The organism is Vibrio sp. 1078-1, assembly GCF_033340475.1.
The window spans coordinates 1-57,671 of record NZ_JAWOWM010000010.1 but is presented as its reverse complement, the minus strand read 5'-3'; the positions used below and the strand labels follow the sequence as shown (position 1 = coordinate 57,671).

At 44.9% G+C, this 57,671-nt stretch carries 51 protein-coding genes and 1 pseudogene (1 of these 52 running past the window's edge); 30 read left to right on the top strand and 22 right to left on the bottom strand.

The window, feature by feature from the left end; genetic code table 11:
- The 12 genes in view from R7190_RS17535 to R7190_RS17480 are tightly spaced (at most 15 nt apart) and all read right to left on the bottom strand, a layout consistent with a single transcriptional unit that may run on beyond the window.
- Positions 1–1,776: the 5' portion of an MMPL family transporter gene (locus tag R7190_RS17535; protein WP_064376296.1), read on the bottom strand. It extends 567 nt beyond the left edge of the window; the window shows 1,776 of its 2,343 coding nt (coding positions 1–1,776); it begins with the start codon at positions 1,774–1,776; its stop codon lies beyond the left edge, outside the window.
- Entirely contained in the window at positions 1,748–2,368 is a 621-nt protein-coding gene (locus R7190_RS17530; RefSeq protein WP_064376295.1) for a LolA family protein, read from the bottom strand. The genes R7190_RS17535 and R7190_RS17530 overlap by 29 nt, the downstream gene beginning before the upstream one ends.
- Positions 2,368–2,814, bottom strand: a complete 447-nt coding sequence (locus R7190_RS17525; RefSeq protein WP_064376294.1) for an acyl-CoA thioesterase — start codon at positions 2,812–2,814, stop codon at positions 2,368–2,370. Before R7190_RS17525 ends, R7190_RS17530 begins: the two co-directional genes overlap by 1 nt.
- Positions 2,814–4,367, bottom strand: a complete 1,554-nt coding sequence (hutH, locus tag R7190_RS17520; protein WP_064376293.1) for an HAL/PAL/TAL family ammonia-lyase — start codon at positions 4,365–4,367, stop codon at positions 2,814–2,816. The genes R7190_RS17525 and hutH overlap by 1 nt, the downstream gene beginning before the upstream one ends.
- The gene (locus R7190_RS17515; protein WP_165935336.1) at positions 4,351–6,057 is read right to left on the bottom strand and encodes a glycosyltransferase family 2 protein; all 1,707 of its coding nucleotides are present in this window, start codon (positions 6,055–6,057) and stop codon (positions 4,351–4,353) included. Before R7190_RS17515 ends, hutH begins: the two co-directional genes overlap by 17 nt.
- Positions 6,050–6,418, bottom strand: a complete 369-nt coding sequence (locus R7190_RS17510; RefSeq protein ID WP_132936503.1) for a 3-hydroxyacyl-ACP dehydratase — start codon at positions 6,416–6,418, stop codon at positions 6,050–6,052. Before R7190_RS17510 ends, R7190_RS17515 begins: the two co-directional genes overlap by 8 nt.
- Positions 6,419–6,428: 10 nt before the next feature.
- Positions 6,429–7,829, bottom strand: coding sequence for an AMP-binding protein (locus R7190_RS17505; protein ID WP_186584415.1), 1,401 nt, complete (start codon positions 7,827–7,829; stop codon positions 6,429–6,431).
- 4 nt (positions 7,830–7,833) lie between these two features.
- Positions 7,834–8,394: a hypothetical protein gene (locus tag R7190_RS17500; RefSeq protein WP_132936505.1), complete on the bottom strand. Its 561-nt coding sequence runs from the start codon at positions 8,392–8,394 to the stop codon at positions 7,834–7,836.
- Positions 8,394–8,651 (bottom strand): acyl carrier protein, encoded by a 258-nt coding sequence (locus tag R7190_RS17495; protein ID WP_025766966.1) that lies wholly within the window; start codon positions 8,649–8,651, stop codon positions 8,394–8,396. The genes R7190_RS17500 and R7190_RS17495 overlap by 1 nt, the downstream gene beginning before the upstream one ends.
- 15 nt (positions 8,652–8,666) lie before the next feature.
- Positions 8,667–8,927, bottom strand: a complete 261-nt coding sequence (locus tag R7190_RS17490; RefSeq protein ID WP_005382278.1) for a phosphopantetheine-binding protein — start codon at positions 8,925–8,927, stop codon at positions 8,667–8,669.
- Between the two features lie 13 nt (positions 8,928–8,940).
- Positions 8,941–9,708 carry a lysophospholipid acyltransferase family protein gene (locus R7190_RS17485; RefSeq protein WP_005388305.1) on the bottom strand — a complete coding sequence of 256 codons (768 nt, stop codon included), beginning with the start codon at positions 9,706–9,708 and terminating at the stop codon, positions 8,941–8,943.
- Positions 9,705–10,433, bottom strand: a complete 729-nt coding sequence (locus R7190_RS17480) for a beta-ketoacyl synthase chain length factor (protein WP_054865733.1) — start codon at positions 10,431–10,433, stop codon at positions 9,705–9,707. Before R7190_RS17480 ends, R7190_RS17485 begins: the two co-directional genes overlap by 4 nt.
- A gap of 76 nt (positions 10,434–10,509) precedes the next feature.
- On the opposite strand from R7190_RS17480, the gene R7190_RS17475 reads away from it, so the two are divergent.
- The 13 genes from R7190_RS17475 (at position 10,510) to R7190_RS17415 (ending at position 27,089) form a co-directional block, all read left to right on the top strand.
- Positions 10,510–10,908, top strand: a complete 399-nt coding sequence (locus R7190_RS17475; RefSeq protein WP_005382272.1) for a hypothetical protein — start codon at positions 10,510–10,512, stop codon at positions 10,906–10,908.
- Between the two features lie 27 nt (positions 10,909–10,935).
- Complete coding sequence (locus tag R7190_RS17470; protein WP_053307501.1) at positions 10,936–12,003, top strand: class I SAM-dependent methyltransferase; 1,068 nt, start codon at positions 10,936–10,938, stop codon at positions 12,001–12,003.
- A 7-nt stretch (positions 12,004–12,010) separates the two neighbouring features.
- Positions 12,011–13,255 (top strand): NAD(P)/FAD-dependent oxidoreductase, encoded by a 1,245-nt coding sequence (locus R7190_RS17465; RefSeq protein ID WP_025766964.1) that lies wholly within the window; start codon positions 12,011–12,013, stop codon positions 13,253–13,255.
- Between the two features lie 211 nt (positions 13,256–13,466).
- On the top strand, positions 13,467–14,207 hold the full coding sequence (locus R7190_RS17460) for a transglycosylase SLT domain-containing protein (protein WP_132936508.1): 741 nt from the start codon (positions 13,467–13,469) through the stop codon (positions 14,205–14,207).
- 99 nt (positions 14,208–14,306) lie between these two features.
- Positions 14,307–15,515 (top strand): DEAD/DEAH box helicase, encoded by a 1,209-nt coding sequence (locus R7190_RS17455; protein WP_005382264.1) that lies wholly within the window; start codon positions 14,307–14,309, stop codon positions 15,513–15,515.
- Positions 15,516–15,765: 250 nt separating this feature from the next.
- Entirely contained in the window at positions 15,766–16,428 is a 663-nt protein-coding gene (locus R7190_RS17450; RefSeq protein ID WP_005388291.1) for a potassium channel family protein, read from the top strand.
- Positions 16,425–17,792: a TrkH family potassium uptake protein gene (locus tag R7190_RS17445; RefSeq protein ID WP_064353721.1), complete on the top strand. Its 1,368-nt coding sequence runs from the start codon at positions 16,425–16,427 to the stop codon at positions 17,790–17,792. Before R7190_RS17450 ends, R7190_RS17445 begins: the two co-directional genes overlap by 4 nt.
- A gap of 360 nt (positions 17,793–18,152) precedes the next feature.
- Positions 18,153–21,137, top strand: coding sequence for a M6 family metalloprotease domain-containing protein (locus R7190_RS17440; RefSeq protein ID WP_186584413.1), 2,985 nt, complete (start codon positions 18,153–18,155; stop codon positions 21,135–21,137).
- A 172-nt stretch (positions 21,138–21,309) separates the two neighbouring features.
- The gene (locus R7190_RS17435) at positions 21,310–22,122 is read left to right on the top strand and encodes a sugar transporter (protein WP_186584412.1); all 813 of its coding nucleotides are present in this window, start codon (positions 21,310–21,312) and stop codon (positions 22,120–22,122) included.
- 176 nt (positions 22,123–22,298) lie between these two features.
- Positions 22,299–23,768, top strand: coding sequence for a protein adenylyltransferase SelO (locus R7190_RS17430; protein WP_053303268.1), 1,470 nt, complete (start codon positions 22,299–22,301; stop codon positions 23,766–23,768).
- Between the two features lie 212 nt (positions 23,769–23,980).
- On the top strand, positions 23,981–24,979 hold the full coding sequence (locus R7190_RS17425; RefSeq protein WP_130546585.1) for a TRAP transporter substrate-binding protein: 999 nt from the start codon (positions 23,981–23,983) through the stop codon (positions 24,977–24,979).
- Positions 24,980–25,049: 70 nt separating this feature from the next.
- The gene (locus tag R7190_RS17420) at positions 25,050–25,724 is read left to right on the top strand and encodes a TRAP transporter small permease (protein ID WP_005384308.1); all 675 of its coding nucleotides are present in this window, start codon (positions 25,050–25,052) and stop codon (positions 25,722–25,724) included.
- Positions 25,725–25,727: 3 nt separating this feature from the next.
- Positions 25,728–27,089: a TRAP transporter large permease gene (locus tag R7190_RS17415; RefSeq protein ID WP_171346064.1), complete on the top strand. Its 1,362-nt coding sequence runs from the start codon at positions 25,728–25,730 to the stop codon at positions 27,087–27,089.
- Positions 27,090–27,122: 33 nt separating this feature from the next.
- Here the strand turns inward: R7190_RS17415 and R7190_RS17410 are convergent, their stop codons facing one another.
- The 3 genes from R7190_RS17410 to R7190_RS17400 form a co-directional block, all read right to left on the bottom strand.
- Positions 27,123–27,305, bottom strand: a complete 183-nt coding sequence (locus tag R7190_RS17410) for a hypothetical protein (protein ID WP_021034161.1) — start codon at positions 27,303–27,305, stop codon at positions 27,123–27,125.
- A gap of 78 nt (positions 27,306–27,383) precedes the next feature.
- On the bottom strand, positions 27,384–28,721 hold the full coding sequence (locus R7190_RS17405) for a sigma-54-dependent transcriptional regulator (RefSeq protein ID WP_005382254.1): 1,338 nt from the start codon (positions 28,719–28,721) through the stop codon (positions 27,384–27,386).
- Between the two features lie 4 nt (positions 28,722–28,725).
- A complete protein-coding gene (locus tag R7190_RS17400; RefSeq protein WP_171346065.1) occupies positions 28,726–30,531 on the bottom strand; it encodes a sensor histidine kinase in 1,806 nt (601 codons plus the stop codon).
- Between the two features lie 39 nt (positions 30,532–30,570).
- On the opposite strand from R7190_RS17400, the pseudogene R7190_RS17395 reads away from it, so the two are divergent.
- The 8 genes and pseudogenes from R7190_RS17395 (at position 30,571) to R7190_RS17360 (ending at position 39,995) form a co-directional block, all read left to right on the top strand.
- Positions 30,571–30,783, top strand: a pseudogene (locus R7190_RS17395) (hypothetical protein).
- Between the two features lie 274 nt (positions 30,784–31,057).
- Positions 31,058–32,365 carry a trigger factor gene (gene tig, locus R7190_RS17390; protein ID WP_005382251.1) on the top strand — a complete coding sequence of 436 codons (1,308 nt, stop codon included), beginning with the start codon at positions 31,058–31,060 and terminating at the stop codon, positions 32,363–32,365.
- Between the two features lie 105 nt (positions 32,366–32,470).
- Positions 32,471–33,097 carry an ATP-dependent Clp endopeptidase proteolytic subunit ClpP gene (clpP, locus tag R7190_RS17385; protein ID WP_005382347.1) on the top strand — a complete coding sequence of 209 codons (627 nt, stop codon included), beginning with the start codon at positions 32,471–32,473 and terminating at the stop codon, positions 33,095–33,097.
- Positions 33,098–33,167: 70 nt separating this feature from the next.
- Positions 33,168–34,448, top strand: a complete 1,281-nt coding sequence (clpX, locus tag R7190_RS17380) for an ATP-dependent protease ATP-binding subunit ClpX (protein ID WP_005382345.1) — start codon at positions 33,168–33,170, stop codon at positions 34,446–34,448.
- A 130-nt stretch (positions 34,449–34,578) separates the two neighbouring features.
- Complete coding sequence (gene lon, locus R7190_RS17375; protein ID WP_005382343.1) at positions 34,579–36,930, top strand: endopeptidase La; 2,352 nt, start codon at positions 34,579–34,581, stop codon at positions 36,928–36,930.
- 191 nt (positions 36,931–37,121) lie between these two features.
- Positions 37,122–37,394 carry an HU family DNA-binding protein gene (locus tag R7190_RS17370; protein ID WP_005382341.1) on the top strand — a complete coding sequence of 91 codons (273 nt, stop codon included), beginning with the start codon at positions 37,122–37,124 and terminating at the stop codon, positions 37,392–37,394.
- A 201-nt stretch (positions 37,395–37,595) separates the two neighbouring features.
- A complete protein-coding gene (gene ppiD / locus R7190_RS17365; RefSeq protein WP_005382334.1) occupies positions 37,596–39,455 on the top strand; it encodes a peptidylprolyl isomerase in 1,860 nt (619 codons plus the stop codon).
- A gap of 255 nt (positions 39,456–39,710) precedes the next feature.
- The gene (locus R7190_RS17360; RefSeq protein ID WP_031777211.1) at positions 39,711–39,995 is read left to right on the top strand and encodes a ComEA family DNA-binding protein; all 285 of its coding nucleotides are present in this window, start codon (positions 39,711–39,713) and stop codon (positions 39,993–39,995) included.
- A 98-nt stretch (positions 39,996–40,093) separates the two neighbouring features.
- Here R7190_RS17360 and rrtA read toward each other — a convergent pair whose 3' ends face one another.
- Entirely contained in the window at positions 40,094–40,645 is a 552-nt protein-coding gene (gene rrtA / locus R7190_RS17355; RefSeq protein WP_005382331.1) for a rhombosortase, read from the bottom strand.
- A 3-nt stretch (positions 40,646–40,648) separates the two neighbouring features.
- On the opposite strand from rrtA, the gene R7190_RS17350 reads away from it, so the two are divergent.
- Positions 40,649–41,263 (top strand): tRNA-uridine aminocarboxypropyltransferase, encoded by a 615-nt coding sequence (locus R7190_RS17350; RefSeq protein WP_171344886.1) that lies wholly within the window; start codon positions 40,649–40,651, stop codon positions 41,261–41,263.
- A 6-nt stretch (positions 41,264–41,269) separates the two neighbouring features.
- Here the strand turns inward: R7190_RS17350 and R7190_RS17345 are convergent, their stop codons facing one another.
- From R7190_RS17345 to R7190_RS17335, 3 genes are all read right to left on the bottom strand, one after another.
- The gene (locus R7190_RS17345) at positions 41,270–42,592 is read right to left on the bottom strand and encodes an anti-phage deoxyguanosine triphosphatase (protein ID WP_115385831.1); all 1,323 of its coding nucleotides are present in this window, start codon (positions 42,590–42,592) and stop codon (positions 41,270–41,272) included.
- A 15-nt stretch (positions 42,593–42,607) separates the two neighbouring features.
- Complete coding sequence (gene yfbR, locus R7190_RS17340; protein WP_186584410.1) at positions 42,608–43,192, bottom strand: 5'-deoxynucleotidase; 585 nt, start codon at positions 43,190–43,192, stop codon at positions 42,608–42,610.
- A 90-nt stretch (positions 43,193–43,282) separates the two neighbouring features.
- A complete protein-coding gene (locus tag R7190_RS17335; protein WP_053303263.1) occupies positions 43,283–44,497 on the bottom strand; it encodes a pyridoxal phosphate-dependent aminotransferase in 1,215 nt (404 codons plus the stop codon).
- Between the two features lie 217 nt (positions 44,498–44,714).
- On the opposite strand from R7190_RS17335, the gene R7190_RS17330 reads away from it, so the two are divergent.
- From R7190_RS17330 to R7190_RS17300, 7 genes are all read left to right on the top strand, one after another.
- A complete protein-coding gene (locus R7190_RS17330) occupies positions 44,715–46,022 on the top strand; it encodes an isochorismate synthase MenF (protein WP_053303262.1) in 1,308 nt (435 codons plus the stop codon).
- The gene (gene menD, locus R7190_RS17325) at positions 46,019–47,737 is read left to right on the top strand and encodes a 2-succinyl-5-enolpyruvyl-6-hydroxy-3-cyclohexene-1-carboxylic-acid synthase (RefSeq protein WP_186584409.1); all 1,719 of its coding nucleotides are present in this window, start codon (positions 46,019–46,021) and stop codon (positions 47,735–47,737) included. The genes R7190_RS17330 and menD overlap by 4 nt, the downstream gene beginning before the upstream one ends.
- Positions 47,724–48,551 carry a 2-succinyl-6-hydroxy-2,4-cyclohexadiene-1-carboxylate synthase gene (menH, locus tag R7190_RS17320; protein WP_149191943.1) on the top strand — a complete coding sequence of 276 codons (828 nt, stop codon included), beginning with the start codon at positions 47,724–47,726 and terminating at the stop codon, positions 48,549–48,551. The genes menD and menH overlap by 14 nt, the downstream gene beginning before the upstream one ends.
- Positions 48,544–49,410 carry a 1,4-dihydroxy-2-naphthoyl-CoA synthase gene (gene menB / locus R7190_RS17315; protein WP_005382318.1) on the top strand — a complete coding sequence of 289 codons (867 nt, stop codon included), beginning with the start codon at positions 48,544–48,546 and terminating at the stop codon, positions 49,408–49,410. The genes menH and menB overlap by 8 nt, the downstream gene beginning before the upstream one ends.
- Before the next feature lie 125 nt (positions 49,411–49,535).
- A complete protein-coding gene (gene menC, locus R7190_RS17310; protein ID WP_186584408.1) occupies positions 49,536–50,525 on the top strand; it encodes an o-succinylbenzoate synthase in 990 nt (329 codons plus the stop codon).
- Positions 50,510–51,937 carry an o-succinylbenzoate--CoA ligase gene (menE, locus tag R7190_RS17305; protein WP_065274282.1) on the top strand — a complete coding sequence of 476 codons (1,428 nt, stop codon included), beginning with the start codon at positions 50,510–50,512 and terminating at the stop codon, positions 51,935–51,937. Before menC ends, menE begins: the two co-directional genes overlap by 16 nt.
- A 100-nt stretch (positions 51,938–52,037) precedes the next feature.
- Entirely contained in the window at positions 52,038–52,226 is a 189-nt protein-coding gene (locus R7190_RS17300) for a hypothetical protein (RefSeq protein WP_005382314.1), read from the top strand.
- Here R7190_RS17300 and R7190_RS17295 read toward each other — a convergent pair.
- The 3 genes from R7190_RS17295 to R7190_RS17285 form a co-directional block, all read right to left on the bottom strand.
- Complete coding sequence (locus tag R7190_RS17295; protein ID WP_114139466.1) at positions 52,223–53,152, bottom strand: YeiH family protein; 930 nt, start codon at positions 53,150–53,152, stop codon at positions 52,223–52,225. The genes R7190_RS17300 and R7190_RS17295 overlap by 4 nt on opposite strands.
- 114 nt (positions 53,153–53,266) lie before the next feature.
- Positions 53,267–55,141, bottom strand: a complete 1,875-nt coding sequence (locus R7190_RS17290; protein WP_186584406.1) for an MFS transporter — start codon at positions 55,139–55,141, stop codon at positions 53,267–53,269.
- A gap of 13 nt (positions 55,142–55,154) precedes the next feature.
- A complete protein-coding gene (locus R7190_RS17285) occupies positions 55,155–55,745 on the bottom strand; it encodes a TetR/AcrR family transcriptional regulator (protein ID WP_005382308.1) in 591 nt (196 codons plus the stop codon).
- A gap of 391 nt (positions 55,746–56,136) precedes the next feature.
- Between R7190_RS17285 and R7190_RS17280 the strand changes: the two genes are divergently transcribed.
- Positions 56,137–57,009 carry a Tim44 domain-containing protein gene (locus R7190_RS17280; RefSeq protein WP_005384268.1) on the top strand — a complete coding sequence of 291 codons (873 nt, stop codon included), beginning with the start codon at positions 56,137–56,139 and terminating at the stop codon, positions 57,007–57,009.
- Positions 57,010–57,671 lie beyond the last annotated feature (662 nt).

The window sequence follows — 57,671 nt, the reverse complement described above, 5'->3', positions numbered from 1 at the left end:
ATGGAGAAAACGCACAGGCGCTGATACTGGGTTTTGCAAGTACTGATCAACCGTGACAGGGATAAAGTCGGCGTCCATTTTAGGCTTTTTACTTAAGCTCAGTCCGGAAGCTAGTGGGCTGGATTGTGTCGCGTAAAGATCGCGAATCAATTGATAGTCTTGTTGCTGACGCTCCACCGAGCTCAAGTAGCGGCTCAGACTTTGGTAGCTTTCGATGGTGCTGTCCGCTTTCCACGCTTCTAATGTTGGCGTCAAAGACTCCAGCTTTTTCATTAGGTTTTCGTCATCGTCGGCGGTAACGACCAACATTTGCTGCGAAGATTGCATGCCACTAAGCGTCGTAATCAAGGTTTCTTGCTGCTTGAGATCGTTCGGCATCGTTTGCAGTAGACGAATGTCGTCATCGTAGTTCAATTGCAGCAAGAAAAAGCCACTCGCAACCACACATAACATCGGCAATCCGACTTTAATTCGAGGTTGATTCCAAAGCGTTAACCATTTCGCCAACAGTGATTGTCCCGGTAATGTCGAAATGGATCGCGATGGGTTACGAGCCAGTATCGGATACCAAGCCACCACGGTGACGTAGGCGGCAATCAGACCAATGGATGAAAACAGAGCAAGCTGCTGCAAACCAGGAAACGGTGCCACTAACATGCCCAAATAGCCGATCAAGCTGGTGATTAAGCCAAGTGTGATAGCTATGAAAATATGCTTTAATCCTTGCTCGCTATCCCATTCATTTCCCGCCGCAAGACGTTCGGTTAGGTAGTGGAATGCGTAGTCGATAGACACGCCGATTAAACTTGCGCCAAACACTAAACTGAACAGATGGACTTTTCCAAAAATCCACGTTGTCACTGACAACGCAACGAGCAAACCAATGGTGATGGAAAGCAGTGCCAGAGACAGCGGCATCACACTCCGAAAGACCAGCAAGAACAATGCAATGATACCGAGTAGAGAGAATACACCGATGGTGCTGATCTCCGATTTTGCACTTTGCGTACCAAAGTCGGCGTAAAATAGAACGCCAGTATGTGCGACTTCAGCGCCATATTTCTGCGCGACGCTTTGTTCTAGCGCTTGAATATCAGGGACTGCAAGCTGCCCAGTTAGGCTATAAGGCGAGTCTTTTAGTTCGGCAGTAATAAGCAAGTATTGAGCATCGCCTTTTTCGACGGACAGATAGCCGTTATCCAATCGGAAAGAGGACGATTGCTGGGTAACTTGGCTTAAATAATCACGAAATAGCAAGAAAGGGTCATTTTGTAACTCTTGCCCAGTCACCCCAGAAAACGGGTTGTACAGCGACTGAATCACATGCTGCACTTGCTGTTCTGGATTTTGGCTTAAACGCTCTCGTTGTTCAGGCGTCAGCAATTGGAAGCGGTGCTTAAAGTAGTAACTCGCCCAAGCTTGCTGTTCTTGAGGTGAGATTTTTCCTACCACATCGCGAAAATGATTACTTTGGCGTAACCCCTTATCAAATTCAGCGGCCGCTGCAAAAAGGGCATTTTTGTCCGGCGCTGTGATCACGAAAATGACTTTGTCGCTCATACTTGCCGAGACCGACTCAAAGGCTTGCTCAGCCACCGGGTTTTGTTGGTTCTTCGGCAGCAGTTTTAAAATGTTGGTCTCAATCGGAGATTCTGCACTCCAAACCCATTGTTTGAGTAGCAACGCGCCCGCTAAAACAACGAGATTGAGCCAAACCAGAGCAAAGGTGTGAGTGCCAAGACTGAGTTTAGAAACGGAATTGAGCGTCTTCGGCATCCGTGAGTTCCTGAGGTAGAGAGGTCTGGTTCGTAAACGTGATTTCGGTTTTATCGCCGCGCAGCTCTTGTAGGGTTAGGCGATCAATGTGCGTTTTACCGGAAAGAGTGATGGATTGAAACACCGCATTTAATGGCGACTGTTTGGGCACTAAAACGAGCTGCCAATGATTGTTCTCAACTGAAAAATCGAGTGTGAATTGTTCTTGCAGTGCAGAAGTATCCCCGTGGAACACGGATAAAAACACATGGCTAAAGTAGAACGCCATTGGGTTTTCTTCTGCAGAGATCGTTTTCGGAGCTTGGTCGGCAAAAGTCTGACGAAGTTTGTTTTCCGTCAATACCAAATTGACTGCGAAAGGTTCTGTTTGTTGCCACAACAAGCCATGTGTTTTGCTCAGTGTGAACTGACCTTTAGAGGTTAAAGGTTGACTAAACATTTCCAGATGACGCTGCTGCGTAAAATCTCCGCGTACGATTTCATGCTGAGACAACTGCTGTTGAAGCGACGCCAAATCCGTTACGTTTGCTGTCGGTGTGGCCAGTGCTGGAACAGAAAATATCAACAAAAAAGAGAGTAACCACTTTTGCATTAGTTCCGGCTCCCATGGTTGTGCCATTGCTCTACTTTATCTAAAAAGACTGCTGGAGACACAAAGCACATCTCTTGCTTTTCAATGGATACGGCGACTTGCGTTGTATGCGCTTTGCACATACGTTGATTCGTTTCGGCGTCGTAAATCACGTAATCCACACGTAAGCGGTTTTCCCACTCCGTGAGTTGCGCGGTAATACGAATGGTGTGATTAAACGGAATCGCCTTCACGTATTTAACGCGCGTATCGATGATCGGCCACATGTACCCAGAGTCTTGCATATCGCGATAGCTGTATTGGAGCTTCTCCATCAGCACACGACGCGCTTCTTCAAAATATCGAAAGAAGTTGCCGTGATAAATCACGCCCATCGGGTCAGCATCTTGGAATGAGGTGACCATAGTCACCTCCGCTTCTAATGGGTAGAGAACCTGCTCTTGCATTATACCTCCACGTAGAGTGGCCAATGACGTTGCTGAATGCGTTCAATGAAATGACGCAAATCTTGTTCTAACGGGCGATCTTCAATCACAAACTCAAACTCGCTCAGTACGGCGTCACGAATTACTCGCAAACTCTGACTCATGTGGTGTTCGTCCAATTCGTTATGACGGCGACGAATCTCAACCGCTTGAACGCTTGCTAGGAGTGAAGCCGCAGCAACTTGCTCTGTTAACTCAAGTACGCGTAAGCAATCACGAGCCGCGATGGTGCCCATGCTCACTTTGTCTTGGTTGTGACATTCGGTTGAGCGAGAAAAAACGCTTGCTGGCATGGTGTTTTTCAACGCTTCTGCCGTCCAAGCTGAGATACCAATCTGAACCGCTTTAAAGCCGTGGTTGATCGGTTTACGCTCGCCTTCTGCACCGGTTAAGTTAAACGGCAGGCCGTTATTGAACTTGTAATCCATCAATTGCGCCATCTGACGATCCAGCAAATCAGCTAAGTTGGCAATGTTCACTTTCAACGTATCCATCGCCATTGCGATATGACCACCGTAGAAGTGACCGCCGTGCAGAACGCGCTCATTGTCGCCATCGATGATTGGATTGTCGTTGGCACTATTTAGTTCATTCTCAATCAATTGACGTAGCCAAGGCAGTGAGTCTTGCACCATGCCAATGACGTGTGGCGCACAACGTAGCGAGTAACGATCTTGCAGTCGGTCGCTATTGCGTGGCGGACGCTCAGCATTGAGATCATCACGCAGCCAAGCCGCAACTTGCTGTTGACCAGGATGAGGTTTTACCGCAAACAACGCTTCATCAAAGTGGAAGTCATTACCTTGCATACCCACAGAGACCATCGCGGTAATCTTGGTGCACAGCTGCGTTAGGTATTCTGCGCGTTTGTAGGCAAGACAGGCGAGGGCAGTCATCACGGATGTACCGTTCATTAACGCCAAACCTTCTTTTGGTTTTAGGCGAATTGGCTCAATGCCCAGCTCTGCAAACACTTCTTGTGTTGGTCGCACATCGCCTTTGTAAAGCACTTCACGCTCGCCAATTAAGGTCGCTGCTAGGTAAGACAGAGGCGTTAAATCGCCACTTGCGCCCACAGAGCCTTCTTGTGGAATACGCGGCGCAATATCGTGATTGATAAGCGTAACGATTTGGTTCAACAGACCGTGAGACACGCCAGATACGCCTTGCGACAATGAACATAAACGTGTCGCCAACACCGCACGAGCTTGCTCATGAGAAAGGATTTGACCTAAGCCACAGCCATGGAAGCGCGTAAGGTGCAACGGAAGTTCATCCACAAGAGCAGGTGGAATCGCCACAGTGCATGAATCGCCGTAACCCGTGGTCACGCCGTAAATAACGCCTTCTTCCTTCAGTAATCGTTCCAGAAACGCCACGCCACGATCAATTTTCGCGGTAAATTCTGGCGAGGTGTTCATGTGTGCCTTTGCACCTTGAGCAATGGCAACGACATCTTCGATGGTTAAAGATTGGGCACCAAAAGTGATGTTGTGATTATTGTTGTTTGTCATGTGGCTGATTACTTAAAGTCCAGAAGTTAAAAAAGTTGTACCACTGTAACGGCGCTTGCAGTGTGTGGTGTTCTAATCTTTGTGCGTACTGTTGAACAACGTGTTCTAGTGCCTGCTGACGTTCCTTGCGCGGTAGCGTGATTTGGTCACTAAAGTGTTCAAAGTACACATTAAAATGCGGAGTGTTTGCTTCATCGTCGCGTAGGCCGAAGAGTAGATAAACCGGCGCTTTTAATACCGAGGCCAGCATGAATGGGCCTTGCGGAAATGGCGCTGGTTTACCAAGAAAATCTGCCCAAACGACACGATTTTCTTTGCTGGTAGAAGTGCGATCGCCAACGATCACCACCCATTCGCCTTGCTCGATTTTTTGTTGAAGCAGAATCGCGGTGTCTGGTCCCATTGAGCTGACTTGAATCAAATTCAGTTCCGAGTTTGGGTTTACCGCCTTCATTACCGCATTAAATTGTTCAGCGTGTTGGGTAAATACCAAGGCGTTGATTTTGACATGAGAGTGTCGACGACCAAGCGCGCGGCAGAGTTCGATATTGCCAAGGTGCGAGCCTAAAATGAGCACGCCTTGTTTTTTCTGCGCCATCTCTTCGAAATGATGCTGGCCGTGAATGGTTAGGTTATCGACGTTAAAGTCACCTTGCCAGGCAGCCAGTTTGTCGAGCATGGTTCGCCCAAAGGAAAGCAGATGATGATAGCTGTCCAACTGCTTTGGCAGTGCGATGTTCTGCTGCGCTGCGTAGTGCTGTAAGTTGTTCAGGTAAACCTCAGACGCTTCACGGGCAGATTTACCCGTGAAGTGGTAGTAGCGCATGACTAGCTTTAAAATCAGGTCGAACGCTTTTCTACCGAACAAGCGGTAAACCGCGAGCAAGGTTTTGATGCCTAAAATCGTGCCTTGTTCTTTTCGTTTCGACCAGTGGGCATTGCTGTCGTCTGTGTGACGGCGCTTTCTGGCGAGTAGCGAGGGTATACGCGGCAACATGCCAAAAAATAGGCGAGTGTGCATCCAGCTTATCTTGACGTTATCCCACAATGCGTCGAAGTGGGAAATGCCACCTTCAGGGTAGATCACGCGCGTTGGAACAAAATCAATATCGACGCCTTCCCAGTACATTCGCACCAGAATCTCGATATCAAAATCCATGCGTTTGCCGATGTTGTACTTGTTCAACACGGCGACCGTTTTCGCCACTGGGTAGGCGCGAAAACCGCACATGCTGTCTTTGATAGACAGTGACAAGGTTTCTATCCACACCCAAATGTGCGTAGCGTAGCGACCATACAGACGGGCTTTAGGTACGCTCGCGTCGTATATCGGTTGGCCAGAAATCAGGTTATCTGGTTTTGTTTCGCTGGCGCTGAGCAATTTTGGTAGTGCTTCTAGGTCGTGTTGACCATCTGCGTCGATTTGAATGGCGTGCGTAAAACCAAGTTGGTGAGCTTGATGTAGGCCAGCCATCACCGCGCCACCTTTACCTTGGTTTTCGCTCAAACTAATCAGTTTTATCAGCCCTTGCTCACTCAACGCTGAAAGCGCTTGTTTGGTGTCTTCATTGCTGCCGTCGTCCACGACAAGCACTGGCAAATCGAAAGAGGATAACGACGCAACCACGTCTGCAATTGTGCTGCCGTGGTTGTAGCAAGGAATTAAAAAGCAGGGACGGTAATCACTCACGTGACTCACCCAGTTTCATTTTGCCTGAAGAGTGAGTCACCAAGGTTTCACCGTTTTTCGATGTGTACTTAAAGGTCAATTTCTCGCGCTCATTGTCCCAAGAGAGTGAGAGACAAACGTCGGCGTTTGGCAGAATCGGCTCTTGAAATTTGATGACTTCCATTCCTTTAAATACCTTGGGAGTGTTCAAATATTGAACGGCGCAGAACAACGCCCAGTCAATTTGAGTGACGCCGGGTAAAAGAGGAAAGTGACTGAAATGACCTTGGAAATCTAAGATGTCAGCATCCACACGCAGCGAAAGCTCCGCGGTGTGGTCACTCACTTCAATATTCTGAATGGTTGGTTTTCTTTTATCCATGTTACTAGCTTTATTGGAATAGTTTTTCAATTTCAGCAACTTGGCGTTTGCCTTGGCTGTTCAATGGAATTTCGTCGACCACTCGGAATTTTCTCGGGATAGCGATCGGTTCTAGCCAATTGCGCAGTGCCTTGCGAAGCTCAAGCCAAAATTTGCCTTTACCAAGTTCATTAAGCACATCGCTGCCTTTATCGTTAAGTACGATGATCGAGACTAACGTGAGGCGACCAGATTCTTCCATTGGGATCACCACGCTTTCTTGAACCCACGGCAATTGCTCTAAACGTTTTTCCACTTCGACAAGGGAAATACGCTTTTCTTCGACTTTGACGATTCGGTCAGTGCGTCCACGCAATTCAAAAGAAATACTATCATGGAAATAGCATTCATCCGCAGTTTGGTACCAAGTGTTTTCATCAATGTGTGGCGAGCGGAGCTTTAAACAATTCTCATGGTTAAGCTCGGCTTCAACACCAGGGAATAACGTCCAAGGAGTGCTGGCTACGTGCTGCTGACGGTAAGCGATGCCGCCGGTTTCTGTGCTGCCAAAAACTTCAATAGGAAGTGACCCAAACAACTGCTGGCTGTGCTGCGCCGCTTGGTTTGGCAAGGGGCCACCAGAAGAAAATACACACCGAATCGCAACCGGATTGTGCTCTTCACTGAGTCGTTTTAGTAACGCAGGGCTGCTTACTAGCGTGGTGTCAGCATCAGCGTGATGGACAATTTGCTCTGGGAACTCAAGGTTGTGTGCTGAAAATGGACGTGCAGAGCACAAAGGCCACAATACGCGGAACAGCAAGCCGTAAATGTGTTGATGAGAAACGGTGCTTTCAACGCGTGTGCTGGCAACCGTGTCGCCCCATAGGTTATCTAGAATAGAAACTTCGATGTCGAGCTGTTTCAGCGTTTTTGCAATGGCTTTTGGTGTGCCGCTTGAACCCGAAGTGAATAGCGTTACCGGTATTTCCGCCAGGTTTAATTCACGCCAAAAATAAGGTTGTTTGGCCTCTGACTCGTTAATCACGGTGGTTTCTAGCAATGATTGAGCTTCGATCAAAAGCGAGCTCACCAGTTCTGGAACCGAGACATCGGCATCATGCAGCAACAAATCGTAGTGCTCACTGAGCTCTTTGAGTGCTTCTGGTTGGTAATTACCAGGTAATACAATGGATTTTCCTGCATAACTACAAGCAAAAAAGCCAACGGCAAACAGGTAGCTGTTGCCAAAACACAACGCAATGTTTTGCGTTGGTTGGGTTTCTAACTGCTGAGCAAGTGTTGCGACGTGCTGCTGGAAATCACCCCACGTGATAACCGTGTCGCGCTCGTAAGAGACTGGGGATTGCTCAGACCTCTCTGCGATGAACAAGGTCGCTAGGGAGGTAAAGCTCGAATACGTTGTATTCATACGATTAGTGTTCCTTTCGAACAAATTGACGCACGATCCATTCTCCAGCGAACAAGCCACCAGCAAGTAAGTAGCTGATGAGGCCGTTATAAAGCGTCCATATTTTTACTGGTAGGAAACAGGTATAGAGTGCAACAGCAGCGTTGAGCGTAAAAAAGGCGCACCAAACCATCGTCACTTTGCGAGTGTAAGTCACGCCACTAGCCGGAAGGTCGGGTTCTTGCAAGCGAGCAAGCCTCTCTATGATCGATTGCGGCTGTTTTAAGCTCAGTCCAAATACACACAGCATACATACATTGACAACGACAGGGTAAAACTGAAGCCACCCATGTTGTTTAAACACCATGCCAAGCGTAATTAGGACAATGCCAACAGCGCCCGTAACGAGCGCCAAGAACTTAAACTCTTTTAGTGGGGTCTTATTTGCGACGAAAACACGCAAAAGTAACGCAGCAATTAACAAGCCCCCAACTAAGTTCAAGCCAAATTTATCTATACCGAAATAGACGGCGAAGGGGTAGGCAAACAGTACAATTGCAGACAGACCAGTCAGCAATTGGCGCATTAACTTTCCTTCAATAACTCAGTAACAGCGTTAACCACATCGTCGACGGTTCTTACTGTACTAAACTCTGCCGGCTTGATTTTTTTGCCAGTGACATTCTGTAGGTGTACGACCAAATCAACGGCGTCAATGCTATCAAGATCGAGATCTTGGTATAAGTGCGCATCTGATTGAATGTCGGCTGCATCAATTTCGAACAGCTCAACAAGCGCATCTTTAACTTGTTCAAATACTTGATCTTTATTTACATCAGTCATGAATATACCTACAACTTATTCATTAGTTTGAGAAGAAACGTATTTCGCTAGATTTGCTACAGACGCAAAGTGTTCGCGCGTATTTGAGTCGTCGGCATCAATAACGATGTTGTATTGTTTTTTTATTGCGAGTCCAAGCTCAAGCGCGTCGATAGAATCTAAGCCAAGTCCATCACCAAAAAGTGGTGCATCCGTTTCAATATCATCTACGGTTAAATCTTCAAGGTTTAAAGCATCAATAATAAGTTGCTTAATGTCGTTGTGTAACTGTTCCACTGGGACCTGCTTATTAATAAAAGTTTTCTGGAAAAATGTTTTCAGCTAGGTGCTGTTGTAAGCGTCGCGCCGCTATTGTCGGCGACGTAGTTTGCTTTATAAAGGGGGTAATCTCAACTTTATCCTTAACTTCAACCCTGAAAAAGGGCTTTGTTGCCGGTACTTGATACCATTTTTTCTCTTTTGTGAGGAAACTTGGCGTTACCGTAATATGGACAACTCTTAAATCTCGTTCTGTTCTTACCGCAATTTGTGCTGCACCGCGTTGTAATTTCGGCTCTACACCTGGTGTTGTTCTTGTTCCTTCAGGAAATATAAGCAACACGTTGCCTTTGTTAAATCGTTCATCACAAAGTGCTAATAAATCATCCGGTGCTTCATTGGGAATATATCCGGCTGCTTTTACGATGTGCTTCATAAAAGGATTCGACCATATTGCCGATTTTACTAAACAGTCGCAGCGATTTAATTGTGAAGCAATGAGAACGTAATCGATTAAACTAGGGTGGTTGGCAACAATTAAACAATTACGATCTTGTTGAAGAATATCGGCACCAATAATTTGATAATCGATTGCGCCACTTAGCTTCATCAATTTACAAAATGTGTTGAATGAATATCGAATCGCACCCTGAACTTTATATTCGCGTTCCGTTTGGTCTGAAACAAAAATACGAATGGTCGGAATAACAATGAAACTCAGTACTAAACCACCTAACCCAAATACTGAAAAACAAAAGCCTGTTGCTAGCACACGCCAATACTGATTTAAGCGAGTCATTTTTTGTGCCATTCCCAAGCTTGATGCGGAGCGAAAATAGTCCACTGGCTTTTATCTAACAAGTATTGTTGCAAAAATACTAAACCTTGAGGAAGAGGATGACCGGAACGTTCTGCGTTTATGGAGCTTTGTATCGCGAAATTGTCTCCATGAGAAAGTATTAAGCCAAGTCCAAACCCTTGGTATTGTTGGTTTTCATATTCTAAATAAGAGTCAGGCATAGGCTCATCAAAATCAACAAGCAGTACTTTTTTGTCAGGATTGTCGGACAAAAACAGCCATGCTTCTAATATTGCGCTTTGGAATGTGTTTTCTGCCGCAGCGATAGAAGTTAGGGGAATGGGTTGTTTAGTTGCGATAGTGGCAAGCCCTGCGGCGGTATTGTGCACCGATTGAGAAAAAGCCATCGGAGACGCCTCTTCTCCATTAATTATATCTTCAACTAGTGCGACGCTGCGATGCAGTTCACCATGACGGCTTGAAAATACAAGGTAATCAACTTGATGTTGATTAAGCATTTCGATTGCAGTTTGTACCGCCAGTTTACTGAGTGGGCTCATTCTTCTGCGCATCATCGCAGGAATATTTGCAACATTGATTTTGCCATCTTCTGGCCATTTTATCTCTGTTGCCCATTGTTTCCATTCATTGGATTCGGATAAACCGAATGAATTCGCTGTCCACGCATCAATATTGAACGAAATGTTGATCTTCGAGTTTGGCATATTGGGTTAAATTGTTTATTTTACAGCTCGATACAAATTGGGGTTGACCCAAATTCACAATAAAAAGGAAATTATCATGTCGCGTTTTAAGCTGTATGTCTCGTTATTATTAACTTTGCTTCTTGTTGGTTGTGGACGAGTACAACCTGTAATGAATGTGGAGGATACTCCAGTTGCTTATGATCTTCAAAATAAACAAGTAAAAATGGCCATAGTGCAATCAGCAACTAACCGAGGCTGGACGATCGAAGAAGTAAGCCCTGGTGTTCTTATTGCAAAAATCCACGTTCGTAAACACTCTGCAGAAGTAAAAATCCCATACAATAATAAATATTACTCAATTATTTATCTCAACTCAGTAAATCTCAAAGCAAGTGATGGCAAAATCCACCGCAATTACAATCGTTGGGTAAACAACTTGAATGTTGATATTCAGCGAGCTATTGCATTGTTGGGCAATCAATCTCAACAATAAAACTATTAATTGCAGTTAGGTTTTTCCGTGTTAAATCAAAATAATGACCCTTTTAATGCTTTTGAAGCGAAGACAGAAGCTCAGAAGTTATCTTTTGCACCAATCGTGTTCCAGACCGCCAAAACGCTTCGAGATTTAGGTATTTTAGCCGCTTTAGACAGCGCTGGCGCACAAGGCATGAGTGCCACAGATATTGCCGAGAAAACGGGAGTATCAGAATATGGTGTTAAAGTACTGTTGGATATGGCGATTAGTGCGCATATTGTTTTATGGGAACGACCTAACTATTCGCTTGCAAACCTTGGTTTTTACCTTCTTCATGATGGTATGACGAATGCAAACATGGATTTTACGGCAGATGTTTGTTACGCCGCGATGATGCATTTGACGGAAGCAATTCAAGAAGGTAAACCGTCTGGTTTGAAAGAGTTGGGCAATTGGGAGACCATCTATCAAGGTCTATCGACGTTACCAGAACAAGCCAAACAGAGCTGGTTTAAGTTCGATCATTTCTATTCGGATCGCTCGTTCCCACTTCTGCTTAAAGAGGTATTTGCAAGCAAGCCAAAGCATCTTGTGGATATTGGCGGAAATACGGGAAAATGGGCGATTCAGTGTTGTAAACATGACCCTGACGTTCAAGTGACGATTGTTGATTTACCGCAACAATTAGAAGTAGCGATGAAGAATGTTTCAGAAAACCAGTTCGTCGAGCGTGTACGTCCATACCCTGCAAACATGCTTGATAAAGCACAAACATTGCCTGAGCATGCTGACGTATGGTGGATGAGCCAGTTCTTGGATTGCTTTTCCCCAATTGAGATCCTCAATATCCTTAAAAAAGTTAAAGCCCAGTTAACGAAGGGAGATACTATTTACGTATTGGAGCTGTTTTGGGATGCTCAAAAATACGCGGGAGCTTCCTATAGCCTTAATGCCACTTCTCTTTATTTTACCTGTTTAGCTAACGGTAATAGTCGCTTTTATCGCAGTGATGATTTCTTAGAAATTGTCGAAGCGGCAGGTTTATCTGTCGTTGAAAGAACCGACAATATTGGCCTTGGTCATACCTTATTAAAACTACAAGCAAACTAAATTCAGAATGAAAACAGAGCTCAAGCAAGTTGTTGTCGTAGGAGCGGGGCCATCAGGTTCAACCGTTTCTGCCTTATTAAAATCGCGTGGCATAGATGTTGTTGTCTTAGAAAAAGCGACTTTTCCACGTTTTTCCATAGGAGAAAGCCTACTCCCTGCATGTATGGAAGTTGTTGAACAAGCAGGAATGACCAATGCAGTAAAGCAGTTTGGCTTCCAGTATAAAGATGGTGCTGCATTTCGTCGTAATGGCGTATACACCCAGTTCGACTTTACAAACAAATACACGCCAGGACCGGGCACGACGTTTCAGGTTCAACGTGCCAGCTTTGATAAAGTATTGGCAGATAGCGCTGAAGAGCAAGGCGTAGAGATTCGCTATCAGCATGAACTGCTCAATCTAGTGTTTGAAGGGAAAAAGTCTCGATTAGAAGTGCTCGACTCAAATAAGAAGGCTTATCAAATCGAAGCAGATTTTGTGTTGGATGCAAGTGGCTTTGGGCGTGTTTTGCCACGCTTGTTGGAGCTAGAAGAACCTTCTTGTCTTCCGCCTAGAAAAGCGATCTTTACCCATATCGAAGATCATATCTCTCCCCAAGAGCCGGAATACGACCGCAACAAAATTTTAATTTCAGTTCATCCTGAAAATCACGACGTATGGTACTGGCTAATCCCATTCTCTAATGGTACTTGTTCGTTTGGTGTGGTGGGTGAGCCAGAATTTTTCGAACAATACCCAGAAGATAAGATTGCAGCGTTGCAGCAGTTAGCCAATGAAGAGCCGGGTTTGGCTTCTTTGTTGCGAAATGCGAATTACCCGAATCCAGCAGGCGAGTTGGGTGGCTATTCTGCTAACGTCAAACGTTTAGCGACAGAGCACTACGCGTTGCTTGGTAATGCAGGTGAGTTTCTTGATCCTGTATTTTCATCGGGTGTCACTATCGCCATGAAATCGGCAGAGTTTGCAGCGGACTGCGTGGTTCGTCAGCTGAATGGTGAAAAGGTTGGTTGGCAAGAAGAGTACTCGCAACGCTTAATGGTGGGAGTGAACACATTCCGCACTTATGTGGAAGGCTGGTACAACGGCACGTTGCAAGATGTGATTTTCTATCAAAACCCGAACCCACGTATTAAACAGATGATTAGTGCGATTTTGGCTGGATATGCTTGGGATACGAATAATCCTTACGTAAAACAAAGTGAGCAGCGTTTGTCGACGCTTGCAGAACTGGTTCGGGAAGCTGAACTGTAAGAATATACATTCGCTTATCCGAGAATCAGTAAACCTAGGTCTTACCAAAAAAATTGGTAAGACCTTTTTAATGCCTCTTTACTTTTACTTCTAGCGTGTTGGAGACACATTGACCACTTACATCGGTGTGTATCGAATTTGAGAATTTTTATGGTGACATTGATCACATCTAGAATTCCTGTTGCTGATATTTATATTAAATTTGTAGGAAATGGATTACATTCTGGGAGTGTTCCCTACATCTGGCTTCGTTGTGAAAACGGTTTATAAGCAACTGTATAAGTTAGTAAAGTTCCAAAAACTACACCAAAAAAAAGACAAGTTTCTTACCAAATCAATTCGCTTGGTGAGTTCGAGCCATCGACTACGCCAAACGCTTCCTCTACTTTCTAAAATTGTCGAAGAACATGACGCATCAACGGTCTCTTCGATTGCAGATCCCGAGAACGCGGTAGCGTGGGGAGGTAAAGTTTCTCCAGAGTTCAAATCTAAAGTCATCCGTATTAGTAAAGAGCTAAAGATCAATCATAATCATCTTATGGCGTGCATGGCATTTGAAACTGCTGAAACTTTCAGTCCAAGCATCAAAAATGGTTCCGGAAGCGGGGCTACAGGGTTAATTCAATTTATGCCCTCTACCGCAGAGTCATTAGGAGTGAACACAAAGACTCTTGCGAGAATGAGCGCGCTTGAACAACTTGACTATGTGAAAGCGTACTATTGGCCCTATCGAAATAAAATTAATAGCTTAGAAGATGCTTACATGGCCATTCTCTACCCTGCTGCGATTGGTAAACCGCCGTCTTTCGTTTTGTTCAGACAAGGCTCAATTGCCTATCGACAGAATGCAGGTATCGACCGCCACAAAACGGGGAAAATCACGCTTAATGATGTTTCCTACAAAGTGAGGAAAAAATTAGAAAAAGGTTTGCAGCCCAATTTCATGGGCTAAGATTGTGTCATGTTCCTAGTTTTTCGCGCATGAATCCTTCTGTTACTTCACGGGGATTCTGATACACTACGCGCCCATTTCCTCTGTTGAGACCTTTCTATGCCATTTTCTAAGCTTGGTTTAAGCGCATCGATTGCTGATGCAGTAAAAGCGCTAGGTTATGAAAAACCCACATCTATCCAACAAAAAGCCATTCCAATCGTATTGCGTGGCCGCAATTTAATTGCAGCAGCGCAAACGGGCACAGGTAAAACGGCCAGTTTTGTTCTGCCAATCTTAGAAAAGCTTAGTCGAGGCGAAACGCAACGTAAAAAACGCGCTCGTGCGATTATCCTAACGCCAACACGCGAACTTGCGCTTCAGGTTCATCAAAGTATTGAAGCTTATGGTAAAAACTTACCATTACGCTCAATGGCGATGTTTGGTGGTGTGGATTATGCACCACAAAAACAAGCCTTGATCGAGGGTGTCGATATTGTGGTAAGCACGCCTGGGCGCTTGATTGATCTGTACGGTCAACGCGCGATTCACTTTGATGAAGTGGAAATGCTAGTGCTTGATGAAGCCGACAAAATGTTGGATATGGGATTCATCGATGCGATCGACAAAATCGTCGACTGTATGCCAGAACATGTGCAAAGTTTGCTGTTCTCAGCGACGTTATCTAACCCTGTTCGTGACTTGGCGAAAAATGCGATTATTGATCCTGAAGAGATCACGATTGCAAAGCACAGTGCCTCAAAATCAAATATTAAACAGTGGATCACGACCGTCGATAAAGACATGAAGTCGTCGCTGTTAAGTCACTTGCTTAAAGAAAATGACTGGTCGCAAGTACTGGTATTTATTGAAACTAAACACGGCGCAGCCAAACTGGTAAGCCAACTTGAGAAACGTGGCATTGTGGCAGAAGCATTCCACAGTGGCCGTAATCAGCGTGTTCGCCAGGAATTAATAGAAAAGTTTAAAGCGGGTGAAATCCAGTACTTAGTCGCAACCGGCGTTGCTGCGCGCGGTATTGATATTGATAATCTGCCAGTTGTCATCAACTACGATTTACCTTACCCGGCGGATGAGTATGTACATCGTATTGGTCGTACAGGTCGTGCTGGCGCGAAAGGTGAGGCGATATCACTGGTTTCAAAAGACGACTTTAAGAACCTCTGCATGATTGAAAGTCGTTTAGGGCACTTGCTAGAGCGAGTGGAAATTGAAGGTTTTGCGCCAAGAAAGCCAGTACCAATTTCAATTTTAAATTACGTGCCTAAGAATAAACGTAAACCGCACGATAAGCGCGAATCAAAATAGCCAGTTTATCCCATGATCTAAAAGCCGCATTCTTGCGGCTTTTTGCGTTTTAAGGCATCCAATTATGTAGCCATCGCGACGGTTTCTATTCGGTAATGAGGAAAAAAGTTAATCAGTGTCATACGCTTAACACGTAAAGTGAATCAAGGTGCGTTAAGCTTTTGTCAATTATCTGTCCGCAGGTTTGCACAAGGTAAGGAATGGGCGCAAACTTTTTTGCTTGCTAATGAATGCATAAGATGGGGCACAAATGAAAACAGGTGATAAGCAATTCGCCGTTATTGGTCTTGGCCGATTTGGTTTGGCAGTGTGTAAAGAGTTACAAGATTCAGGCGCTCAAGTTTTAGCCGTTGACATCAACGAAGACAGAGTTAAAGAAGCCGCCAGTTTTGTTAGTCAGGCGGTTGTGGCTAACTGTACTCACGAAGAGACGGTTGCTGAGCTCAAACTTGATGATTACGACATGGTGATGATTGCCATCGGAGCGGATGTCAATGCCAGTATTCTTGCGACATTGATTGCTAAAGAGGCGGGAGTAAAGTCAGTATGGGTTAAAGCCAACGACCGTTTCCAAGCTCGTGTTCTGCAAAAAATTGGCGCAGACCACATTATCATGCCTGAGCGTGACATGGGGATACGTGTCGCGCGTAAAATGCTCGATAAACGGGTTCTTGAGTTCCACCCATTAGGCAGTGGCTTAGCTATGACGGAGTTTGTGATTGGCTCTCGTTGGATGGGTAAGACACTAAGTGATTTGGCTCTGTGCAAAGTCGATGGCGTGCAAGTGCTAGGGTTTAAACGGGGCCCAGAAATTACCAAGGCACCTGACCTTAATACCACACTAGAAATTGGTGACCTAATTATTGTGGTCGGCCCTCAAGATGCGCTCGCAAATAAATTAAAATCGCTATGACGTATTTTCATCAGAAAGGTGTTTTTTACGCACCAGATGGTAAACAAGAGAAAGCGAAAGGCAACGAACCGCGAATTATATTGCTCAGTTTTCTCGGTGTTTTACTGCCTTCTGCGGTATTGCTAACCTTGCCAGTTTTTTCTGTTACGGGACTGTCGATAACGGATGCTTTGTTTACCGCAACGTCCGCTATTAGTGTGACAGGGCTTGGTGTTGTCGATACTGGGCAACACTTTACGCTTGCGGGCAAAATCTTGCTGATGTTTTTAATGCAAATCGGTGGGTTGGGGCAGATGACTTTGTCGGCGGTCTTACTCTATATGTTCGGCGTGCGTTTGAGTTTGCGTCAACAAGCGCTGGCGAAAGAAGCATTAGGGCAAGATCGGCAAGTCAATCTAAACCGACTAGTAAAGCGGATTGTTGTTTTCGCGCTTGTTGCAGAAACGATCGGGTTTATTTTTCTCTCTATCCGCTGGGTCCCTGAAATGGGCTGGAAGACTGGTATGTTTTACGCCTTGTTTCATGCAATTTCTGCATTTAACAACGCTGGGTTCGCGCTGTTTTCTGACAGTATGATGAGCTTTGTGAATGATCCGTTGGTTATCTTTACACTGGCGGGGCTATTCATTTTTGGCGGGCTTGGTTTTACTGTTGTGGGTGACATCTGGCTAAACTGGCGCAAAGGTTTCCACTTTTTGCATCTTCACACCAAAATCATGCTGATTGCGACACCGATATTGCTCTTAGTCGGAACGATGATGTTTTGGTTACTTGAGCGAAGCAACCCAAACACAATGGCGTCTTTACCTGCAACAGGGCAATGGTTGGCGGCATTCTTTCAATCTGCGAGTGCGCGAACGGCAGGGTTTAATAGTGTTGACTTGGCGTTGTTTACCCAGCCGGCCTTACTGGTCATGATTGTTCTGATGTTAATTGGAGCGGGTTCCACCTCAACGGGGGGCGGTATTAAAGTTTCCACATTTGCTGTTGCGTTTATGGCTACGTGGACCTTTTTACGCCAAAAGAAACATGTGGTTATGTTTAAGCGAACCATAAATTGGCAAACTGTGACTAAGTCATTGGCAATTATCGTTGTGAGCGGAGCCATCCTGACAAGCGCAATGTTTTTATTGATGCTTACCGAGAAGGCCAGCTTTGATAAAGTTATGTTTGAAACCATTTCCGCATTTGCCACAGTGGGGCTCACCGCCGGTTTGACTGCGGAACTTTCTGAACCTGGTAAATACATTATGATCGTGGTGATGATCATTGGTCGTATTGGGCCGCTCACGCTTGCCTATATGTTGGCACGTCCTGAACCTACATTGGTCAAATACCCAGAAGACGCCGTTCTTACAGGTTAATATAGCGTTAAACAATGGCCGCGCGACCATTACGAGCATTGATTAATAGCAGTGCTCGTACATTTATAGAATATGTGGAATGTTGCCCAGTTTTACCTACAAATTCGTAGAAGTTCATTTCTTCTTCCTTTCGTTTCGATACTATTCATTCACTCAATTTATATTCTCAGAAGCTACGCTCATAACAGCGTTTTGGAATCCGACGCTTTTGTAGTGTGACACCAAACTACGTCGTGTTATCTGAGCGAATTGATACCAGCCTTCGTCAATAGTCACTCAGTCTTACTCTATGCCCATAGGGTTACTTTGTGTTTGTTGTGCTTGGTATTAATTAACGAATCGAAAAGATGGAGTCGTACTTTGAAATTCAACACACTCGCCATGGCTATGCTAACTGCGCTTCTTGCAGGGAAGAGCATGGCAACTACTCCGCCATCACCGGTTTGGCATACTATTGCGTTGAGCGATGGTAGTTCCAGTGAGGCAATTCTACGTGGAACGGCAGATTTCCACTGGTTTGAAGATAAGCAGGGCAATGCCTTACTTCAGGAAGACGGCGTTTGGTTTTTCGCGCGGATTCAGCGCGAGTCAGACACGCCAATATTGATCTCGACAGGTGTGGTGAAAACGCAGTCGAGTGAGCCACCTGAGTCGGCGAGGTTTCGCCCGGATTTACAAGTTAAACCGCAATTATCTTCTCTAAAAACCATTGAACCGATGGCACGAAAAAACCTACTGCGTTCGGCGCAAGGTTACCAGGCGATGAGCAGTTCAACGGTGAAGCAGCAGCCCCTATTGGTTGTGCAAGTTTCGTTTGATGACCAAGCAATGGTGCACGATTTTGAGCAACGCGTATTTAATACCAATGGTCAAAGCGTTGTGGATTACTTTGATAAAAACTCTCAAGGTAAATTCAAAGTTGTTCCTGCACTTGAGAGTTACGGCACCGCCAATGACGGTGTGATAGATGTGACTGTGGCACAAAGCCACCCTAACTGTCACTCTAGTTCTACTGATAAGACATGCACCGCCAAGTTGAATGCGGTTTTCACCGAGGCTTATCAAAAACTGGATCCATACTTTAATCTTTCGGCCTACGACAGCAATCAAAATGGTACCGTAGAACCGTCAGAACTCTCTGTCATGTTTATTTTTGCGGGGGGCGATCGTTCAACAGGGGTTCTCAACCGTCCTGCTATTTGGCCGCACAAATTCTCTCACGATGATGTCACACTAGATGGTAAAAAGATCACAGACTATTGTGTGTTCGCTGACTATCAAGTTGATCATCAAGCGACCTTGGGCGTGATCGTACACGAGCTTGGCCACTTAATGCTTGGCTTACCGGATTTGTACGCAAGGAACAGTGATGCCTCGATCGGCTCTTGGGGCGTGATGGGTGGCGGTTCATGGGCGCAGAAACCGGGAGATTCATACGCTGGTGACACTCCGGTGAACATGAGTGCATGGAGCAAACACGCTGCTGGTTTTGTTGTACCAACGGTAACTCATGAAAGTCCAGCGCCTATTTCTGTGAACAACGACGATGTCAAGCTGGTGTATCTCGACCCGTACTTGAAAGAGTTTGGCCCACGTGTTTACTTGGAAAATCGCACCTTTAGCGGTTACGACCGAGCATTGGCGGCTGAAGGTATCCTGGCGACGTCGGTCAATGTCCAGAACCGCTTTAATGATGTTGGCGCGATGCAGGTTCAAATCATGCAGGCTGATGGTCTGAATGAGTTAGAAAATGGTGGTAGGAGTGACGCTGACGATTTGTACCCTAATGGTGGCAATGTCATTTCAGATACATCGACCCCGGGTCTGAGAACGATCACAGGGTTTGATACTGGGGTTCGTATTTCCAACATTGCCAGCAACACCAACGGTGGTAGTTTTTCTCTTGAACATACAAACGAACCAAATAAGTCAGCATGGCTGAACTCTCTTCACCAAGGTTATGTGTACGCGAGTGGGAGTAACACTCTGGCGGTGCCACTGGACTTGAATCGTGATACAGAGCTTGATGGCCTTCAACTTTACGCGCAAAGAGATAGCGCTCAAAGTGACATGACTTATCGAGTTTGGCGATTCCCATTTTCTGGAAACATTGGCTATCGATTAATATTGAATCAAAACAACGCTGAGCTTTTACAACAAGGTAACTTCCAAAAGTCATCTCGAATTTTATTCCCTCAATCAAGCCAATTGAGTGCGGGTCAGCATTTATTGGTCGTTGAATTGGAAGGCGGTCAATTTGATGCAAACTTTGATTTCGGTCGCTTGCTAAAAACTGAAAAAGCCTCTCTACCTGTAATGTGGACTGGTGATTACAGTGAGATTGGCACGTTTGGTCTAGAAAAAGCCGGGTTCTCTTATATTCCGTTTGCAGCATTATTAAATGTGGATGCGAGCAACTTGGTTGAAGCGAAATCTGATTCGTTACAAACCAATAAAAATACGCCAATCAAACTGAACCTGATGGACAATGATTTCATGGCGGTAGGGTATCAGTTCAATGTGGACATTGTGCAGAAGCCTGAGCACGGCACCATCTCTGGCAACCAGTACCAACCTGAAGCTAACTTCGTTGGTCTGGACACTTTCCAATATCGTTTGTTGTCGGTTGATGGTGCGTACTCATCTTCAATCGTGAATGTGCAAGTGGAAGTGCTTGGCAGCAACGAAGCGCCAGTGGCTGTGATTGATGTTGATAATAAAGACATGACGGTTGGGCAGCGAGTCACGTTGTCTGCGTTAAATAGTACGGATGCTGATGGTGATGTGTTGAGTTATAAATGGGAGCAGTTGGCTGGCACTTCAGTTTCTCCTGGCAATGCAACCAGTGTTAGCACAAGCTTTACGGTGCCTCAAGGTGCAAAAGCGGGTGAGGTTCTGACATTCCGTTTAACCGTGACTGACCCTAGTAATGAAACGTCCAGTGCTACCGTCGATTTAACCATGAAAAACGCAGCGCCAGTTACGCTTGCAGATACGGCGACCGTTGCCGTTGGTGAAAGTATTCTGATTGATGCAGCGAGCAATGATTCGGATGTGAACGGCGATAAACTGGTTGTAGAAAGTGTACAGAACGTAACGGGTGTGGGAAGTGCGAGTGTAGAGAATGGCAAAATCCGTTTTCAAGCACCGGATAGCCCTACTGACGGCATCAAGCTGCAATATACGGTTTCAGACGGTCATGGTGCCACTGCTACGGGTGAAGTTATCGTGACGGTTGTTGCTTCTTTGAAGACAACGACATTCAAGAACTCAGAAGGTAGCGGCAGTGTTTCTTATTGGGCTTTGATGTTACTTGCAACATTAGGCTGGCGACGTCGCGTCTAAAACGGTATTGAATTGCGGTATAAGCCACTCACATTGGGTGGCTTATTTTTTATCTGATTTATTTTGGTTTCGTTCTCATTATCTTATGAGATGTGTTTCTCATTATTTTTAAAGCGATTTTTCTACTCTGCGGTTACCCTAGGGGCCGATTTTTATGAACTAAGGATGTTATATGTCTACCGAGGGCTTTTCTGTTTCGGAAATATGCCGAGAAGCGGCAGTGATGGTCAGAAGGAATCTACTCGCAATTGTTATTGCTTGTATTCCGTTGATTATCGTGCACTCAATTTTTGCTTTTATGTATCCTGAAATGACGGGGCAAGATCAAGCTAACGTTCAAGAAGGCAATGTCTCAGGATTTTATTTCGTCACAATTATTTTGTACCCACTTGTTGCCGCTATGGCGGCTGTGCGTGTGCATCGAATTTATTTAGTCGGTGATTACATGCACTCGGCGTTGGATGTATTTCGTTTGTCAGCTCGAGAATTCCGTTTCATAGGCTGGTGGATACTGTTTGGACTGATGATGATGCTCGTTATTGGTATCCCGATCTTTGTGTTGTCGTTTATCTACATTGCAGAAAGTGGTGAAGCCGACTTTGTTGCTATGGCTATTATCACAACGATTGCAAGCGTTCCTGGCTATTGGGTAATGGCGCGATGGTCATTTGTGTTGCCAGCGACTGCAATGGATCATCAACCGCGCAGTTTGCGTCGTTCGTGGAACCAGAGCAGAGCATACAACAAACAAGTATTCATTTTGATGGGACTAATTCCATTGGGTGCGGGCTTGCTCAGTCAGCTGATCTTTAGCCACTTTACGAATCTCTTTATGTTGAGCCTCGTCGGTGTGGCCTATGGTATTTTTGGCGCGTACCAGCTGGCATTGTTATCGTTGAGCTATAAAACGGTAGTGGATATCGAACGCGCTCGTTTTGATACGACATCACAGCCACCAAAAACGGGTGAAGAATTTTCCGCTTAACCCTTTGATCGTTTTTACATGCTACCTCTGTTTAGGAGACGGTCTGCGGCAGGTTGATACCTTCCTGCCGCCTTCGCGTTATTCACGCAAAATACCCATGCCCATTTCATGGCTGAATGACAGGGACATTCACACGTATACTCACAACAGTACTTCTTTTTATTAAGGAACCCTACATGTCCATTTGGCAACGGGTCAATTTCACCCATCGCTTTAGTCAATTACCGTCAGCGTTCTATACGTTGGTCGAGCCACAACCCTTGGACAACACTCGCTGGGTCGCTTGGAATGGTGAGTTTGCACAGCAGTTTGGTTTACCAGAAGAGCAAAACGATGAGTTATTGGCGGTTTTTTCTGGGCTAAGTGAATTCGAACAATTTCGTCCTCTTGCGATGAAATATGCAGGCCATCAGTTTGGCGTTTACAACCCAGATTTGGGCGATGGACGTGGATTACTGTTGGCAGAAATTGAGCATCAGGATGGTACTTGGTTTGATCTTCACCTCAAAGGTGCAGGGCTAACGCCTTACTCGCGAATGGGGGATGGGCGAGCGGTATTACGCTCGACTATCCGTGAGTACCTGTGCAGTGAAGCCATGGCAGGCCTTGGGGTTCCCACGACACGTGCTCTCGGTATGATGGTCAGTGATACACCTGTTTATCGAGAAAAAACGGAATCGGGCGCTTTGTTACTTCGAATGGCTGAAACCCATGTTCGATTCGGTCACTTTGAGCATTTCTTTTACACCAACCAGTTAGCAGAGCAGAAGCTGTTGGCGGATAAGGTGATTGAGTGGCACTTTGCTGATTGTGCATCGGCGGAGAAACCATATGCCGCGATGTTTGACGCCATCGTGACTAAAACAGCCGAGATGATCGCATATTGGCAAGCTTTTGGTTTTGCGCATGGTGTGATGAATACCGATAACATGTCAATTCTTGGGCAAACTTTTGATTATGGTCCGTTTGGCTTTCTTGATGATTATGAGCCGGGATACATTTGTAATCATTCAGACTACCAGGGTCGTTACGCATTTGATCAACAGCCTAGAATTGCGCTTTGGAACCTGTCAGCACTGGCGCATGCGCTATCGCCACTCGTTGAACGAGAAGATTTAGAATCGTCGTTGAGTCAATTTGAAGTTCATTTAAGCCAGCAGTTCAGCCGCCTCATGCGTGAGAAGTTGGGCTTAAAAACCAAGATAGCGGAAGACGGGCGTTTGTTTGAAGCTATGTTTGAGCTTCTTCACCAGAACAAAACGGACTACACTCGCTTCTTCAGAACACTTTCAAACCTTGATAATGCGCCTTCCCAAGCCGTAATCGATTTATTTCTCGACCGAGAAGCTGCGCGAGCTTGGCTTGATCTGTACTTAGCTCGGTGTGAGCTAGAGGTTGATGAACTAGGGGGCCTGATTTCAACCGAACAGCGTTGCAAACAGATGCGTCAAGCCAATCCCAAATACATCTTGCGTAACTACTTGGCTCAGTTGGCGATTGATAAAGCGGAAGAAGGGGACTTTAGCGAATTACACCGATTGGCCGAACTGTTAAAACGCCCATTTGATGAGCAACCCGAGTTTGATGATTACGCGAAATTGCCGCCGGAATGGGGGAAGAAAATGGAGATAAGCTGTTCTTCATAAATGGGTCATTTCCCACCCATTTGTATCTTTTTCTTGGGTGGAATTCACTCGTTACACTTCTGATTCATGTTAATGGGCTATGTTAATTTATTGAAATACATATAAATTTTAACATGGTCCATTAATTGCTCTTTGTTGAACATCCGTACCCATCGCCTAACACCTAGTTACTCATGGACGGGATGGGATGTGATTCAACAAGGAGAATAATAATGTTTAAGCCTCTAACTCTACTATCTGTCTCTGCACTTGCCGTTACCAGTTTTAATGCTGCCGCAAATTGTGACCCGGGTGAAACGGTCATCAAGTTTAGCCATGTAACGAATGCGGACAAACACCCTAAAGGCATCGCGGCTTCGTTACTTGAAAAGCGCGTCAACGAAGAGATGAACGGTAAAGTCTGTATGCAGGTGTTTCCTAACTCAACACTTTATGATGATGACAAAGTGTTGGAAGCGCTACTGAACGGTGATGTTCAACTCGCTGCTCCTTCTCTTTCTAAGTTTGAGAAATTCACCAAGAAGTACCGCCTTTTCGATCTCCCTTTCTTGTTCGATGATGTCGACGCGGTTGACCGTTTCCAAAACTCGGAAGCGGGTGAAAAGCTGAAAAATTCAATGAAACGTCGTGGCCTACAAGGCATTGCGTTTTGGCATAACGGCATGAAGCAAATGTCAGCCAACAAGCCGCTCATTTCTCCAACTGATGCTGAAGGACTTAAGTTCCGTGTTCAAGCGTCTGATGTACTCGTTGCTCAGTTTGAGCAGCTAGGTGCTAACCCACAAAAAATGTCGTTCAAAGAAGTTTACGGCGGCTTGCAAACTAAGGTTATTGATGGTCAAGAAAATACTTGGTCAAACATTTACGGCAAAAAATTCTTCGAAGTTCAAGATGGCATTACGGAAACGAACCACGGAATTTTGGATTACTTAGTTGTGACGTCAAACGACTTCTGGGAAAACCTACCAGATGATCAGCGCGAGCAGTTAAATACCATTATTCAAGAGGTAACTGCGCAGCGTAATGCTGAGTCAACCAAAGTAAACCTTGCGAATAAGAACAATATCATCGAAGCCGGTGGTGTGGTTCGTACTCTAACGCCAGAACAGCGCCAAGAGTGGGTCACTGCACTTCAACCAGTATGGAAGAAGTTCGAAAAAGACATTGGTTCTGACCTAATCGAAGCCGCTTTGGCGTCTAACCAAAAATAATAACACCTAGCACATTTAGCCCTCTCAAACTAAGGGGGCTCTTTCCCTCTACAGACGACGTGATGTAATTATGGAACAGACTTTTTTTGCCAAGGCTGGACGAATCACCGATGCCATTGAAGAGACTTTGATTGCTTTCTTCTTGGGTGCCATGACCTTGCTGACCTTTGCCAATGTCATCTTTCGTTATGTTTTTAACGACAATATTCTTTGGGCGCTTGAGCTCACCGTTTTCATGTTCGCATGGATGGTGTTGGTTGGCGCATCTTATGGTGTGAAAAAACACTTTCATATTGGTGTCGATGTCATTATTAACATCGTTCCGGAAGGTAAACGAAAAGCCCTTGCGCTTTTTGCAGCAATGTGTTGCTTAGCCTTCTCTATTTTGCTGTTAATTGGCGCTTGGAACTACTGGTATCCGTTCGCTACTGACCGAGCGTGGTATGAAACGGACGATATTCCGATGCCTGAAATACTCCAGTTCATGGCCGACTGGTTAAATGAGGGAGAGCGTTATGAAAAGCTGCCACGTTTTATTCCTTACTTCGCTTTGCCGCTTGGAATGGCGCTACTAACGTTTAGATTTGTTCAAGTCACGTGGCAAATCGCTACTGGTAAGCTCGATCGCTTGATTGCAGGACATGAAGCGGAGGAAGAGCTCGAATCTCTTAAAGCTGAGATGAGTGACGCTGAAGACGTAATGGCTCCAAAGGCCTCGCAAGACGCTAAAAACAAGGAGCAATAAGCCATGGATATCTTATTTCTATTTTTGATGGTAATTGGCTTTATGCTGGTTGGCGTGCCAATTGCTATTTCGCTGGGCCTTTCCAGTGTTCTTTTCCTTTTAATGCATTCGGATGCCTCTTTAGCGTCAGTTGCTCAAACGCTGTTTAATGCATTCGCGGGCCACTACACGCTATTGGCTATTCCATTCTTTATATTGGCTTCAAGCTTTATGTCGACGGGTGGCGTAGCAAAGCGGATCATTCGTTTCGCCATTGCCATTGTAGGCTGGTTCCGCGGCGGTTTGGCGATGGCTTCGGTTGTCGCGTGTATGATGTTTGCCGCGTTGTCAGGTTCCTCACCTGCAACGGTTGTTGCCATAGGTAGTATTGTTATCGCAGGTATGATCAAAAACGGTTACTCAAAAGAGTTTGCCTCTGGGGTAATTTGTAACGCAGGTACGCTAGGGATTTTGATCCCACCTTCGATTGTGATGGTGGTGTATGCAGCCGCAACGGATGTGTCAGTTGGACGTATGTTCCTTGGTGGTGTGATTCCCGGTTTGCTGGCGGGAATCATGTTGATGATCGCGATTTACATTGCCGCGAGAATCAAGAACCTTCCAAAGCAACCTTTTGTCGGTTGGAAAGAAACTTTTGATGCCGCCAAGGATGCAAGCTGGGGCTTGTTGTTGGTCGTCATCATTCTTGGTGGTATCTATGGCGGTATCTTTACGCCGACAGAAGCCGCTGCGGTTGCTGCTGTGTACTCATTCTTTATTGCTAACTTTGTATACAAAGACATGGGGCCATTTGCAGACAAGAAAAACACTAAACCTGCGCTCGTTAAAATCTTCCAAACCTTTGTTCATAAAGACACCAAACACACCCTGTATGAAGCGGGCAAACTCACCATCATGCTGCTGTTCATCATTGCTAATGCCTTAATTTTGAAGCATGTTTTAACGGAAGAACGCATCCCGCAAATGATCACCGAGTCGATGCTCTCGGCTGGTCTCGGACCCATCACTTTCTTGATTGTGGTGAACGTCTTGTTGTTGATTGGTGGTCAGTTTATGGAGCCATCAGGCTTGTTGATCATTGTTGCGCCGCTCGTGTTCCCAATTGCGATTGCATTAGGCATAGACCCAATTCACTTGGGCATAATGATGGTGGTGAATATGGAGATAGGAATGATAACGCCGCCCGTGGGTCTTAACTTATTTGTGACCGCTGGTGTTGCCAAAATGTCGATGATGAACGTAGTGAAGGCAGCATTACCCTGGGTTGGAGTGATGTTCTTATTCCTAATTATCGTCACATATGTACCATGGGTTTCGACTTGGTTGCCTACTACTTTGATGGGGCCGGAGATCATTACCAAGTAATGGAAGCCAGAAAGTAGAAAGAGGTGTGAGAATTCACACCTCTTCGTCTATTGACTTGTAGCAAGTTTTGCGCGGGTCTGAATTAATTCGACGTTCATAGTGTCGCCACCTCTTTTTATTTTTACGACGCTCTTCACCGAATCTTCTCTCTTCTTGATAGCAACCGTCTACGAGCACGGTATCTGTAACAATCGGTATTCTCACTTTTTCGTTCATATCTGTAACAACCATGATAAACCTGTTGTTAAAAATTATGATTCAAGTTGAATATAATGCCAGTTATCTGAACGTGTTTTATTTGTAAAGGTCTTTATTTATTTGGTAGCGCTGCATCTTGTCGTAAAGGGTTTTTCTTGGCACATTCAATTGGCACATTGTCTGTTTAATACTACCGTTGTTTTCTAATAAAGCGCCTTCAATGGCTGCTCTCTCAAACTCCGCTACTTGCTCTGCAAGGCTTGAGGAAGACTTAGCGACTGGGTTCGATTCTCCCAACTGAATTAACTTACCCAATAGCACAAAACGCTCTGCAGCATTTCTGAGTTCTCGAACATTGCCAGGCCAGTCATGGCTCATCAGTTGCGCTAGATCTTGGGGTGACAAGCTAGGTGAGCTTTTACCATAACGTGAAGCTGCTACCAACAGAAAGTGGTGAAAGAGGGCGGGAATATCTTCTTTTCGTTCGCGTAGTGGCGGGAGATCCAAGGTCACGACATTGAGCCGATAATAGAGATCCTGACGGAAAGTACCTTCTTCAGCTGCGTGTTTTAAATCGACCTTTGTTGCGGCAATCACTCGAATATCTAAAGGCAATAATTCATTGGAACCGACACGCTCAATCACGCGCTCTTGTAATACCCTCAATAAACGAATTTGGGCTTGGATAGGCATCGACTCGATCTCATCCAAGAAAAGTGTGCCGCCTTGTGCAAACTCAAATTTACCGATACGACGGCTTTCGGCGCCAGTGAATGCGCCTTTTTCATGGCCGTAGAGTTCACTCTCAATTAAGTTCTCTGGAACCGCTCCACAATTTACGGCGACAAAGTTTTGGTTCCGGCGAGAGCTTTGCTCATGTAAAGAGCGAGCGATTAACTCTTTCCCTGTACCGGTCTCACCAAACAATAAAATATCGGCGTCGGTATCGGCGATTTGGGTGATGGTCTCTCGTAATATTTGGATGCTAGAGGTTTCACCAATAACTCGTGGACCAAGGGTTTTACTGGCTTTAAGTGACAGGCGCAGTTTTTCATTTTCATTGGTTAGTTTGCGCTTCTCAATCGCCCGCTTAACCGTTTCAACCAAATGTTCTGGCGCAAAAGGTTTCTCAATGAAGTCGTAAGCGCCTTGATGAAGGGCTTGCACAGCCATGGAAATATCACCGTGTCCCGTGATCATGATGACGGGTAAGTTTGCATCGCGTTGAGTCAAAGTTGTCAGCATATCCATACCAGAAATGCCCGGCAAACAGATATCAGTGACCACGACGCCAGCTTCTTCTCCTTGCTGCATCGCTATTAAAGCCGATTCTGCATCCACAAAAAACTTGGCGTCGATATCCGCCAGTTCAAAGGTCTGTTCTATAGCGATTCTGAGATCGGCCTCATCATCAATAAAAAACACCTGACACATGATCTTATCCTTTTGATGGTTCAGTGTTGTAAGAAGTGATAGGTAAACACAATGAGAATCGAGCGCCGCCTTGTTCTCGATTATGGGCACATAATTTTCCATTCATACTGGCTAAGATTTGTTGCGAGATAGAGAGACCCAAACCTAAACCGTTCAGTTTAGTGGTTAGAAACGGCTCACATAAATCAGAAAGTGAGAAAGAGCCAAGCCCTGGGCCATTATCATCAACATGAATCCAAACCAAATCAGTGTGCTCATCGTGTTCTACAGATAATTCTACCTGTTTGTCTTGTTGTTCTTTGAGTGCTTCTATCGCATTAGTCAGTAAATTGACCAACACTTGCTCCAGTTGAATAGTATTGATCTGCACTTCAACATCATGCTCTGGCAAATTTGTTTCTAACGTAACGCGCCCTGATTTAAATGCGGGCTTCATCAGTTCTTTTACAGAGGCAATCACAGGGAACAATCGAGATTGAGCCAACTCGTCACCACTGGTTTTTTTGGCGAAAGAGCGAAGTTGCTGACTGATATTTGCCATACGGTCAGTGAGAGCAGAAATGCGAGTGAGATTATCTTCCACTCGCTCATATTTTTCTTTTTTTAGAAACAGCTTGCCGTTCTCCGCAAAGCTACGAATTGCCGCAAGTGGATTATTCAGTTCGTGGCTGATACTGGCCGACATTTGTCCTAACACCGCGAGTTTCGCTGCTTGCACCAATTCGTCTTGAGTAACGCGTAAAGTTTGCTCGGTATCGATACGCTGTGCGATCTCCGCTTGCAACTCGGCAGTCCGTGCCATGACTTGATATTCCAACTTTTGATTGGCTTCTTGTTGAATTCGTTCAAGTTGCAAGTGACGCTGTTGACGGTGATAGATAAGCTGACCAATTAAAAACAAAACCATGAATGCTAGAGTGAGTACAAAGATGTAACCCATGGTGAACCAAACGATCGACTGTTTAGGAGACAGCACACGAATAGTCAGTTTGAGTTCGGGAAGGGGCAGCGAAGAGACCACCAAGGTTCCTTTATTGTATGGGTAACCCTGTTTAAGCTCAGAATGCACCTCGTCCAAACTACCCACTAATCCAAGCGTTTCAATTGGCGCATCAAGATATTGTTGGCTTGCCCAAACTTGCTTTTTCTCTTTTTTTGTCAGTGGTTGTAAGCTTTTGAGTAGCCATTCACTTCGGCTACTCATGAAAACAATTCCGTATGGGTCGCTGGCGACAAAAACACTGTTAGGTTGCTGCCAGTTGTCCTCTATCTTACTTAGGTCCATCTTCACCACGACGACACCAAGTACACCGCCAGCGTATACGATGGGATAAGAATAGTAGTAGCCACGTTTACCAGATGTTGAGCCCAGTGCGTAGTATTGGCTTCTTTTGCCTACAATGGCTTGTTTGAAATAAGGGCGAAATGCAAAATTTCGCCCGATAAAGGAGCGCTCTTTACGCCAGTTGCTGGCTGCGATCGTTGTACCCCATTGATCGATTAAGTACGTATCCGCTGCTTCAATCACGCCATTAACGGATTCTAAATACCGATTAGTGATTTCCAGTTGCGCACTGTTGTTGGGGTGCTGAAGCGCTTGATAAAGAGGATCATCTTTAGCTAGAAGATTTGGGATATGGGCGTACTTATCGAGTTTATTTTTTATATGGCCAGAAAACTGCTCCAGCTGTGATTGGTGTTTATCAAGTAGAGATTGATAACTGGTCTGCCAAACCCAATGGCCACCGATAATTGCGCACAGGAAATAGAAAGCAAAAAATGTCAGCAGAATCCGTTTTTTTTGCGACATCCTTACACTCCTTACAACTTCCTTTGGTCACGTAAGAAAATGTTAATAGTTTGTAGGAAGGATTAGGGATTTAGTTTTCAACTCTGTGGAGTAAAACAAGAGCAAGATCTCTTTTTAGGCTTTTCGATAAAAAAACCGGTCGATTCTCTTGAAAAAGTCGCTATTGTCCCCATTCTAGATATGCTGGCGATGCTTAGACGGTGTCTGAATCGCATTTTTGAAGAAAAAGTGGGTCAGCATTCGAGAATTTAGCGCAGACAATGTCCACATAGTGGCTATTGGCTCGACAGGGTTGCGACAGATCGCTAGAATGTCGCGTCTAAAAATTCTGTCCTGAGGCTAATAGGAGATACCTTTGGTTATTTTATCGAAGATATCACTGATTAGTCCGGTACTGACAACCAGTATCGATACTCGATTTTAAATTAGGTGTTCGGACAGAACACTACACAAGGATGAAGCGTAAGCTCCTCTGAGTTTCGCTCATACGCTCGGAAAACCGAGCCACTTTAGAGGTTTATATATAATGCAAGTTACTGTTGAAACGCTAGAGGGCCTAGAGCGCCGTCTAAACATTACTGTTCCAGCTGCAAACATCGAAGACGCTGTAACAGCTGAACTACGCAACATCGCTAAAAACCGTCGTTTCGATGGTTTCCGTAAGGGTAAAGTGCCTCTAAAAATGGTTGCTAAGATGTACGGCAAAGCAGTACGTCAAGACGTTCTTGGTGAAGTAATGCAACGCCACTTCATCGAAGCTATCGTTAAAGAGAAAATCAACCCAGCTGGCGCTCCAACTTTCGCTCCTGTAGAGAACAAAGAAGGTTCAGACCTAGTTTTCACTGCAACTTTTGAAGTTTACCCAGAAGTTGAGCTTAAAGGCCTAGAGAGCATCACTGTTGAAAAACCACTAACAGAAGTTAAAGATGCAGACGTAGAAGAGATGATCGATACTCTACGTAAGCAACAAGCAACTTGGGTTGAAGTTGAAGAAGCAGCAGAAGATGGCAAACGCGTAAGCATCGACTTCGTTGGTTCTATCGACGGTGAAGAGTTCGAAGGCGGTAAAGCTGAGAACTTCCCTCTAGAAATGGGTGCTGGTCGCATGATCCCTGGTTTCGAAGACGGTATCGCAGGTAAAACTGCTGGTATGGAATTCGACATCGACGTGACTTTCCCAGAAGATTACCACGCTGAAAACCTAAAAGGTAAAGCAGCTAAGTTCGCAATCAAAGTGAACAAAGTTGAAGCTCGTGAACTTCCAGAACTAAACGACGAGTTCGTTGCTAAGTTCGGTGTTGTTGAAGGTGGTGTTGAAGCACTTAAAGCTGAAGTTCGTAAGAACATGGAACGCGAACTTAAGCAAGCTGTTAAGAACCGCATCAAAGAGCAAGCGATTGACGGTCTAGTTGAGCAAAACGACATCAACGTACCATCAGCGCTTATCGAGCAAGAAATCCAAGTTCTACGTCAACAAGCTGCACAACGCTTCGGTGGTAACCCAGAAGCTGCTGCTCAGCTTCCACGTGAACTGTTCGAAGAACAAGCTAAACGTCGCGTAGTTGTTGGTCTTCTACTAGGTGAAGTAATCAAATCTGAAGAGCTAAAAGCGGACGACGAGAAAGTTAAAGCTCTAATCGAAGAAATGGCTACTGCATACGAAGATCCATCAGAAGTTATTGCTTACTACGAGCAAAACGAAGAAATGATGAACAACATGCGCAACGTAGCTCTAGAAGAGCAAGCAATCGACGCGATCATCGCTAAAGCACAGGTTTCTGAGAAAGAAGTAGGCTTCAACGAGCTACTTAACCAACAACAACCTGCTGCTTAATAAGCAATATCTTGCGTAGAAGGTTGACTTAACGTTAACTATTCTGCTAACAATGGTCCGTATGATAGTCATCATCCGGGCCATTTATTTTAGGGACATAAGAATATGAGCTACCAAGAAAAAAATGCAATGTCGCCAATTATGGACGCGCTAGTACCAATGGTGGTTGAACAAACTTCCCGAGGCGAACGCTCTTACGACATCTACTCACGTCTGCTTAAAGAGCGCGTGATTTTTTTAACGGGTCAAGTGGAAGACCACATGGCAAACCTTGTCGTGGCTCAGCTACTTTTCCTAGAATCTGAAAATCCAGATAAAGATATTTTCTTATACATCAACTCTCCAGGCGGCAGCGTAACAGCAGGTATGTCTATTTACGATACCATGCAGTTCATTAAGCCAAATGTGAGCACAGTATGTATGGGTCAAGCATGTTCAATGGGTGCCTTCCTGCTTGCAGGTGGTGCGCCAGGTAAGCGTTATGTACTGCCTAACTCACGTGTAATGATCCACCAACCATTGGGTGGTTTCCAGGGTCAAGCTTCTGATATCCAAATCCATGCTCAGGAAATCCTGACGATTAAACAGAAGCTAAACAAGTTGTTAGCAGAACATACAGGCCAACCTCTTGAAGTCATTGAGCGCGATACTGATCGTGATAACTTCATGTCATCAGAGCAGGCTGTGGAATACGGTATCGTGGATGCAGTGTTAAGCCACCGTGGCGAGTAATTAGCCAGCGCATTTTGGCAAAAATTGATATACACTCATTCATGAAGAGTAAAGGCTAAGAGGTTAGCGAATGACAGATAAAAGCAAAGAAAGTGGCAGCGGTAAATTGCTGTACTGTTCTTTCTGCGGCAAAAGTCAGCACGAAGTTCGCAAGCTAATCGCAGGTCCGTCAGTGTACATTTGCGACGAGTGTGTCGACTTATGTAACGATATTATTCGCGAAGAAATCAAGGATGTTCTCCCTAAGAAAGAATCTGAAGCGTTACCAACGCCAAAACAGATCCGTGAACACCTTGATGACTATGTGATCGGGCAAGATTACGCGAAAAAAGTGCTCGCAGTTGCGGTATATAACCACTACAAGCGTTTACGCAATGGTGATACAACGAGCGAAGGTGTGGAGCTTGGTAAGAGTAACATCCTTCTAATTGGTCCTACAGGTAGCGGTAAAACACTACTTGCGGAGACATTAGCTCGATTCTTGGATGTGCCATTTACAATGGCAGACGCGACGACACTAACCGAAGCCGGTTACGTAGGTGAAGACGTTGAAAACATCATCCAAAAGCTTCTGCAAAAATGTGATTACGATGTAGCTAAAGCAGAACGCGGCATCGTTTACATTGATGAAATTGATAAGATTTCACGCAAAGCTGAAAACCCATCTATTACGCGTGACGTATCTGGTGAAGGTGTTCAGCAGGCGCTACTAAAACTTATCGAAGGTACGGTTGCATCGGTTCCACCTCAAGGTGGTCGTAAGCATCCTCAGCAAGAATTCCTACAAGTGGACACATCTAAGATCCTGTTCATCTGTGGTGGTGCTTTTGCTGGCTTAGACAAAGTGATTGAGCAGCGTGTTGCAACAGGTACAGGTATTGGCTTTGGTGCTGAAGTTCGTTCGAAGAATGAATCGAAGACGGTAGGTGAGCTATTTACTCAAGTTGAACCTGAAGACTTAGTGAAGTACGGCCTCATTCCAGAATTCATTGGTCGTCTACCTGTAACAACAACACTGACTGAGCTTGATGAAGAAGCGTTGATTCAGATCCTATGTGAACCGAAGAACGCACTGACCAAGCAATATGCAGCATTGTTTGAGCTAGAAAACGCTGAACTTGAATTCCGTGAAGATGCGCTGCGCGCTATCGCGAAAAAAGCAATGGAGCGTAAAACAGGTGCTCGTGGCTTACGCTCGATTCTTGAAGGCGTGCTACTTGAAACCATGTACGAATTACCATCTGCAACAGACGTTAGTAAAGTCGTGATTGATGAGTCCGTCATTAATGGCGAGTCAGAGCCACTGCTTATTTACAGTAACGCAGACAATCAGGCAGCTGGAGCAGAGTAAATTCAGCCATAATGAAAAAGGAGGTAAGTAATTACCTCCTTTTTTTATTTCTCTTATTGAATCCAAACAATTAGCCCCCATATACTGCCTTAAGTAATACGTTAAACGTGAAAGCGGAAGAGAGAATTATATGAACTTGGAACGTTCCGAGCGTATCGAGATCCCGGTACTACCTCTACGTGACGTAGTGGTCTACCCACACATGGTTATTCCATTGTTTGTTGGTCGTGAGAAATCGATTAGCTGTCTAGAAACGGCGATGGAAACCAACAAACAAGTTCTTCTTGTGGCACAAAAGCAAGCGGATACTGACGAGCCTACGGTTGACGACCTATTTGACGTAGGTACGGTAGCCACCATTCTCCAGCTCTTGAAGCTTCCGGATGGCACAGTAAAAGTATTGGTCGAAGGCCAGCAGCGAGCAAAAATCAATCACTTTAAAGAGAGTGACTTCTTCCTAGCGGAAGCTGAATTTGTTGTTACGCCAGAATTGGATGAGCGTGAGCAAGAAGTGATTGTTCGCAGCGCGATTAATCAGTTTGAAGGGTTCATTAAGCTAAACAAGAAGATTCCACCAGAAGTGCTAACGTCACTTAATGGTATCGACGAAGCCGCACGCTTAGCGGATACCATTGCGGCTCATATGCCGTTGAAGTTGGTGGATAAGCAGCAAGTGCTTGAAATTGTTGACGTCACTGAGCGTCTGGAATTCCTGATGGGCCAGATGGAATCAGAGATCGACTTGCTGCAAGTTGAAAAACGAATTCGTGGTCGCGTTAAAAAGCAAATGGAAAAATCTCAGCGTGAGTACTATCTGAATGAGCAAATGAAAGCGATTCAGAAAGAACTTGGTGAGATGGAAGACGCACCAGACGAGTTCGAAACGCTACAGAAGAAGATTGACGAATCAAAAATGCCTCAAGAGGCACGTGAAAAGACAGAGCAAGAGCTGCAAAAGCTTAAGATGATGTCTCCAATGTCTGCTGAAGCAACAGTGGTTCGTAGCTACATCGATTGGATGGTCAGCGTTCCTTGGGCTAAGCGCTCAAAAGTTAAGAAAAACTTAGCGAAAGCAGAAGAGGTTCTTAATGAAGATCACTACGGTCTAGAACGCGTCAAAGAACGTATCCTTGAATACCTGGCGGTTCAAAACCGTATCAACAAGCTAAAAGGTCCTATCCTTTGTCTTGTTGGTCCTCCTGGTGTCGGTAAAACATCTCTTGGTCGTTCAATTGCTTCAGCTACAGGCCGTAAGTATGTTCGTATGGCGTTGGGTGGTGTGCGTGATGAAGCGGAAATTCGTGGTCACCGTCGTACTTATATCGGCTCATTACCAGGCAAATTGATCCAGAAGATGTCGAAGGTTGGTGTGAAGAACCCGCTGTTCTTATTGGACGAAATCGACAAAATGTCTTCAGATATGCGTGGTGATCCGGCATCGGCTCTACTCGAAGTCCTTGATCCTGAACAGAATAACTCGTTCAACGATCACTACCTAGAAGTGGATTACGATCTCTCTGACGTTATGTTTGTTGCGACATCGAACTCGATGAACATCCCGGGTCCATTATTAGACCGTATGGAAGTTATTCGTTTATCTGGTTACACCGAAGACGAGAAGCTGAACATTGCAAAACGTCACCTTGTTGATAAACAAGTGAAGCGCAATGGCTTGAAAGCGGATGAGATCGTCATTGAAGATTCTGCAATTATTGGCATCATTCGTTACTATACGCGTGAAGCGGGTGTCCGTAACTTAGAGCGTGAGATTTCTAAGATCTGCCGTAAAGCAGTGAAGAACATCTTGTTGGATAAGGACATCAAGTCAGTAACGGTAACGATGGACAACCTAAAAGAGTACTTAGGTGTTCAACGTTTCGATTACGGTAAAGCGGATGAAAGTAACCGAATTGGTCAAGTAACTGGCCTAGCTTGGACAGAAGTGGGTGGCGATCTATTAACGATTGAAACTCAATCAATGCCAGGTAAAGGTAAGCTGACACAAACGGGTTCTCTTGGTGATGTGATGCAAGAGTCTATCCAAGCAGCAATGACAGTGGTTCGCTCTCGTGCAGAAAAGCTAGGTATCAATACTGACTTCTACGAGAAGAAAGATATTCACGTACACGTACCGGAAGGCGCGACACCAAAAGATGGCCCAAGTGCGGGTACAGCAATGTGTACGGCATTGGTTTCTTCTCTGACAGGCAACCCTGTGAAAGCAGAAGTAGCGATGACGGGTGAAATCACACTGCGTGGTGAGGTTCTACCTATCGGCGGCCTAAAAGAGAAGTTACTTGCGGCACACCGTGGTGGCATTAAGACAGTGCTAATTCCAAAAGATAACGAGCGTGATTTGGAAGAGATTCCTGATAATGTTATCGCTGATCTGGAAGTTATCCCTGTACAGTGGATTGATGAAGTACTGAAAGTCGCACTAGAGCGAGACCCGACGGGCGTTGAGTTTGAGTCTCAAAAATAGTGATGTGTAGCAAAAATAAGTAAAAGTTTACGCTGATAAGCCCAAAAAGGCTTGTCAGCGTTTTTTTTGGGCGCTAAGTTAGTTTCGATAGCTGCCAGCCCTTGATGAATAAGGGGTGGAGCATATTTTCTTAACAATGGAACGAAAGTCATCACAAAAATAATCACAGATGACACAAAGGGGAAATTACAGTGAATAAAACTCAGTTAGTAGAACAAATCGCAGAAAATGCAGATATTTCTAAAGCGTCAGCGGGTCGAGCTCTAGATGCATTCATCGAAGCAGTAAGCGGAACTCTTCAATCTGGTGATCAAGTCGCTCTAGTTGGCTTTGGTACATTCAGCGTTCGTACTCGTGCTGCACGTACTGGTCGTAACCCAAAAACTGGTGAAGAAATCCAAATCGCAGAAGCAAAAGTACCAGCTTTCAAAGCTGGTAAAGCACTGAAAGACGCTTGTAATTAATCACGGCGTTATTTCTGTAACCGGCCATTTGCTTAACTTTTGCTCAAACAATAAGTTTCGAACAAAAATTTACAAACTTCGAGCCGAACTTTCTTAAATTATGCGCATCATACTGATGCGCATTTCTTTTTCTGATATTATTGCGCCATTATTTCTATTAGATAGAAGCAGTAGGCTTCAATTGTGGAGAGCAGTTAAATTATGATGGATCGACTACGCGAAGGCGTGAATAGCATCGCGGTCAAAATTATCCTTGGACTTATCATCCTGTCTTTCGTATTTGCAGGTGTAGGTAGCTACATCGTTGGTGGTAGCAACAACTCTGCAGCGAAAGTCGGTAACACTGAGATTCCTCGTGGTGAGTTCGAGATGGCATACCAAAATGAGCGTAACCGTATGCAAGCTCAGTTGGGTGACTACTTCTCTCAAATGCTGGCTGACCCTGCATATGTTGAATCTTTCCGCAAATCCGTTTTAGATCGAATGATCAATGACGTGTTGCTTGACCAACAAGCTGAAGCTTTGGGTCTGCGAATCAGCGACACTCAAGTGCGTAGCATGATTCTAGACATGCCTCAGTTCCAATCTAATGGTCAGTTTGATCAAGAGATCTATCAAGCTTCTTTGCGTCGTGCAGGCTTTTCGCCAGACTCTTTTGCTGAGTACATGCGTCGTGAATTGGTTCGTGAGCAACTGCTGAATGCGCTACAAAACAGTGAATTTATTCTGCCGGGTGAAGTACAAGCAGAAGGCAAGCTGTTCACTCAAACTCGTGATATTCGCACGATTCAGATCGACTTAGCGGAGTTTGCGAAAAATATTGAATTGACCGACGAAGAAATTCAAGAGTACTACAAAGCAAACCCAGACAACTTTACACGTCCAGAGCAGGTTAAAGTCTCTTACATCGAACTGTCAGCTGAAGCGCTAAAGGAACAAGTTAATGTTTCTGATGCTGAGGTGAAAAAGTACTACGACGAGCACTTAAACAAATACTCTTCAGAAGAGCAACGCCGTGTCGCTCACATTCTTGTAGAAGGGGACGATGAAGCAAAAGCGCAAGCTATCCTAGATGAGCTAAACGCGGGTGCAGACTTTGCGACGCTTGCTCAAGAGAAATCTGACGATTTTGGCAGCGCTGAAAACGGTGGTGACCTAGGTTGGATTGAGCGTGATGTGATGGACCCTGCTTTTGAAGAAGCGGCATTCGCACTGAAGAATCCTGGCGATACGTCGGGTCTAGTAAAGTCGGACTTTGGCTATCACATTATCAAGCTTGAAGAGCTAAAAGATTCTGTGGCGAAGCCATTTGAAGAAGTCGCTGCTGAAATCAAACAAGAGATGGTGGACCAACAAGCGATCGATCAATTCTACGAGTTGCAAAATGAGCTTGAGCGTGTAGCGTTTGAATACCCAGACTCATTGTATGATGCTTCTCAAGCGGTTAACCAAGAAGTGAAGACAACAGACTTTATTTCTCAGGTTGATGCACCTGAAGTGCTTCGTAGCCCTGCGGTAATGCAAGCTATCCTTAGTCCTGAAGTTAAAGAAGATGGCCTAAACTCTGAAGCTATCGAAGTTGCGCCTGAGCATATTATCGTTGTTCGTGTTGAAGATGCGCGTGACGAGACAGTTCTTCCACTAGAAGAAGTGAAAGATCAGGTTGTTGCAGAGCTATCTCGTGTTAAAGGTGAGCAAGAAGCGATGGAACTTGGAACACAAGTCGTTGCGGCATTGAAAGAAGGTAAGACGAACGTGCTTGCTGAAAACAATCTTGCCTTTGGTGAACAAGAGACAGTAGACCGTCGTTCTCCGTTAGCAACAACGGTATTCGCGATGGCAAAACCAGTCGATGGTAAACCAGTATACGGTCAGTCTAAAGATCTTGAAGGTAACATCATTATCATCGAGCTTGATGCTGTAAATGCAGAGCTAGATAGTGAGTTAGAAGATCAAGTTGCGATGCAAATGCAGCGTGCATCTTCTCAGCAAGATTTATCATCTGTACTAGCCGTACTGCGTGCAAATACTGACATTGAGTACTTTGTTGTGAGCAACTAAGCACAATTAGTGTAATTTGTATGTTGAATAAAACGGACCGCATAAGCGGTCCGTTTTATTTTTGTCTTTATGAACTTCAATCATCAATAGGCATTACTTAAATTAGTGCGCGTTTAAGTGATAGCGGCCGTTGTGAATTCCGGGTCATCTCAGTTTGTTAAATGCATAACCATATTGCTTTCCATTGCAAACTTGATAGTGACTCGCTCTCGACGACTGTTTTCAGCCTACTATTTTGGAGATTGTATGTTCAATATGAAATGGATTTTGACATTGTGCTTATTTGTTTTTGCACCTTTTAGCATGGCTGCGGATTCAGCCACTGACAAATATGAAGGAATTGAAATTACTGTAAATATCAACACGGCCACTGCTGAAGAAATTGCGACCATGTTGAAAGGTATAGGTGAGAAGAAAGCGCAGAGTATAGTGGACTACCGCGAGGAACATGGCCCTTTTAAAACGGCAGCAGATTTGAAGAGCGTAAAAGGCATAGGTGAAGCGACAGTTAAGAAAAACGAAGACCGCATTTTACTGTAGCTTGATGTATTGCAGATATTGAGTCTGAATTCAGAACAATATCTGTTTCCCTATTACTGCTTTCCCGAACCAGCCCCTCTTTCGTGGTTCGGGATTTTTTATCCGAATAAACGACGGCGAAGGCCTTTTTCCAGTAAAGCCATTACTAACCCACCGAGTGCGCCAAACATATGAGCATCAATAGCAACGTTTGCACCGATAAGCTCAGCAGTACTGCTGGATGGGCCATAGACCTGCTCCCATGCTACTTTGGCGATTAGCCCTCCGACTAACAACACACTGCTTCTTCTGCTTTCAAAGACTTCTCTGAGCGCCCAAAATCCAAACAATCCGTGTAATACGCCGGATAAACCCACGTACACCGACATGTTGGTAAACAAATTCAGCGCACCAACACATGCACATAAGATTGAAAAAACGATAAGGAAGTTACGAGTGCTTGGGCGAAAAATAAAAGTAATGATCCACAATCCGGCGAGGTTCATTCCTAAGTGCGCAAAGTTGGTATGTGTGAGATTTCCTGTTACGATTCGCCACCATTCACCATGGCGTATATTGTAGCTGTGCCACTCGGTTAGGCTTGCCATTGGTTCAAATTGAAGTATCAAACAGATCACGCTGATAATACTCAGCAAGGTATAAAGGTTCACTCTATGTCTCGTTATTGTTCTCGTTGTGGAAAATCGCAAAAAGCGTGTATTTGCCAATGGATTGTACCGCTGGCAAGCGAGGTAGAACTTATCATTCTTCAGCACACGAGTGAAGAACATCGTCCGCTTGGTACGGCACGGATTCTCAATTTGAGTTTAGATAACTGTATTTGTTTGATAGGAGAGGACTTTTCTTGTGATGATGCCTTAAATCACTTATTAGCGGATGAGTCATATCAACATTTTGTTCTTTACCCATCAGAAGAGTCACGATGCATTTCTGAAATCACTCAAGCGAGTCATAGTGTATCTAAGAAAATACGTTTGATTTTGCTCGATGGTACGTGGAAAAAAGCGTACAAAATGTGGCAACTCTCAAGCAACTTACATCCACTCCCAACCGTGCAGTTGCCTAAGCAACTACAAGGGCACTACACCATTCGTAAGGCGCCCTCTGAGAATAGCTTATCGACAGTCGAGGCTGGTTATCATTCGCTTCGCTTGCTTGAACCCGAGCGCGACTTTACACCGCTTATGCATGCCTTTGAAAATATGATCGAATTCCAAATCGCCCAGATGCCTCCGGGCGTTTTTGAAAAGAATTACTTGAAAGGTTGAGTGTTACTAAAGAACGATGGAAGAGAAAAGTTGGCGGTGTAGCTTTTGCGCGTGACCATCGGTCATTGCAGAAATATAATCGGCGATGACCCTCATCTTATTGCTCTCGCTCTTCGCCTGACACCACAGATCTTTTGTATGAACGGGTAGTAATCGCTCTGGGTCTGCTGTTAACGCTTCAAAAATATCCATAATAATTTGCTGACCCTTATACTCAACGATCTGGACCTGCGGGACTTGGATAACGAAGGTGCTGACAAAGTGCTTGAGTACGTCAAGTGCACGTGCCATCTGTGGTTCTAAACACGCATTCCAAGACAGTAACGGGTTATTAAACGGCTCATCCACCGTTTTGATTGAAATGCTGGTCAGTAGCGCGTTAACCATACCACCGATAGCATCTTTCCGCTCATGGTGCTTACCGCTAAATAGCATCTGTCCGATGGAATCGATATGAGCTTCAAACCACGGGTCGCCACAGTCCGCTAATTGACTTGCTGCGCCTTCTTGCCATTGCTGACGTGTCACCATACCAAGTACGATTGCATCTTCTAAATCATGAACACCGTAGGCGATATCATCTGCTAGCTCCATGATTGAGCAATCGAGTGATTTAAAACGCGTTTTACTGTGCTCAAACTCCGATTCTGGCGTTGAACGCATCAGACTAAGCAATGCCTTGTCGTTGTCAGAAAGGGGTGCAATTACCCAATCAAATAAGTCTTTATCACAATCATAAATGCCTTTAGCTGGGCTCCAATCTTTTGCTTTTAGTTTACGTTGATGCTCGGCTGGTTGAGGCAACTTGACGGAGCGTGTTTGACTAATGAGGGCAGGGTACTTAATCAAACCAAGCAGTGTGCGGCGTGATAAATTCATTCCGAAATGCTCAGTATAAGGCTCTAACTTAGTGACGATACGAAAGGTTTGGGCATTCCCCTCGAAGCCGCCATGTTCGCGCATTACGTAGTTTAGAGCGACTTCTCCCCCATGACCGTATGGAGGATGCCCGATGTCGTGAGCCAAACATAATGAATCAATTAAGCTGTCTGATGGTAATAGATCACGGAACTCTGGCTGTTTTTTCTTTAACTGGGCGACGATACCGGTCCCTAGTTGCGACGCTTCTAAGGAGTGTGTTAACCGACTGCGGTGAAAGTCTTCCAAGCTATTGCCGTGTACTTGGGTTTTTGCTTGTAGGCGTCGAAATGCAGCCGAGTGAAGAATGCGCGCTCGGTCTCGTTGGTACGGGCTCCGATGGTCGTCTCGACGGATTTTATGCTCATCATCATGGCGCTCTTGCCATTGCGGGTGTAATTCAAACGACACGATTATCTCCGTAAGCTAACTGATTTCATCTAACGATAATTCGAAACTTGGGGCAAAGGTATTGAGAAAGTAAGCCATTTCAGGCGTTCTGCGTTCTTGCAAAGTGACGTCTAAGCGTTTTTTTGCCAGAGCGAACTCATGGTTGCCGGCGCTTAGTTCTTCAAGACATTTTAAATAGGCACAGATGGAATCGGCTTGCTTAACGATTTTTGCGTCCTCTTCGTGTGCAGAGTGAGAAAGAAGATAGGGGGCAAAATCATCGTGGAACTCTTCCGGTAACATTGAGAGTAATTTTTGTTCCGCTGCCGATTCTATCTTCTTATATTCTTTGGCAATTTCAGGGTTGTAATACTTCACTGGAGTTGGAAGATCACCCGTTAATACTTCACTGGAATCATGGTACATGGCAAGAATAGCGATGCGTTCTGGATTAAGGTTGCCGCCGAACTTTTTGTTTTTAATTAGGGCAAGGGCATGAGCGACAAAAGCAACTTGTAAGCTATGCTCTGAAACGTTTTCTGGTGAGACGGACCGCATTAAAGGCCAGCGTTGGATCAGCTTCATTCGAGCCAGGTGGGCGAAAAAATGGCTTTCTTTCATGGCTTTCTCCGTTTCTGGTGTAAAAAAGGAACTCACTAGGAGTTCCTCTAAGCATATGAGAGATCAGCACTAATTACTACCAGTGATTCATTACTGGCTGTAGGTTGATAGGAATCTTTCAAAACGTCCAATAGCGATTTCTAGATCTTCAACGTGCGGTAGTGTCACGATGCGGAAGTGGTCTGGTTTTGGCCAGTTAAAACCGGAACCTTGCACCAGTAAGACCTTCTCTTGTTTTAAGAAATCTAAAACCATCTGCTGATCGTTCTTGATGTTGTACATTTTAGTGTCGATTTTCGGGAAGAGGTACATCGCACCCTTAGGTTTGACACAAGAAACACCAGGAATCTGATTGATCAGTTCATACGCTCGGTTGCGCTGCTCTAATAAGCGTCCGCCTGGTAAAATCAGTTCATTGATACTCTGGTATCCACCTAACGCGGTTTGAATGGCATGTTGCATTGGTACGTTTGCACATAAACGCATCGATGAAAGCAGCTCCAAGCCATTCACGTACCCTTGAGCCAGATGTTTAGGCCCCGTTAGGAACATCCAGCCACCACGGAAACCACAAACACGGTAGGCTTTTGAAAGGCCATTGAATGTCATGACTAGCACGTCTTCAGTGAGTGTGGCGACTGAGGTATGTGTTGCACCGTCGTACAACACTTTGTCGTAGATCTCATCTGCGAAAATGATCAGTTTGTGCTTGCGTGCTATCTCAATCACTTCAAGTAGGAAGTCACGGCTGTATACCGCACCTGTCGGGTTGTTCGGGTTGATCAGAACAATGCCACGTGTCTTTGGTGTGATTTTCTTTTTGATGTCTTCAAGGTCTGGGTACCAGTCAGCTTCTTCATCACATAGATAATGAACCGGCTTACCACCAGATAGTGCAACTGAAGCTGTCCATAACGGATAGTCTGGTGCTGGGATCAGCATTTCGTCGCCATTGTTTAATAGCGCTTGCATGGCCATTACGATCAACTCAGACACGCCGTTACCTACATACACATCTTCGACATCTAGCGAGCGTATACCTTTACGCTGATAGTGTTGGACCACAGCTTTACGAGCAGAGTAAATGCCTTTGGAATCACAATAGCCTTGAGAAGTCGGCAGATTACGAATCACGTCGACTAAAATCTCATCAGGGGCGTCAAAACCAAATGGGGCAGGGTTACCAATGTTTAGCTTTAGGATTTTATGCCCTTCTTCCTCCATGCGCTTAGCATGTTTGAGTACAGGGCCCCTAATGTCGTAGCAGACATTGTCGAGTTTTGACGACATCCCGATATTTTGCATTGTTTAATTCCTAAAAATTCGTTAATTTCTTTATTAAAGTACAATAATTTGTTTTTTATTAGAATATATATCTGTAAATAATCTGTCTGCTGGTTAAGTTTTGCTCGCTTGCTATCACAGGATTTCGCAAAAGATCGCATACGACCTTGATTTGCTTTGGGTCTAAACTTAGAGTAGCCGTCAGTTACCATTTATCCTCACATACAACGAGGTTGATTTGTCACAGTTCCATCAAGCCGTAAAGAGAATTATCGAGCGAGTTCAGCAATCGGAAGGCAATCAAACACGTCTGGTCGAGCCCCTTAGCGAGAAACCTAATTTCTCATTTATTGATTGGCTTGATGCACAACCACTTTTCCCTAAGTTTTATTGGCAGTCCCGCGATACACGTGAAGAGGTCGTTGCACTAGGGCAATTGCACGCTTTTGTTGAGCCAGGTCCTGCTTATACCATTCTAGGTGAAGGGCAAAGAGTCTGGGGCGGGCGCTCTTTTGATGGACAGCATGAGAAGAATCGTCGCTGTATGCCTTCTTTTTTCTTTTTGCCTCAAATTGAGTTAATTCGTTTTGACCAACAGTGGTCTCTCGCAGTTAATATTTCAGAAGACAAAGCGCGAACTCTAGCTGGGTTGAATAAACTGGTTTGTGAGGTCGCGGCCTTAGCTCCAATTTCGTCTCACATCCGCTCTATTGTTCACACGCCAAGTCAGCCTCAATGGAATGAGTTAGTTCATAAGGTTCTGACTGGTATAGAGAATGATGATTTTAAGAAAGTGGTTTTAGCGCGTCGCTCTACCGTGCAGCTTGATAACACATTAAGTGCTGCACAGCTACTTAAAGCAAGTTACTTAAATAACCATCATAGCTTCCATTTCATGCTGAGCTTAGACAGTAAGCACAGTTTTATGGGGTCTACGCCAGAACGTTTGTATTCTCGCGTAGGGCATGAGCTACATACCGAAGCGTTAGCAGGTACGATTGGTCGGGGAGACAATGCCACTCAAGATATGGAGTTGGCGAATTGGTTATCCCAAGACCAAAAGAACCTCAACGAAAACCAGTATGTGGTGGACGACATCATTGATCGTCTATTACCGCATTCTGAAATGGTTGAAGTGGAAGCTGAACCGAGTTTGGTCAGACTACGAAAAGTGCAGCACCTTAAGCGAAATATTCACGCTAGTCTAAGAGCGGGGATAAATGGTGTTCAGTTGTTATCGGCGCTTCAGCCAACAGCGGCGGTTGCTGGCTTACCCCGACAAGAGTCCATGCAGTTTATTCTTGATAATGAGCCCTTTGCACGCGGCTGGTATGCAGGCTCTATGGGTTACATTAGCCATGAACGAGCAGAGTTTTGTGTCGCAATCAGAAGCGCGCTTGTGCTCGGTGATCAAGTACAACTGTTTGCGGGCGCAGGGATTGTGCCTGGTTCTGTGGCAGAACATGAGTGGGCAGAACTTGATAAGAAAATGTCGACGTTACTTACGCTGATTTCTGATCATCCGCCATTGGGAGTCGCATCATGAGTCATGACCAAGCGGTGCTCAATCGAGTTTGGTCAGAAACCATATTGATTGAGCTTCAGCGATTTGGCGTTAAGCATGTTTGTATCGCTCCCGGATCTCGTTCTACTCCTTTAACTTTAGAAGCGGCAGAACAGTCCGACTTTTCCATTCATACTCATTTTGATGAGCGTGGACTGGGCTTTATGGCTCTTGGTTTAGCGAAAGCTACTCAGGAGCCAGTGGCAATTATCGTTACCTCTGGTACGGCAGTGGCGAACCTATTACCGTCGGTTGCCGAAGCCAAACTTACTGGTGAAAAACTGGTGCTGCTGACAGCAGATCGTCCAGTAGAACTTGTCGGCTGTGGTGCAAACCAAGCGATAAATCAATTGGGTATTTTTTCACATCATGTTTCGGCCAGTTTGAATTTACCAAGCCCAAATTTAGCAACGTCGCTTAACTGGTTGCTGACCTCTGTTGACGAAGTGATGTTTACTCAGCAATTGCAGGGTAGTGCTGTTCATATTAATTGTGCATTTCCAGAGCCTTTGTATTCCAACGGCGCAAAAGCGGATTATCAAACCTACTTAGATTCGGTCGCCGGATGGCGAAAAGGAAGCGGCACTTATACTCAGCGTTTTAGCCATTTGTCACAGGCGAACATCCCGCCTTTTTCGGACAAAAAAGGCTTGGTTGTGATTGGCAGCTTACCGCTTGAACAAGCGCGTTCGGCGCAGGCATTTGCACAAAAGATGGGATGGCCAGTACTTGCAGACCCGCAAAGTGGCCTCAGTTCGGATTGGGCGTATTACGATGTATGGCTTCAACTTCCCGAGTTTGCAAACGAGCTTGAATCTTGTGAACTTATTATCCAATTTGGTAGCCGAATCATCTCCAAACGTTTGAACCAATGGATTGATAAACAAGTATCGAAAAATCAACAAAGTAAAGACGTTCAATACTGGTATATCTCGCCGCGTATGGACCGTAATAACCAAAATCATCTGGCGCAAATGCACTGGGTTGAGCTTCCTCAAACTTGGGTTTCTCGCATTAGCTTTGAGAAGCCAATATTTGCTGGGTGGGCTGATAGGTTAGCGAATGGAGTTAAGCGAGTTCATCAACGTATCGAAGAAGCTTTCCTATCTGGTTCAGCGTCTGCCATTGACGAAATTGCGTTGGCAGCAGACATCAACGAGCGCACTAAAAACGCTGATGTCTTTTTGGGTAACAGTTTGTTTGTTCGACTTGTCGATATGTACGGCAAACTTGATGATGTAGAAGTGTTCACTAACCGAGGCGCGTCAGGGATTGACGGTTTGTTTGCTGCAGCATCAGGCGTGCAACGGGCAAGAGGTAATCCGTTACTGATGTATATCGGTGACACAGCAGCACTTTATGATCTCAATTCTCTGGCGCTATTTTCTCACAATAAACTGCCGGCGGTACTTGTTGTTACCAATAATGACGGCGGTGCGATTTTTGATATGTTGCCAGTACCACCAGAGCGCAGGACGACATATTATCAAATGCCTCATGGTTATCAGTTTGAACACGCGGCAAAGCAGTTTGGTTTGGCGTATTTGCATGTTTCTACACTGGAGCAATTCCAATCATCTGTAAAAGAGCATTTATGTCACGGCCAAGGAACGTTGCTGGTCGAGGTTCAAACCCCATCTAACCAAGCTGCTGAGACACTCAAGGCATTTAATAAGAGTCTGAATGCTTTACTTTGAACGTTTCCCTGTATTAGAAAAGCACCAAAGTATTACTTTGCCTACTCTGGTGTTTTTGCATGGTTTGCTTGGTAGCGGTGAAGATTGGCAATCGTGTATCAACGCGTTACCCGAGTATGAACGTGTTACGGTTGACCTCCCTGGTCATGGGCATAGCCAATCTATTTCTTGCAGCGATCTGAATGATTGCTGCAAACTTCTTGGTTCCACACTATCTTTATTATTTCCCTCACAACAACCACTTATTTTGATTGGTTACTCTATGGGCGGCCGCATTGCGATGCATGGTATTGCCCATCAATGCTTTCCAGATCTCAATATTGCGGGCGCGATTGTTGAAGGGGGAAACTTCGGGCTTCAAACTGAGTCAGAGAAACAGGTGAGATTAGAGAATGATGCTCGCTGGGCAATGCGTTTCAAAACTGAACCACTTGAACGTGTTTTGAACGATTGGTACCAACAAGCGGTGTTTTCTTCACTAAACCATGAGCAAAGACAAACATTCATTGCGAAGCGAAGTGATAATCTTGGCTCAGCGGTGGCGAATATGTTGATGGCGACATCGTTAGCCAAACAGGCATATTTGTTGCCCTCACTGCAAAAGCAGAATATACCAGTGTATTACTTGTGTGGTGAGAAAGACCAAAAATTTAGCCAACTGGCACAACGTAGCGGGTTGGCGTATCGACAAGTTGAAGGCGCTGGTCATAACGTCCATCAAGAGCAGCCCAAACAGTTTGCGATACATACCAAGCAAATAATTCAGTCTCACTTTGGTGAGAGTAACGAGAACAATGGGAATCACCATGGCTAAAACAGTAGGCATTTCTGAAGAAGAACTTTACGCTCCGGTTCAATGGAAAGATTGCGGCGAGAAATACGAGGACATTCATTACCATAAGTCTGAAGATGGTATCGCGAAAATCACTATTGCACGTCCTCAAGTGCGTAACGCGTTTCGTCCTCAAACGGTAAAAGAGATGATTGATGCGTTGGCAGATGCGCGTTACGACTCTGGTGTTGGCGTGATCATTCTAACAGGTCTAGGTGAAGACGCATTCTGTTCTGGCGGCGACCAGAAGATCCGCGGCGACTACGGCGGCTACAAAGACGACCAAGGTACGCACCACCTAAACGTATTGGACTTCCAACGTGATATTCGTACTTGTCCAAAACCAGTGATCGCATCTGTAGCGGGTTGGGCTGTGGGCGGTGGTCATGTTCTGCACATGATGTGTGACCTAACGATTGCAGCTGACAACGCTCAATTTGGTCAAACAGGCCCTAAAGTGGGTTCATTTGATGGTGGTTGGGGGGCATCTTACATGGCTCGCATCGTAGGCCAAAAGAAAGCTCGCGAAATTTGGTTCCTATGTCGTTTCTACAATGCTCAAGAAGCGGTAGACATGGGCCTAGTAAACACAGTTGTACCACTAGCGGATCTAGAGAAAGAAACCGTTCGTTGGTGTCGTGAAGTACTACAGCACAGCCCAATGGCATTGCGCTGCCTGAAAGCTGCATTAAACGCAGATTGTGATGGTCAAGCGGGTCTGCAAGAGTTAGCGGGTAACGCAACGATGATGTTCTACATGACAGATGAAGGCCAAGAAGGTCGTAATGCCTTTAACGAGAAGCGTCGCCCAGACTTCGATAAATTCCCTCGCAACCCATAATCCGTCTAAATGAGGAGCGTGTTAGCTCCTCTGTTCCTTTTTTCCTGAGCGCCTCGCCCTCTGGGAGGCTGGTGGGATTGCTCGTCAGAACGCTCAAATATACGGCATTACATAGGACTTGAATTATGCGTGAAGCGAAAATTTATCGTTATAGCTTGCCCATGGATAGTGGTGTCATCCTACGTGACAACAAGCTAACCGAACGTGTTGGTTATGTTGTTGCGCTTTCCGAAGATGGTAAAACAGGGCTCGGAGAAGTCGCTCCTCTTCCTGGTTTTAGCTTAGAGAGCGCCGAAGATGCGGGTGTTCAGCTACAAGAACAGGCGGAGCGTTGGGTTGCAGAGTTGGATGTGGATTATGCCAATATGTACCCGTCGGTTGCGTTTGGTTTATCGATGGCACAGCTTGAATTAGCTGGTGGCTTACCACAACAAGGTAAATACCAAACAGCGCCACTATGCACTGGCGACCCAGATGAGCTCATTCCAAAGCTGAACGAAATGGAAGGTGAGAAAGTCGCTAAGGTGAAAGTTGGACTTTATGAGCCAATTCGCGATGGCATGCTTGTGAACCTTTTTCTTGAATCAATCCCTCAATTAACGCTTCGACTTGATGCAAACCGCGCTTGGACACCAGAAAAAGCGCAGCAGTTTGCTAAATACATTACTCCGTCTTTGCGTCAGCGCATTACCTTTTTGGAAGAGCCGTGCCGCTCTCCTGGCGATAGTCTCTCTTTTGCGATTAATACTGGTATTGCTATCGCTTGGGATGAAACATTGCAAGATGCGGTTCGTCGTGAAGATTTCCGTCTTGAAGATCTAACTGGTGTGAAAACGATCATCATCAAACCCACACTCATTGGTTCAGTGGATTTTTGTATTACACTGATAAAGAAAGCGAAGTCACTAGGGATGAAAGCAGTGATTAGCTCGAGCATTGAATCCAGTCTCGGTTTAACTCAATTAGCGCGCTTTGCCCAATGGCAGCTGCCTGATGAAGTTCCAGGTTTGGATACGATTGGCTTATTCAAAGCTCAGCTAGAGCAGGGCTGGCCTAAGTGTGAACTTCCCGTTCTTCCTCTAAAAGACCAGGAGATTGTGTGGCATTCTGCGTAGACAATATTGCGAAGGCGCCATGGAAATATTGGGCTCAAACGAGCCCTTTTTCTATTGCACTCAAGACATCAACAGAAGTATTAAACTGGCAACAACTCTCGAAGCGTATTGACCAATACACTCACTATTTGAATGACTTGGGTGTAACTCGGGGGGATGTGCTGACTTTGGTTGGCAAGAACCAAGTAGAAACACTGTTGTTTTATCTTGCCTCCAAACAGTTAGGCGCGCTCGCTGCGCTGACCATGGAACAACCACTAGATAAGTTGCAGGGTAAGCTTGCTACACTTTACAGGCCTGATCAAACTCGGTTTATCTGGTTTTCTCAGGAGTGCGCTTCGACCTTTTCTGAACATGATATACAAAAACTCAAGGCAACATTGCTTTCACCGCCTGTAGTATCACAGCAAGAGAGTGATTCGTTGACTGAAGATAGCTATCATCATGACCGGCTCGCTTCAGTAGTATTTACTTCTGGCTCTACAGGGGAGCCTAAAGCTGTGGTTCATACACATCGACAGCATCTTGCGTCTGCAGAGGGCTTGTTGCAGGAGTTCATTTTCACTCAGCAAGATGCTTGGCTATTATCGCTTCCGCTGTATCACGTCTCTGGATTGGCGATTGTCTATCGTTGGCTATATGTCGGAGCAACACTAAAAGTCGGTTCAGGGAAACTTGTTGATGATGTTCAGGGCGTATCACACGCTTCTTTGGTTGCGACTCAGCTCAAACGGTTATTGGATGATGATGCACATTTGTCATTGACACATGTGCTACTGGGCGGCAGCCACGTTGATCACGAGTTGGCACTACGAGCAACAGGGCAAGGCATTGAGACATGGTTAGGTTATGGGATGACGGAGGCGGCCTCTACCGTTACCGCAAAGAGAATTGACAGTACCAGTAATGCTGGGCATGTATTGGAGCACCGTAAGATAAAATTAGTTGACCAACGCATTTTTGTTGGCGGTAAGACATTAGCGGCAGGGTATTTCCATCAAGGACATGTTACCCCATTTCTGGATGAGAAAGGCTGGTTTGACAGCAAGGATCTTGGCGAGTGGCAAGGTGATGAATTAAAGATAATCGGCCGTGCCGACAATCAGTTTATCTCTGGTGGTGAGAATATCCATTGTGAAGAGATTGAAGCCGCTTTGAACCAAATTGATGGTGTAGTGCAGAGTATAGTGGTTCCAGTCGAAGACGCGGAGTTTGGTCATAGACCAGTAGCTGTGATTCAGACCAATGGATTGCGCAGCAAGTCGGAGTATGACCAGCACTTGCAATCAAAGTTAGAGAAGTTTAAATGGCCAGTGGGATACCATGTAATGCCAGAAACTCTACTAGAAGGTGGGATCAAAATTTCACGTAAGGCCGTGAAAGAGTGGCTGTTGTCATCACTTCAGCATTAGTCAATTTTGCTATGTATTAGTCATAAAGAGAATTTCGTATCCTTATAACTCTGAATCATAATTATGCTTCTTCGTGGAGAGAAAATGCATAAGGTTCAGGATGGCAAAGCTAGTTTTAATTGCGGCAGTAGCACTACAAATTGGTATCGCGATAAGTAGTGAAGGGCTAGCCCGCTCTCTTGCAGAGCTAACGGCATTTTTGATCGCTATTGCGTTGGTCGTTATATACAAAAATAGCAAACGGGAAATGCCGTCCCCTCAACGCGATAAGCAGACCACCAATATCTAAAACAGTAACCAACTTAGAGAAGTGGTCGAAATTAACACCCACAGAGTCACACCAAACAACAGTGGCTTAGCTCCAGCAGACTTTAGTTTTGAAATTGAAATGCTACAACCTATCAAGAACAGACATACAACCAACGCTTGCTTTGCTCCAATGAAAATGCCGTGATAGACCATTTCAAATTGAGGAAATAAGTCGCTAAACGCGATAGCTGCACAATACCAAAAAATGAAATAAGGGATAGCTAGTTTTTTCTTTCCATTCTCTTTTTGGCCTCTTGAAAAGATGACGGCACTGATCAAAGCAACAGGAATGATCCATAAAGCGCGCGCGAGTTTCAATGTTGTTGCCGTCGTTAGTGCTTCTTCCCCATAGGCCGAGGCAGCCCCGACAACAGAAGATGTGTCATGAATGGAAATCGCAGCCCATGTGCCAAACGTGTGTTGATCTAGCCCTAAAGCATGTCCAATCACAGGAAACACAAAGAGTGCAATGGAGTTCAGGACAAATACCGTTGCCAGTGCTAATCCAATCTGCTCGTCTTTCGCTTTAATGGCCGGTGCCACAGCAGCAATTGCGCTACCACCACAAATTGCAGTACCTGATGAGATTAAGTAAGCGGTTACTCGCTCCAATTTAATTACCCTGGCAATGAGAGTGCCCATGATCAGTGTGCCTGTAATAGTGGCGATGATCAGGCCGATACCATCCGATGTGACTGCAAGTGCTTGCTCAAAGTTGATGCCAAAGCCTAAGCCAATAATCGAGTAAGACAGCAGCTTTTTAGTAAAAGAAGCGATGGGCAGCTCGGAAGGCACAAAACCAAAACTTGCGAGTAGAAAACCGATAACTAGAGCAATGGGAGAGGAGGCAAGAGGGGTTAGACAAAAAAGTAACGCCAATCCAAACAGGAGGTAGTTTCTATTCAAGGTTTTTATTCGCTGTTGTGAATGAAAGGGAGAGTATATCGCACTGGGTGTGGTCAGTTTGTCTTAATGATTTGAACACATGTTCAGTTATCCTAAACATGTGTTCAAGTGTATTTATCGCCAGTCGCCTCTAAGTTGATGCACTTTATCGAACATTGTTTTTGCCGTTGCTTCATTTGGTGGCACCGGTTGTCCTGCCTCAATTTCTAGCTTTGACCAAAATCGAGTCGGTAAGCCACAGCATGCGCGACCTTTTGCGCGGCTGAAATAGCTTCCCCATAAGCCTTTAAGTGCAACAGGTATGACGGGTACTGGGCTACGACGTAGAATGATATCAATACCGCGCATGAATTCATTCATTTCACCATCTGAAGTTAATCTTCCTTCAGGGAAAATACAGACGATATGACCTTCGCTTAGCGCAGCTTCCACATCGTTAAATGCACGTCTGATAGAGCTTCTGTTACTCGCTGAAATTGGAATTACCCCAGTTCGACGTAAAAAGCGCCTTAATGGAGGTAGGTTGGCGTAATCTTCCTCCATCACAAAACGAATCAACCTTGGGCATACGGCACTAAGTAGCAATGCATCCATGTAGCTTACATGATTACATACAATCAATGCCCCACCATGCTCGGGTAGGTTGTGTAGATTCTTATGCTTAACTCGATAGATGGTGTGCGTAAGCATCCACATGACAAAGCGAACTACAAAAATAGGAATTTGCAAAAAGATGTAAGCGGCGACTAAGAAATTTAAAACGGCTAACAATGCAAACAGCTGAGGAATTGTCATCTTGATTACACTTAGGCACACAATACCTAAGACAGCGCTGCCGACCATAAACAGAGAGTTAAAAATGTTGAGCCCTGCGATGACTTGAGCACGTTCGGTTTCCTTTGCTCGATGCTGCATTAATGCGTAAAGAGGCACGATAAACAAACCGCCCGAAGCGCCAATCATCAATAGGTAGAAAAATAATGGCCAAAAAGGCTCATATCTAAAGAAGTCTACAAAGTTATGGAAAGTAGGTAGATCATTGGGAATGGAAGTGGCCATTAGGTACCCAAATACCGTAATGCCAAAGGCACCAATTGGCACAATACCGACTTCGATACGATGGTTTGAGATCCAATTGCAAAGTAGCGACCCTAGCGCGATACCAATGGAAAATAGAGCGAGCAAGAAAGACACCGCACTCTCGGTGCCATTTAGGTAAATCTTAGTGAAATTCGGAAATTGTGTTAGATATGCGGCGCCTAAAAACCAAAACCAGCTTATTGCCATTATGCATTGAAAAACAACTCGATCGGATTTGGCGATAGAGAGCGTGTGTTTGGTTTGCTTGTATGGTTGCCAACGAAAAGAGAGATTGGGCGCGCTGGCTGCAGCAAAGGGGATTGAGCGGCTCGACAAGTAGCCTAACAATGCGAAGATCACGACACAAAATGCGGCAAGGTATTTTGCGTTGTCTGTAGAGGCTATAATCCCAGCGCCTAAGGTGCCAATAAGGATGGCGATAAAGGTACCAGCTTCAACAAGAGCGTTGCCGGGCACTAACTCTTTAGCATTTAACTTTTGAGGCAAAAGGGCATATTTAACTGGGCCAAAAAATGCTGACTGTGTGCCCATTAAAAACAGTAGCAATAAAAGCACACCATAACTTTCGGTTATGAATCCGATGGCACCTAACAGCATGATGGCTATTTCAAATAGTTTGACCTTACGAATAAACCATGACTTTTCATATTTGTCGGCTAATACGCCAGCGGAAGCAGAGAACAGAAAGAACGGTAGAATGAACAAGCCTGCCGCAAGGTTGATGAACAAATTGCTCGAAATAGGCAGTGCACTGGAGCCAGCGAATGCGACAAACAACAGCAAAACGTTTTTAAAAATATTGTCGTTGAAAGCGCCAAAAAATTGAGTAATGAAATAGGGCAGGAATTTTCTCTGCGTAAGTAAGGACGGCTGTCTGTCGGATGACATGGATAATCCTTTGTTACCAGTTCGTGAGGTAGTTAGAAAGAAGATTACTGATCAATTCTTTGCCATCAATCGGTTCACTAGAGAAAAACTTATCATCAACACTGAGTAAAGTAATGCCATGTACGCCAGACCAAAGGACTCGACTCGCTTGAATCACTTCGGATTCAGTACGATGTGGTGCGATTTGAGCCAATAGTGACTCTAGCATTCCCGTCATACCATCGATACGTTTGGCATGCCATTCCGGAAGTTCTGCTCCATTCATGTTGTGTTCGAACACTAACTGCCAACGGTATGGGTGTTTTTGAGCAAAATCGTGGTAGCAATAAGCGAGTTCAAAAAGCGCTTGATGGGAGTCTTTGCTGTCATTAGTCGCTTTGCGTGCTTCTTGAGATAACTCATCTAAAGTTTGAGCGACAACATGAAGCAACAACAAATTATAATTACCAAAAACATTTACCAATGTGCTTGGCACGTAACCAATCATGTTAGCGATTTTACGAAGACTGAGTTCGTGGTAAGAATTCTCATCTAAAAAGTTTTTGACCGTTGTTAACGTCAAATTCACTAACTCTTCTCGGGTGTGATCGTTTCTGCGCGCCATACTCTCAAACTACTTTATTGAACATCGTTCAATATGATAGTCAGCTACCTATTAACCGTCAACAAGGCAATGTGTCCAAGTGCCCTCAAGGTGTAGGATTCTGAGCTGTGTCACTGATTCTAATTCAAGTAAAACAATCTGGAGTATTAGTGAACTTATTCCATACTTTTTTACATTGATCAAGCGCCTTCAGCTGAATTGCAAGCAGTGTGAGCAGTCTGCATTTTTGGCAATATTCTGATACATGTCAGCTTCTATAAGCTATTTTCATCAATCGGTATACAGAGTATGATGACTTAAAAATCATCTTTGGCGTGCTACTGTTTGAAACAACGATTGTTTCGTCTTGAAAATGGGGCACTATCTTAGATAGCTAACTTTAAGGATAACGATGAAACGTTTATTTTCTATTGTTGCTTTATTGATGTTTACTGTTGCTGTAACGCCTATCGCGGAAGCGAAGAAGTTTGGTGGCAGTAAGTCTTTCGGTAAGAGCTACAAAACCGCACCAGCACCGAAACAACAGCAACAAAACACCAATACGGTCGGCAAAGATCAGACGACAAAGTCTTCAAGTAAGAAAGGCCTTATGGGTGGTCTGCTAGGCGGACTTCTGGCTGGTGGTCTACTTGCTGCATTCTTTGGCGGTGCTTTTGAAGGTATCCAGTTTATGGATATCCTAATTATTGGTTTGATTGCCTTTGTCATCTTTAAACTAATGCGCGGTATGCTAGGTGCGAAGCAGGGCAGTATGAACCAGCATCGTCAACAGCCTGCATTTGGTGGCAACGCATCTAAGTTTGAGCAACCAAACATGCAAAACTTTGAGCAACAACCAAACACAAATAATGGTGGCTTTGGTGGTTTTGGCGCTCAAACAGACGTACCACATAACTACCCACCGGGTTTTGACCAAGCAGCGTTCATTAATGGTTCTCGTGAACACTATCGAATCCTGCAAGGTGCGTGGAATCACAACCAGCTAGAAACTATTGAAGAATATGTTTCTCCAAGCTTGTTTGAAGACCTAAAAGCAGAGCGCGCGAAGCTCGACGGTGAGCAGCATACTGACGTAATGTACGTTGATGCGGAGATCGTCCGTGCTGATTACGATGCAAATAAAGCACAGCTTAGTCTGCAGTTTAGCGGTCGTTACCGTGACACAGTAGAAGGTGTTGAAGAAGAAATCGAAGATATCTGGCACCTAGAGCGTGACTTGACTGCGCCTAATGCGCCATGGTTAATCGTTGGTATTCAAGGCTAGTCACCTTTAAACCAATTTAGTCACTAGTAAAAATCCCGCATCCCCTGCGGGATTTTTTGTATCTATCATTTATATTTATTGTACGTGTTTTTATACAAACATCACTAATTGAGTCCGTTTGGTAATTTTGCGAACCCACTTTTTCTAGTAAGTCCTCAAGTGTTTTCCTAGTTATATTGAACATTCATATTAAGGCCATACGAACTAACAAAATCAAAATAGCTAGTACATTGTTTGTAGGGTAAAGATCTGCTCCTCAGCCTTTTGTTTGTGGAGCTTCACATGGGGTTGGTTGCTTTAGTGAGATTGAGTATAGGTTATACCAATCGTAGTAAATAACTGGTCATTCTAGCTTGTTAAAATACTCGATAACTGCGTTGCAATTTTTGATTGCAGAATAACTACTTATCGAAAAATTGCGCCTTGTTCTCAAGCATTTTCCCTACGCTATTTCTGATCACTTATTTACTGTGATAGGTATTAAATCGAGCAGAGTTTCGGTGAGGAGTGAAAGGTTCGTGGTAGTAGGACTATGCTATCAAGATCCTGAAACGAAAAAAGCCAGCTCAATGAGCTGGCTTCTTCAATATGGTGGAGGGGGACGGATTCGAACCATCGAAGGCAGTGCCGGCAGATTTACAGTCTGCTCCCTTTGGCCACTC

Bases quoted from the DNA above. Each gene is read 5' to 3' on its own strand.
- clpX (WP_005382345.1), top strand. From the start codon at position 33,168: ATGACAGATAAAAGCAAAGAAAGTGGCAGCGGTAAATTGCTGTACTGT.
- menH (WP_149191943.1), top strand. From the start codon at position 47,724: ATGCTTTACTTTGAACGTTTCCCTGTATTAGAAAAGCACCAAAGTATT.
- R7190_RS17455 (WP_005382264.1), top strand. From the start codon at position 14,307: ATGCCATTTTCTAAGCTTGGTTTAAGCGCATCGATTGCTGATGCAGTA.
- R7190_RS17450 (WP_005388291.1), top strand. From the start codon at position 15,766: ATGAAAACAGGTGATAAGCAATTCGCCGTTATTGGTCTTGGCCGATTT.
- R7190_RS17350 (WP_171344886.1), top strand. From the start codon at position 40,649: ATGTCTCGTTATTGTTCTCGTTGTGGAAAATCGCAAAAAGCGTGTATT.
- R7190_RS17500 (WP_132936505.1), bottom strand. From the start codon at position 8,394: ATGCGCCAATTGCTGACTGGTCTGTCTGCAATTGTACTGTTTGCCTAC.
- clpP (WP_005382347.1), top strand. From the start codon at position 32,471: ATGAGCTACCAAGAAAAAAATGCAATGTCGCCAATTATGGACGCGCTA.
- R7190_RS17505 (WP_186584415.1), bottom strand. From the start codon at position 7,829: ATGAATACAACGTATTCGAGCTTTACCTCCCTAGCGACCTTGTTCATC.
- lon (WP_005382343.1), top strand. From the start codon at position 34,579: ATGAACTTGGAACGTTCCGAGCGTATCGAGATCCCGGTACTACCTCTA.
- hutH (WP_064376293.1), bottom strand. From the start codon at position 4,367: ATGACAAACAACAATAATCACAACATCACTTTTGGTGCCCAATCTTTA.
- R7190_RS17480 (WP_054865733.1), bottom strand. From the start codon at position 10,433: ATGCCAAACTCGAAGATCAACATTTCGTTCAATATTGATGCGTGGACA.
- R7190_RS17510 (WP_132936503.1), bottom strand. From the start codon at position 6,418: ATGGATAAAAGAAAACCAACCATTCAGAATATTGAAGTGAGTGACCAC.
- R7190_RS17460 (WP_132936508.1), top strand. From the start codon at position 13,467: ATGGATTACATTCTGGGAGTGTTCCCTACATCTGGCTTCGTTGTGAAA.
- R7190_RS17300 (WP_005382314.1), top strand. From the start codon at position 52,038: ATGGCAAAGCTAGTTTTAATTGCGGCAGTAGCACTACAAATTGGTATC.
- R7190_RS17435 (WP_186584412.1), top strand. From the start codon at position 21,310: ATGTCTACCGAGGGCTTTTCTGTTTCGGAAATATGCCGAGAAGCGGCA.
- R7190_RS17485 (WP_005388305.1), bottom strand. From the start codon at position 9,708: ATGACTCGCTTAAATCAGTATTGGCGTGTGCTAGCAACAGGCTTTTGT.
- R7190_RS17430 (WP_053303268.1), top strand. From the start codon at position 22,299: ATGTCCATTTGGCAACGGGTCAATTTCACCCATCGCTTTAGTCAATTA.
- R7190_RS17465 (WP_025766964.1), top strand. From the start codon at position 12,011: ATGAAAACAGAGCTCAAGCAAGTTGTTGTCGTAGGAGCGGGGCCATCA.
- R7190_RS17420 (WP_005384308.1), top strand. From the start codon at position 25,050: ATGGAACAGACTTTTTTTGCCAAGGCTGGACGAATCACCGATGCCATT.
- tig (WP_005382251.1), top strand. From the start codon at position 31,058: ATGCAAGTTACTGTTGAAACGCTAGAGGGCCTAGAGCGCCGTCTAAAC.
- R7190_RS17290 (WP_186584406.1), bottom strand. From the start codon at position 55,141: ATGTCATCCGACAGACAGCCGTCCTTACTTACGCAGAGAAAATTCCTG.
- R7190_RS17530 (WP_064376295.1), bottom strand. From the start codon at position 2,368: ATGCAAAAGTGGTTACTCTCTTTTTTGTTGATATTTTCTGTTCCAGCA.
- R7190_RS17415 (WP_171346064.1), top strand. From the start codon at position 25,728: ATGGATATCTTATTTCTATTTTTGATGGTAATTGGCTTTATGCTGGTT.
- R7190_RS17495 (WP_025766966.1), bottom strand. From the start codon at position 8,651: ATGACTGATGTAAATAAAGATCAAGTATTTGAACAAGTTAAAGATGCG.
- R7190_RS17285 (WP_005382308.1), bottom strand. From the start codon at position 55,745: ATGGCGCGCAGAAACGATCACACCCGAGAAGAGTTAGTGAATTTGACG.
- menD (WP_186584409.1), top strand. From the start codon at position 46,019: ATGAGTCATGACCAAGCGGTGCTCAATCGAGTTTGGTCAGAAACCATA.
- R7190_RS17410 (WP_021034161.1), bottom strand. From the start codon at position 27,305: ATGAACGAAAAAGTGAGAATACCGATTGTTACAGATACCGTGCTCGTA.
- R7190_RS17400 (WP_171346065.1), bottom strand. From the start codon at position 30,531: ATGTCGCAAAAAAAACGGATTCTGCTGACATTTTTTGCTTTCTATTTC.
- R7190_RS17445 (WP_064353721.1), top strand. From the start codon at position 16,425: ATGACGTATTTTCATCAGAAAGGTGTTTTTTACGCACCAGATGGTAAA.
- R7190_RS17525 (WP_064376294.1), bottom strand. From the start codon at position 2,814: ATGCAAGAGCAGGTTCTCTACCCATTAGAAGCGGAGGTGACTATGGTC.
- menC (WP_186584408.1), top strand. From the start codon at position 49,536: ATGCGTGAAGCGAAAATTTATCGTTATAGCTTGCCCATGGATAGTGGT.
- ppiD (WP_005382334.1), top strand. From the start codon at position 37,596: ATGATGGATCGACTACGCGAAGGCGTGAATAGCATCGCGGTCAAAATT.
- R7190_RS17360 (WP_031777211.1), top strand. From the start codon at position 39,711: ATGAAATGGATTTTGACATTGTGCTTATTTGTTTTTGCACCTTTTAGC.
- R7190_RS17475 (WP_005382272.1), top strand. From the start codon at position 10,510: ATGTCGCGTTTTAAGCTGTATGTCTCGTTATTATTAACTTTGCTTCTT.
- yfbR (WP_186584410.1), bottom strand. From the start codon at position 43,192: ATGAAAGAAAGCCATTTTTTCGCCCACCTGGCTCGAATGAAGCTGATC.
- R7190_RS17280 (WP_005384268.1), top strand. From the start codon at position 56,137: ATGAAACGTTTATTTTCTATTGTTGCTTTATTGATGTTTACTGTTGCT.
- R7190_RS17405 (WP_005382254.1), bottom strand. From the start codon at position 28,721: ATGTGTCAGGTGTTTTTTATTGATGATGAGGCCGATCTCAGAATCGCT.
- R7190_RS17335 (WP_053303263.1), bottom strand. From the start codon at position 44,497: ATGCAAAATATCGGGATGTCGTCAAAACTCGACAATGTCTGCTACGAC.
- menB (WP_005382318.1), top strand. From the start codon at position 48,544: ATGGCTAAAACAGTAGGCATTTCTGAAGAAGAACTTTACGCTCCGGTT.
- R7190_RS17425 (WP_130546585.1), top strand. From the start codon at position 23,981: ATGTTTAAGCCTCTAACTCTACTATCTGTCTCTGCACTTGCCGTTACC.